General features: G+C 42.4%; 37 protein-coding genes, 2 tRNA genes and 1 riboswitch. Of the genes, 25 read left to right on the top strand and 14 right to left on the bottom strand.

Going from position 1 to position 46,258, the window contains the following annotated elements; translation table 11 throughout:
• The 16 genes from AAEY97_RS19685 (at position 1) to gloA (ending at position 17,227) form a co-directional block, all read left to right on the top strand.
• Positions 1-76: transfer RNA gene (locus AAEY97_RS19685), tRNA-Asn, on the top strand.
• Positions 77-108: 32 nt separating this feature from the next.
• Positions 109-184, top strand: a tRNA-Asn gene (locus tag AAEY97_RS19680).
• 366 nt (positions 185-550) lie between these two features.
• Positions 551-2,449: an EAL domain-containing protein gene (locus AAEY97_RS19675; protein ID WP_101087039.1), complete on the top strand. Its 1,899-nt coding sequence runs from the start codon at positions 551-553 to the stop codon at positions 2,447-2,449.
• A gap of 139 nt (positions 2,450-2,588) precedes the next feature.
• Positions 2,589-3,167 (top strand): electron transport complex subunit RsxA, encoded by a 579-nt coding sequence (gene rsxA / locus AAEY97_RS19670; protein ID WP_101087227.1) that lies wholly within the window; start codon positions 2,589-2,591, stop codon positions 3,165-3,167.
• A complete protein-coding gene (rsxB, locus tag AAEY97_RS19665; protein WP_101087038.1) occupies positions 3,167-3,748 on the top strand; it encodes an electron transport complex subunit RsxB in 582 nt (193 codons plus the stop codon). The genes rsxA and rsxB overlap by 1 nt, the downstream gene beginning before the upstream one ends.
• Positions 3,742-6,270: an electron transport complex subunit RsxC gene (gene rsxC / locus AAEY97_RS19660; protein WP_351000944.1), complete on the top strand. Its 2,529-nt coding sequence runs from the start codon at positions 3,742-3,744 to the stop codon at positions 6,268-6,270. The genes rsxB and rsxC overlap by 7 nt, the downstream gene beginning before the upstream one ends.
• Positions 6,271-6,272: 2 nt before the next feature.
• Positions 6,273-7,325 carry an electron transport complex subunit RsxD gene (rsxD, locus tag AAEY97_RS19655; protein WP_101087036.1) on the top strand — a complete coding sequence of 351 codons (1,053 nt, stop codon included), beginning with the start codon at positions 6,273-6,275 and terminating at the stop codon, positions 7,323-7,325.
• 2 nt (positions 7,326-7,327) lie between these two features.
• Entirely contained in the window at positions 7,328-7,975 is a 648-nt protein-coding gene (rsxG, locus tag AAEY97_RS19650) for an electron transport complex subunit RsxG (protein WP_243756173.1), read from the top strand.
• Positions 7,968-8,663: an electron transport complex subunit E gene (locus AAEY97_RS19645; RefSeq protein WP_101087034.1), complete on the top strand. Its 696-nt coding sequence runs from the start codon at positions 7,968-7,970 to the stop codon at positions 8,661-8,663. The genes rsxG and AAEY97_RS19645 overlap by 8 nt, the downstream gene beginning before the upstream one ends.
• A 59-nt stretch (positions 8,664-8,722) precedes the next feature.
• Positions 8,723-9,355: an endonuclease III gene (nth, locus tag AAEY97_RS19640; protein WP_351000940.1), complete on the top strand. Its 633-nt coding sequence runs from the start codon at positions 8,723-8,725 to the stop codon at positions 9,353-9,355.
• 944 nt (positions 9,356-10,299) lie between these two features.
• Positions 10,300-11,262 (top strand): mechanosensitive ion channel family protein, encoded by a 963-nt coding sequence (locus AAEY97_RS19635; RefSeq protein ID WP_101087032.1) that lies wholly within the window; start codon positions 10,300-10,302, stop codon positions 11,260-11,262.
• Between the two features lie 961 nt (positions 11,263-12,223).
• Positions 12,224-13,600: an NAD-dependent succinate-semialdehyde dehydrogenase gene (locus AAEY97_RS19630; protein WP_101087031.1), complete on the top strand. Its 1,377-nt coding sequence runs from the start codon at positions 12,224-12,226 to the stop codon at positions 13,598-13,600.
• A gap of 54 nt (positions 13,601-13,654) precedes the next feature.
• A complete protein-coding gene (locus AAEY97_RS19625; RefSeq protein ID WP_197708435.1) occupies positions 13,655-14,257 on the top strand; it encodes an SDR family oxidoreductase in 603 nt (200 codons plus the stop codon).
• 80 nt (positions 14,258-14,337) lie between these two features.
• Positions 14,338-15,075, top strand: a complete 738-nt coding sequence (locus AAEY97_RS19620; RefSeq protein WP_101087030.1) for an SDR family oxidoreductase — start codon at positions 14,338-14,340, stop codon at positions 15,073-15,075.
• 380 nt (positions 15,076-15,455) lie between these two features.
• Positions 15,456-16,232: a hypothetical protein gene (locus tag AAEY97_RS19615; protein ID WP_101087029.1), complete on the top strand. Its 777-nt coding sequence runs from the start codon at positions 15,456-15,458 to the stop codon at positions 16,230-16,232.
• Between the two features lie 584 nt (positions 16,233-16,816).
• Positions 16,817-17,227, top strand: coding sequence for a lactoylglutathione lyase (gene gloA / locus AAEY97_RS19610; RefSeq protein ID WP_162023257.1), 411 nt, complete (start codon positions 16,817-16,819; stop codon positions 17,225-17,227).
• 180 nt (positions 17,228-17,407) lie between these two features.
• Here the strand turns inward: gloA and ruvB are convergent, their stop codons facing one another.
• The 6 genes from ruvB to AAEY97_RS19580 all read right to left on the bottom strand — a co-directional run bounded on the left by ruvB (position 17,408) and on the right by AAEY97_RS19580 (position 25,241).
• The gene (gene ruvB / locus AAEY97_RS19605) at positions 17,408-18,418 is read right to left on the bottom strand and encodes a Holliday junction branch migration DNA helicase RuvB (RefSeq protein WP_182743753.1); all 1,011 of its coding nucleotides are present in this window, start codon (positions 18,416-18,418) and stop codon (positions 17,408-17,410) included.
• Positions 18,419-18,448: 30 nt separating this feature from the next.
• The gene (ruvA, locus tag AAEY97_RS19600; protein WP_101087027.1) at positions 18,449-19,066 is read right to left on the bottom strand and encodes a Holliday junction branch migration protein RuvA; all 618 of its coding nucleotides are present in this window, start codon (positions 19,064-19,066) and stop codon (positions 18,449-18,451) included.
• Complete coding sequence (gene ruvC, locus AAEY97_RS19595) at positions 19,063-19,584, bottom strand: crossover junction endodeoxyribonuclease RuvC (protein WP_101087026.1); 522 nt, start codon at positions 19,582-19,584, stop codon at positions 19,063-19,065. Before ruvC ends, ruvA begins: the two co-directional genes overlap by 4 nt.
• Positions 19,585-19,591: 7 nt before the next feature.
• On the bottom strand, positions 19,592-20,344 hold the full coding sequence (locus AAEY97_RS19590) for a YebC/PmpR family DNA-binding transcriptional regulator (protein ID WP_101087025.1): 753 nt from the start codon (positions 20,342-20,344) through the stop codon (positions 19,592-19,594).
• A gap of 123 nt (positions 20,345-20,467) precedes the next feature.
• On the bottom strand, positions 20,468-22,243 hold the full coding sequence (aspS, locus tag AAEY97_RS19585) for an aspartate--tRNA ligase (protein WP_101087024.1): 1,776 nt from the start codon (positions 22,241-22,243) through the stop codon (positions 20,468-20,470).
• Between the two features lie 172 nt (positions 22,244-22,415).
• Complete coding sequence (locus AAEY97_RS19580; protein ID WP_101087023.1) at positions 22,416-25,241, bottom strand: diguanylate cyclase domain-containing protein; 2,826 nt, start codon at positions 25,239-25,241, stop codon at positions 22,416-22,418.
• A gap of 396 nt (positions 25,242-25,637) precedes the next feature.
• Between AAEY97_RS19580 and cmoA the strand changes: the two genes are divergently transcribed.
• The 8 genes from cmoA (at position 25,638) to AAEY97_RS19540 (ending at position 34,507) form a co-directional block, all read left to right on the top strand.
• On the top strand, positions 25,638-26,369 hold the full coding sequence (gene cmoA, locus AAEY97_RS19575) for a carboxy-S-adenosyl-L-methionine synthase CmoA (RefSeq protein WP_101087022.1): 732 nt from the start codon (positions 25,638-25,640) through the stop codon (positions 26,367-26,369).
• A complete protein-coding gene (cmoB, locus tag AAEY97_RS19570) occupies positions 26,366-27,358 on the top strand; it encodes a tRNA 5-methoxyuridine(34)/uridine 5-oxyacetic acid(34) synthase CmoB (protein WP_335693007.1) in 993 nt (330 codons plus the stop codon). The genes cmoA and cmoB overlap by 4 nt, the downstream gene beginning before the upstream one ends.
• 25 nt (positions 27,359-27,383) lie before the next feature.
• Entirely contained in the window at positions 27,384-28,154 is a 771-nt protein-coding gene (locus AAEY97_RS19565) for an ATP-dependent zinc protease family protein (protein ID WP_101087020.1), read from the top strand.
• Positions 28,155-28,162: 8 nt separating this feature from the next.
• Positions 28,163-29,671 (top strand): inactive transglutaminase family protein, encoded by a 1,509-nt coding sequence (locus tag AAEY97_RS19560; RefSeq protein ID WP_101087019.1) that lies wholly within the window; start codon positions 28,163-28,165, stop codon positions 29,669-29,671.
• Positions 29,671-30,627 (top strand): alpha-L-glutamate ligase-like protein, encoded by a 957-nt coding sequence (locus tag AAEY97_RS19555; RefSeq protein WP_101087018.1) that lies wholly within the window; start codon positions 29,671-29,673, stop codon positions 30,625-30,627. Before AAEY97_RS19560 ends, AAEY97_RS19555 begins: the two co-directional genes overlap by 1 nt.
• Positions 30,590-32,392 (top strand): hypothetical protein, encoded by a 1,803-nt coding sequence (locus tag AAEY97_RS19550; RefSeq protein ID WP_351000933.1) that lies wholly within the window; start codon positions 30,590-30,592, stop codon positions 32,390-32,392. Before AAEY97_RS19555 ends, AAEY97_RS19550 begins: the two co-directional genes overlap by 38 nt.
• On the top strand, positions 32,370-33,500 hold the full coding sequence (locus tag AAEY97_RS19545) for a DUF3541 domain-containing protein (protein ID WP_101087016.1): 1,131 nt from the start codon (positions 32,370-32,372) through the stop codon (positions 33,498-33,500). The genes AAEY97_RS19550 and AAEY97_RS19545 overlap by 23 nt, the downstream gene beginning before the upstream one ends.
• Before the next feature lie 107 nt (positions 33,501-33,607).
• Positions 33,608-34,507 carry a LysR family transcriptional regulator gene (locus tag AAEY97_RS19540; RefSeq protein ID WP_101087015.1) on the top strand — a complete coding sequence of 300 codons (900 nt, stop codon included), beginning with the start codon at positions 33,608-33,610 and terminating at the stop codon, positions 34,505-34,507.
• 357 nt (positions 34,508-34,864) lie between these two features.
• Here AAEY97_RS19540 and AAEY97_RS19535 read toward each other — a convergent pair whose 3' ends face one another.
• From AAEY97_RS19535 to thiC, 8 genes are all read right to left on the bottom strand, one after another.
• A complete protein-coding gene (locus tag AAEY97_RS19535) occupies positions 34,865-36,199 on the bottom strand; it encodes a putative metalloprotease CJM1_0395 family protein (protein WP_351000929.1) in 1,335 nt (444 codons plus the stop codon).
• A gap of 2 nt (positions 36,200-36,201) precedes the next feature.
• The gene (locus AAEY97_RS19530; protein ID WP_101087013.1) at positions 36,202-36,489 is read right to left on the bottom strand and encodes a chemotaxis protein; all 288 of its coding nucleotides are present in this window, start codon (positions 36,487-36,489) and stop codon (positions 36,202-36,204) included.
• Positions 36,490-36,565: 76 nt separating this feature from the next.
• Positions 36,566-37,681, bottom strand: coding sequence for a 2-iminoacetate synthase ThiH (gene thiH / locus AAEY97_RS19525; protein ID WP_351000927.1), 1,116 nt, complete (start codon positions 37,679-37,681; stop codon positions 36,566-36,568).
• Positions 37,678-38,493 (bottom strand): thiazole synthase, encoded by an 816-nt coding sequence (locus AAEY97_RS19520; RefSeq protein ID WP_351000950.1) that lies wholly within the window; start codon positions 38,491-38,493, stop codon positions 37,678-37,680. Before AAEY97_RS19520 ends, thiH begins: the two co-directional genes overlap by 4 nt.
• 2 nt (positions 38,494-38,495) lie before the next feature.
• Entirely contained in the window at positions 38,496-38,723 is a 228-nt protein-coding gene (gene thiS, locus AAEY97_RS19515) for a sulfur carrier protein ThiS (protein ID WP_101087010.1), read from the bottom strand.
• Complete coding sequence (locus AAEY97_RS19510) at positions 38,710-39,522, bottom strand: HesA/MoeB/ThiF family protein (protein ID WP_351000923.1); 813 nt, start codon at positions 39,520-39,522, stop codon at positions 38,710-38,712. Before AAEY97_RS19510 ends, thiS begins: the two co-directional genes overlap by 14 nt.
• A complete protein-coding gene (locus AAEY97_RS19505) occupies positions 39,519-41,195 on the bottom strand; it encodes a bifunctional hydroxymethylpyrimidine kinase/phosphomethylpyrimidine kinase (RefSeq protein ID WP_351000920.1) in 1,677 nt (558 codons plus the stop codon). Before AAEY97_RS19505 ends, AAEY97_RS19510 begins: the two co-directional genes overlap by 4 nt.
• A gap of 5 nt (positions 41,196-41,200) precedes the next feature.
• A complete protein-coding gene (thiC, locus tag AAEY97_RS19500) occupies positions 41,201-43,201 on the bottom strand; it encodes a phosphomethylpyrimidine synthase ThiC (protein ID WP_351000917.1) in 2,001 nt (666 codons plus the stop codon).
• Between the two features lie 208 nt (positions 43,202-43,409).
• Positions 43,410-43,509, bottom strand: a riboswitch (TPP riboswitch).
• Positions 43,510-43,767: 258 nt separating this feature from the next.
• Here thiC and AAEY97_RS19495 point away from each other — a divergent pair.
• The gene (locus tag AAEY97_RS19495; RefSeq protein ID WP_351000947.1) at positions 43,768-45,915 is read left to right on the top strand and encodes a TonB-dependent receptor plug domain-containing protein; all 2,148 of its coding nucleotides are present in this window, start codon (positions 43,768-43,770) and stop codon (positions 45,913-45,915) included.
• Positions 45,916-46,258: the final 343 nt, after the last annotated feature.

The raw sequence follows: 46,258 nt of genomic DNA, 5'->3' as shown, positions 1-46,258 counted from the left end.
TCCCCAATAGTTCAGTTGGTAGAACGGCGGACTGTTAATCCGTATGTCACTGGTTCGAGTCCAGTTTGGGGAGCCATTTCAAATTAAGTATTTATAGTAATAATAAATTCCCCAGTAGTTCAGTTGGTAGAACGGCGGACTGTTAATCCGTATGTCACTGGTTCGAGTCCAGTCTGGGGAGCCATTATTAAACGCAACAATAGCCACAGAAATCCCGCAACGTTATCATCTGCAAAACACACTCTTGCTTAACCTACCCTATAATTTCAATATTTTAATCAATAGTTTAATTTACCTTAGCTATAATCGCTTATTCATCGGTATTAATTAGTACTAAATCGCTAGTTTTTCTATTATAAATAATACCTTAGATTAGTAATCATTTAATCTCATTTCTGCTATGATGATATTGGTTATTATATAAACTATTTAAAGCATTATTATTTAAAGCATTATATTATTGATTAAATACCACGGTCGAACATCTACAGCACGACATTTGTGCAAGACCGAACAAATTTAGCCATACACTCATGGGAATTGTTGTTTTATGGGCTTATCGAAATCCTTTCAGCTTGTGCTTTTTATCGTGTTCGGTTTATTAATTTTTCGAATTTACACGGTCGAAAACAACGAAGTACAAGAACAAGGTGAAATAGCACGAGCTAATTACCAGCAATACGTGCAAACCATTGATCAATGGCAGGGTAGCGGAGAAGCGCTATACCAACGTATGTCTACAGCGTTTTCTTTTCAATTTTTCCAATATATCCATAATACTGACAGCAATGAAAATTATACTCATGGCAGTTTACTTCGCCCTTCTGATGATTTTGCCAGCGAGATTTTTAATATTGAATTAGGCCATGTGCATGATTTTCCTGACGGGCGTTTACAAGTTAGATTAGACACCGCGAGTGTGTTGTCCCCTAGTTTTAATGACTTAGAACAAACTGCGACGTTATTGATTACCGCTTATATTGCTTTGATGTTGTTATTTGCGGTGTTAATGCAATTACATCGTAAAAGAATTAACTATGCCGCCGAATACATTACTCATATTCCAGACTTATCGTTCCTAGCCATTGAGAAATCTCGCTTCCCAGGTGTGCTCCATCCCATCGGCAAAGCATTAGAAACATGTCGTAGCCAATTAAAACTCAGTTTAGATCGCGTACGCAAAGAAAATGAACAATTAACTAAAGCGGCATATCAAGATCCCGTGAGTGGCTTTTCTACTCGACAACGCTTTACACAACATATTGACACTATAAGCAAAACAGATAAACAACAGCATGGTGTCCTCGTTGTTATTAAGGCCGCAGAACTGGCAACGATTAACCAACTACATGGCCGTGCTGCTGGTGATGATTATTTAGCTAAACTGGCTACTTGTATTCGAAAATCAGTTACAAACCTCGGATTGAGTGAGTGTTTTCGGGTATCTAGCGGTGATTTTGCTGTTTTCATTGAAAGTATTACTCTTAAAGAGGGTGAACGATTTTTAGAGCAACTTAAGCGTCATCTTGATGAATATGCCCAGAGTATCAAGAGTGACTCTATTGCTCATGCGGGTATGGTGCCTTATCAACAAGGAAATGAACCATTAGCATTGATGGCATTAGCCGATACCGCTGTCAGCGTGGCACAAACGCTCGGACCCAATCGCTACTATCAATTGGAAAAATTATCAGCGAATGAACAATTTGGTAATAACCATTGGAAAGTGACCATTGACGACTTAATTAACCGTCGAAGTATTAAATTTTATCAACAACCTATTCAGCCCTGTAATAATGACACCGAAGTTTACCGTGAACTTTTGGCTCGATTTTATAACTCCGAAGGTAAACCTTTACCCACAACCACTGTGATTGCGATGGCTGAGCGTTATGGTATGAGTGTAGAACTCGATAAAATGATAGTCACTCAAACCATTAAAGTGTTAAGTGAAAACCCCAGTATTTCAGGCCAAATGGGGGTAAATATTAGTGCTTCTTCTGCTCTGCAAGAGAGTTTTACCGTGTGGTTGAAGGATATATTATCTAAACACCGTGGTACTGCGGCTAGATTAGTGTTTGAACTCAATGAGTCTGGAATGCAGGCTAACTTAGAGTCTAGTCATAAATTTGTCACAGAGATCCATAAAGTTGGCGCAAAAGTCGCTGTCGAACGCTTTGGTTTAGGTTTTACCTCATTTAAATTTTTCCGCGAGGTCCGTCCTGACTTTATCAAATTGGACAGCAGTTATAGTGATAATATTGAACAGGATAACAACAATAAATTCTTTATCCGGATGATTGTTGATATCGCCAAACGCATTAGTATTCGAGTCATTGCCACGGGTGTTGAAAAACAAGATGAAAAACTCACCCTTGAAAAACTTTTAGTGGATGGACTACAAGGATATTATATTGCTAAACCTGAAGTATTGTTAACTAAACAGTAAAAACAACGTTAACAAACGGTAAAAATAACGATTTTATGTCAAGGTTAAACATTTTATGTTTAACCTTATTTTTTATCCGTTGTTTATCGGCGCCAAACCTAAGATAATACTAGGATCTATTAGTCAAAAAATTGTAGCAATGACAGAGTATCTTCTCTTGTTGATCGGCACAGTGCTGGTGAATAACTTCGTTCTGGTAAAATTCTTAGGTCTATGCCCTTTTATGGGGGTGTCGAGCAAATTGGCGTCAGCAATTGGCATGTCGATGGCAACCACGTTTGTGTTGACCCTAGCCTCTATTCTGAGTTATCTCACCAATGAATTTTTACTGCAGCCATTTGACCTCAACTACTTACGTACAATGAGCTTTATTTTGGTTATTGCCGTCGTAGTGCAATTTACCGAGATGGTTGTGCAAAAAACCAGTGCATCTTTACATCGTGCTCTGGGCATTTACTTGCCACTTATCACGACTAACTGCGCTGTATTAGGCGTCGCTTTACTTAACGTCAATGAAGACCATAACTTTATTCAATCAGCTATTTATGGTTTTGGTGCTGCAGTTGGCTTCTCATTAGTGTTAATTTTGTTTTCGGCCATGCGCGAGCGATTAGCCGCTGCAGACGTGCCCTTGCCTTTTAAAGGTGGCGCAATTGCCATGATCACCGCCGGTTTAATGTCATTAGCCTTCATGGGGTTTGCGGGGCTAGTTAGCTAATGGTATCGAATATATTAATTGCTGTTGCTGTATTAAGCGTTTTAGCATTAGTGTTTGGCGTCATTTTAGGTTTTGCCTCAAAAAAATTCAAAGTTGAAGGTAATCCTATTATTGATCAAGTTGAAACCCTGCTTCCGCAAACTCAATGCGGTCAGTGTGGTTATCCTGGTTGTCGCCCCTATGCTGAGGCTATCGCTAACGGCGATAAAATCAATAAATGCCCTCCTGGTGGTACTGCTACCATGGAAAAGATTGCCGAGCTTATGGGGGTTGAACCTGAAGCATTAGGCGAAGAGGCACAAGCCAGTATTAAAAAAGTAGCTTATATCCGTGAAGATGAATGTATTGGTTGTACCAAATGTATTCAAGCCTGCCCAGTTGATGCCATTTTAGGTGCTGGTAAATTAATGCATACCGTTATTGCCAAAGATTGTACCGGCTGTGACTTATGTGTTGAGCCTTGCCCTGTCGATTGTATTGATATGATCCCAGTTGAAACCACAATACAAAATTGGGATTGGAAATTACGCGCGATCCCTATCAACGTGATCAATACAGAGCAAGAGGACAAACGGTGCTAACGTTATTAGAGCAATTAGATAAAGGTACTTTGTGGCGCTCTCCTGGCGGGATCCATCCACCTGAACTTAAATCACTTTCCAACCAAAGCACCATATCTCCTTTGCCACTGCAATCGCGATTTGTGATACCGGTTCCTCTTGTTGGTCAACAAGCGACCTTGAGTGTCAAGGTCGGCGACCAGGTATTAAAAGGACAACCACTCACTGAAGGTGCTGGTTTTATTTATTTACCCGTCCATGCCCCTACTTCCGGGACCGTTGTCGCGATAGAGCAACACGGTAGCAATCATCCCTCTTCATTGCCTGTGCTGAGTTGCATTATCGAAGCCGATGGACATGATACTTGGTGTGAACTTACCTCAAATCAGATTGAACAACTGTCCAAAGCCGATATTTTAGCCAAAATAAGGCAAGCAGGTATTGCAGGAATGGGCGGCGCAGCGTTTCCCAGTCATGTAAAACTCAACCCCGCGAGTGAAATCGATTTAATCATTATTAATGGGGTGGAGTGCGAACCTTACATTAGTGCTGATGATCGATTAATGCGTGAATACAGTGATGAAATATTAACTGGTATTAGTATCATTCAGCATTTGCTTAACGCACAACGTATTATTATCGCTATTGAAGATAATAAACCTGAAGCGGCTCAAGCAATGGAGTCTGCTATTCGTCGCAGCTCATTACCTAACGATATGATCCGTGTCACCGTTATTCCGACAAAGTACCCGTCAGGCGGCGAAAAACAACTTATTCAAATTATTACCGGCAAAGAAGTGCCCAGTGGAGCCATTCCTGCTCAACTTGGTATTGTTATGCATAACGTCGGTACCGCCTATGCCATTCAAGAAGCGGTATTACAGGGTAAACCACTCATTGAACGCGTAGTGACGTTAACCGGCGAATCCATCGGTAAACCTGGAAACTATTGGCTGAGAATTGGCACTACAGTAGCTGATGCCCTCAGCCAAGTCGGTTTTGAACCGCAGAGTTCACAAAAAGTCATTGTCGGCGGTCCGATGATGGGATACGCGTTGAGTGATCTTGATGTGCCAATATCAAAAGGAACCAACTGTTTATTGGCACCAAGCCAAGCAGAAATAGCTCCTGAACCAGATGAGAAAGCCTGTATTCGTTGTGGTGAGTGTGCAGTCGCCTGCCCCGCGTTATTGTTACCGCAACAGCTATTCTGGCACGCCAAAGCGGAGGAATACGACAAAGCGGCAAGTTTTAACTTAAAAGATTGTATTGAATGCGGTTGTTGCAGCTACGTATGCCCAAGTGACATTCCTTTAGTTGAATATTATCGGGTCGCGAAATCAGCGTTGAAGAATACCGCAGAAGAAAAACTACAAGCTGAAAAAGCAAAAATTCGTTTCGAAACACGCTTACAACGACTTGAAGATGAAAAAAATGCTCGAGAAGAAAAGTCAAAACAAGCAGCTGCCAAACGCCAAGCAAATATGAAGTCGGGTGATAAAGATGCGGTAGCCGCTGCTATGGCACGTATCGCCGCTAAAAAAGCCCAGGCTGCAGAAGGCATAACTGCTGATACTGCTGTAACAACATCTGATACTGATGCACCAAAAGCAGCAATAGACAGTACCAGCGCGAAGAAAACAGCAGTTAATGCCGCTATTGAACGTGCGAAAGCTAAAAAAGCCGCCTTTGCAGCTCAGTCTAAAGTAGATAATCAAAGTGATGTAGCTGCGGTCACAACGGATATAACTAACGAGAACATTGACCCCGTTAATGATAAAAAAGCACAAATTGCTGCTGCAGTTGCTAGAGCTAAAGCCAAGAAAGCAGCATTAGCCAATGTGTCTGGCGTGGCAGATGATGTGAGCGGCGATAAGGCTCGCGATACCGCAAACGAAGTTAATCCAGCAAGCCAAACAGATACAACCATTGCAACAAGCCCTGTCGATGACAAAAAAGCTAAAATTGCTGCGGCCGTAGCCAAAGCGAAAGCCAAGAAAGCAGCATTAACCAATGAATCTGCCGTGGCAGATGATGTGAGCGACGATAAAGCTAATAATTGGGCAAACGAAGTTAATCCAGATACAACCATTGCAGCAAGCCCTGTCGATGACAAAAAAGCTAAAATTGCTGCCGCCGTAGCCAAAGCAAAAGCCAAGAAAGCAGCATTAGCCAATGAATCTGCTGTGGCAGATGATGTGAGCGCCGATCAGCCTCGCGATACCGCAAACGAGGTTAATTCAGCAAGCCAAACAGATACAACCATTGCAACAAACCCTGTCGATGACAAAAAAGCTAAAATTGCTGCCGCGGTTGCCAAAGCAAAAGCCAAGAAAGCGGCATTAGCTGTTGATTCTAGCGCGACAAATGACGTGGGCGACGATCAGCCTCGCGATACGGTAAACGAAGTGAACCCAGCAATCGAAATTGATATAACCATTGCAGCAATCCCTGTCGATGACAAAAAAGCTAAAATTGCTGCCGCGGTTACCAAAGCGAAAGCCAAGAAACTCGCTAACAGTGCTAAGCAAGAGGAACTATAACTATGGCATTTAAAATTGCCTCATCTCCACATGTCAGCACAACATTGCACACCAATACGGTAATGAAGCGTGTCGCACTATGCCTTATTCCAGGTATTGCAGTACAAAGCTATTATTTTGGTTACGGCACGTTAGTTCAATTATTACTCGCAATTACGGTGGCTTATTTAGCAGAAGCTGCAGTAATGAAACTGCGCAATAAAAATATTGTCGCTACCTTAACTGATAATAGCGCATTGGTTACCGCAAGCTTACTTGCGGTCGCGATCCCGCCATTAGCACCTTGGTGGTTAATTGTCATCGGAACATTATTTGCTATCGTTATTGTTAAACAACTCTATGGTGGGTTAGGTAATAACGTCTTTAATCCTGCAATGGCCGCTTATGTACTGCTGCTGATTTCATTTCCGGTACAAATGACCTCATGGGTTGCCCCTCAAACCTTAACCGTCAATTACGCAGATATGTTGCATACCTTCAACAGTATCTTTGAATTAAACACGGGATATGCTGCAGATTTTTTCCATTTGGCGATTGATGGCACCACCATGGCAACGCCACTCGACACATTAAAAACAGACCTTTCTATGGGGCTTACCACAACAGAAAGTATGACTAAAACCATCTTCTCTGGCAGTGTCGGCGAAGGTTGGTTTTGGGTCAATATGGCCTATTTTGTTGGTGGCCTAGTGATGCTAAAGCTTAAGGTGATACGCTGGCATATTAGCGGCGCTATTGTGCTGACTTTGTTTGTCTGTGCCAGTATTGGTTTTTTGATCAGCCCAGATACCTTCGTTAGCCCTGCGATGCATTTATTTTCAGGAGGAACCATGCTGGCGGCATTTTTCATTGCCACAGATCCCGTTACCGCAGCAGCAAGTCCTAGAGGTCGACTTATTTTTGGCGCCATGATCGGCTTACTCATATACTTAATACGAACATTTGGTGGTTATCCTGACGCCGTCGCTTTCGCCGTTTTATTAGCCAATATGTGCGCGCCATTTATCGATTATTATGTTCGTCCACGCAGTTATGGTCATCGAGTAGGAAATTAATAATGTCTATTTTAACAACTAACCCGATGATTAAAAATGGCCTATTACTTGGCCTATTTGCCTTATGTTGCACTGGCCTAGTTGCGTTAGTTAACGCGTTAACCAGTGACACCATATTATTGCAACAACAAAAACAATTAACCTTAACGCTTAACCAAATTGTGCCGACTGAGTTATACGATAATGTACTCAGTGAACAATGCATTTTGGTTAACTCCCCGGAACTGTTAGGCACTAAAGCTGACTTACCAGCATACCTTGCTTATAAAAATGAACTCCCTGTAGCCATCGCGATTGAAGCTATTGCACCAGATGGTTATAACGGAGAAATAAAACTCATTATTGGTGTAGATAACCAAGGTAAAATATTAGGTGTTCGTACCCTTTCCCATCAAGAAACCCCGGGGCTTGGTGATAAAATTGAACTGCGAAAATCGGATTGGGTCACTCATTTCAGTGGTAAGTTATTTAAAGACAACAGCAATATGTGGAAAGTAAAGAAAGATGGTGGTCAATTTGACCAATTTACGGGTGCCACTATTACTCCACGCGCTTACGTTAAAGCGATTGCCAATGCACTGACATTTGTTGAACAACATCGCCAAGCACTTTATCAAAGTCATTATGTCTGTGAGGCCAACCATGAGTAAATATAGTGAAATTGCAGCTCAAGGACTATGGAAAAATAACCCGGGATTAGTACAATTATTAGGGTTATGTCCGCTACTAGCCGTTACCGCAACAATCACCAATGCATTGGGTTTGGGCGTCGCGACGTTGTTGGTATTAGTTGGATCCAATATTTTAGTCTCCTTGGTACGTGATTTTGTGCCTAAAGAAATTCGTATCCCCGTGTTTGTCATGATCATTGCCGCGCTTGTTACTTGCGTGCAATTACTGATCAATGCTTATGCCTATAATTTATATTTGTCATTGGGTATTTTCTTACCGCTGATTGTAACCAACTGCGTCATTATCGGCCGCGCAGAAGCATTTGCCTCGCGTAACTCATTAGCGCATTCGGCATTCGATGGATTAATGATGGGCTTAGGCTTTACCGCTGTACTGGTTGTTTTAGGTGCTAGCCGCGAATTGCTCGGCCAAGGAACGTTATTTGGCGGTGCAGATTTACTATTAGGTGATTGGGCAAGTGTGTTAACCATTCATGTATGGCATGTGGACACGCCATTTTTATTGGCTATGTTGCCGCCGGGTGCTTTTATTGGCATGGGATTATTAATAGCCCTTAAAAATGTCATCGATAGCCGAGTTAACGCCCTGCAACCTAAGGTAGAAAGTGTTAGCGTAACGCGTGCGCGGATCACTAAAGTCAACTAACAAGACTTTGCAGTTAAACTACTGAGACCGTTAACTTAACGATAAAATGACCGATTATTATGAATAAAGATAAGCGACAACAAATACTCAACAGATTAAGACACAATAATCCTAAGCCTGAAACTGAACTGAACTTTTCTAGTCCATTTGAGTTATTAGTTGCTGTCACGCTATCAGCACAAGCAACCGATGTCAGTGTCAACAAGGCAACTGATAAGTTGTTTCCTGTTGCCAATACGCCTCAAGCAATCTATGACTTAGGCGTTGATGGGCTTAAGCAATACATCAAAACCATTGGCTTATACAATAACAAAGCCGTTAATGTGATTAACGCCTGTAAAATGCTGGTTGATTTACATGGTGGCGAAGTACCCGAGAATCGAGAAGCATTAGAAGCTTTACCTGGAGTGGGACGAAAAACGGCCAATGTAGTACTCAATACCGCCTTTGGCTGGCCCACTATTGCCGTTGATACGCATATTTTTCGGCTAGCAAATCGAACGAAGTTTGCTCCTGGCAAAAATGTCGACCAAGTTGAACTGAATATGCTTAAAGTGGTGCCGAGCGAGTTTAAAGTGGATGTACATCATTGGTTTATTCTTCACGGACGTTACACTTGCTTAGCCAGAAAACCCCGTTGCGGTTCTTGTATTATCGAAGACCTGTGTGAGTTTAAAGATAAAACTGAATAGTATATCACCTTGTTGACGTCGATATGTGTCATGTCTGTTCTCTCTTTTGTCCTGTTGCGGGATAAATAGGGAAAAGTTCCAAACCTATTGGTATGGTGTATTGTTCACCATTTCACTGACAATTCGCCGCCCTGAGCGTAAGAGTCCAACACCAAATCGGCATGTATCTATACTTATCTTACAGTCATTTTCGTTCAGTGACGCCTCTGCAATTTCGAAAATTTTACGTTTGAACGAAGCTCGTCGTTTAATGTTAACCGACAACTTAGATGTGACAACGACATTCAAAGTTGGCTACGAGAGCCCCTCTCAATTCAGTTGGGAATACTGCCGTTTTTGGGTGCATATCCATTAAAAGATACAAAAGCATTGCGCGAAACTGGACTGCCTCAAGAAGCAAAGACATAAAGAAAAAGAACCAAAAATGCTAGGTTTAACTTAACTTAACTTAACTTAACTATTTGTGCTTATGGCACTCACCTACTCTTTCGCAATAATAGAATTGGTTTTATCAACAGCGATACTCCGATATTTGGCTAGCCCACTATTGCCATTGATACACCTATTTTTAGCTAAAAAATCGTCCCAAATTATCCCGAGGCAATAGAGGAAGATCAACGTTTCCACCTTTACGCCAGTCACCGCGTAAAGTCAACTTGTGACATCTTTAACGTTGAGCGAATAACATCGGGTGATGACGGTGTAGAAAGCTCTGTTGTCCGCAGCATATGCTGAGCTTTTTTAAGTAGTAGACAACAGTGCGCTGACTTTCACTCCCTCAAGGATAGTAAAGAGATGTTAGTATGGAGAATATGAGGCTACATGGATTTTCATTTTGTGAAAAATGACGTTTTATTTTACCTATCCTCGACACTAGAGAAGCTCAATACACGGGCTGAATCTGCATTGAAGAACGATGATAAATAATAGTGGGAATAATATTAATGGACCTCTCTGTATTAGACAAATTCTGGCAGCTAATTGACGAAAAATTACAAGGCTGGCTAGAAGCTGGCATTAAACACTTGCCGAATTTTATAGTCGCCTTTCTATTAGCCATGTTTTTTGGCTTACTGGCTAAATATGTTGGTAGAGTCGTTCGAAAAGTGCTTCATAAAACCTTAGAGTCTGAACAAATTGCCGATCTACTTTCATCAATTATCAAGATGCTGGTGCTGTTGACAGGGCTATTTATCGCCCTAGAGTTTTTAGGATTAACCGGTACTGTAACGTCACTCTTAGCTGGCGCAGGTATTATTGGCCTAGCACTTGGTTTTGCTTTTCAAGACATGGCAGAGAATCTTATTGCTGGTATTGCGATGGGTATTCGTAAGCCATTTCAAATTGGCGATGTGGTTGAGGCAGGAGATGTGTTTGGCACCGTAAAAACCATTAATTTGCGTAACACATTAGTCGAAACGTTTTTTGGCCAAATAGAAGTTATTCCAAATAAAATCTTGTTTCGAAACGTACTCACAAATTATACGGTTACAGGGGTCAGGCGCATCGTAGTACCCGTGGGTATTTCTTACGCAGACGACCCAGAGAAGGCAGCTGGAGTTATTGAAGAAGCGATAAACGCTTGTGATTTTGTTATCAAAAAAGAACAAACTGCCGTGTTTGCTGAGGGGTTTGCAGACAGCTGTATAAACTTAGTAGTCTGGTTCTGGATCGATTACCCAGGTGACACTGGCTTTATGAAAGCTCGACATACGGCGGTTGTAGAAATTAAAAAAGCGCTAGAAAAAGCGGATATCTTAATTCCATTTCCTATCAGAACATTGGATTTTGGCGCCAAAGGCGGTGAGAAGCTCAATACCATGTTGCCGGAAAAAAAGTCAGAAGAAAAGTCAGAAGAAGAATCAGCAGACTCACAGAAGCCATCATCGTCTGAAAATGAAAAGTAACCTCTGGGATCAGAGAAACTTTCATGAACTAAACGTCAGCTTTGTCGCATTGGTCTAATTTAATTAGACTATCAAAACATTTTTGAAGGTTGGCTGATCGGACATGGAATTCTGGAAAAAAGAGCCGACCATCGGTCGGCTGCTACTAGTACGCGTATTGTTCCAGACTGCTTGTAGGTCGGTAACACTTAGCTAGCCGACGTCAAATTTTCTCTGATATATATAAGCGCATAACCACCGCTTGAATACGCTTATTCTGACTCATCGAATGCGCACAGATGGCATCACTGATCTCACATACAGCATTACTGATCCGACATATAGCATTACTGATCCGACATATAGCATAATAATTGACTAAATACTTTCGTGAGTCCAGTGGTTCACTTAATCATTTCCTGCCATACAGGAATAACATATCAAGCGTTCAAAGATAAACTATTTTGCTGCCATTACAGCAAGTGGGTCAATACCACCGCCTATTTCAGCGCCAGACAATTTACTGTCGTCAATGCGAGCCCCCTAACAACAAGATATCGCCTAGGGGATTAGCACCATCAAATTTGTTCACTGGTCCCGCATTCTTACAAGCATTCTTACAAGCATTCTTACAAAAAGGGGGGGAAGTCGACATGCCTACCTAGCACTTTTTTGTCGATTTATCGAATAAAATTGATACCTAGCACTAACAATCCCTAACTTCCTCATCCATTGACTTGTTCCAACAGTGGGTTCAATGACCCTCAACCCAACAACATCAGACCATGATGAATAGATCAAGCATGTGGTTTATTCTTTTTATACTTTTTCTTTGGGCCATTTATCCACTACCAGCAGGAGCTCGGCGATGTTTGCAAAGCGGTAGTGTTGGCAAGCGAACAGACAGATCCCGCCAATTGGCTGATAATCCACCTTAGCTAGCGTCAACGGCGTTAGCCTATCAGACTAGGAAGGAGCAACCATGTCGACAATCACCACCATTAATCCCGCGACCGAAAAAGAAATCCATACCTACGACATCATGACCGAAAAGCAGGCGACGGATCGGCTTGAGTCCTGCCATGGGGCATTTCTGCAATGGCGCGAACTGACCCATCAGGAACGGGCCCCCTACCTCAAGATGATCGCTCAAAAGTTGCTCGACAATGCCGATGAATTGGCCGCTTTGATGACCAACGAAACCGGCAAACTCCTTAAGGATGGACACGTTGAGGTCGAACTCTGTGCAGCTATCTTTAATTACACCGCTGAAAATGGACCCGACGTGCTGGCCGATGAAGATCGCGAGCAAGCTCTCAACGGTAAACGCGGCGTCATCAGTTATCAGCCCATCGGCGTTATCTATTCAATTCAACCTTGGAACTTTCCCCTTTACCAGCCGGTTCGTGTACTGGCATCCAATCTGATGGCTGGTAATGGCTGTATTCTGAAGCACGCTAGCATCTGCACCGGATCCGGTCTACGTTTGCGTGAATTGTGCATTGAGGCCGGCTTGCCCGAGGACCTGTTCCAGGTTTTGGTGATTGACCACGACACCAGCGACAAGCTGATAGCCCACCCTAAGGTCCGTGGTGTCACAATGACCGGCAGCGATGGCGCTGGGCGACACATCGGTGCTGTGGCCGCCAAAGAATTAAAGAAGACGGTACTCGAACTGGGCTCGAATGACGCTTACCTGGTGCTTGAGGATGCCGATATCGAAACCGCCGTAAAATTTTCGGTAATGGGTCGACTTTACAACAACGGAGAGACCTGCGTTTCTGCCAAGCGGTTCATCGTGACCGATAAGGTCTATGACGACTTTGTCGAGGCTTTCGTCGCCCAAATGCAAAAGATCAACATGGGTGACCCCACCGATAAGAATACCCAGCTTGGCCCGCTTTCCAGCCAGGAGCAGTTTGACACCGTCAAGGAGCAGGTGGATGCCAGCGTCGCCAAGGGTGCAAAAATCCTCTGCGGTGGTGAAGTACCAAACCGCACGGGTGCCTATTATCCAGCCACTGTGCTAGCAGACCTCACGCCAGGAATGCCGGCCTACGACGATGAAATCTTCGGACCTGTCGCGTCGATTATCCGCGCCAGTGATGATGAGGACGCCATGCGGCTGGCTAATGACAGCCGCTATGGACTCGGCGGTGGGATCTTTTCAAAGGACGAGGAGCGAGCCCTCAAACTGGCGCGCGATGACTTCGACACAGGCATGATCCGTATTAATTCGTTTGGGGCTGCTGATCCGAATATGCCATTTGGCGGGGTCAAGAATTCTGGGTACGGACGTGAACACGGTGGCTTTGGTATGAAGGAATTCGTCAACGTAAAGTCAATTTTTCTGCCCTGACCTCGCTTTACACCCACAATTTCGCCCATTTCATCCAACATTAAGGATTTCTCTATGAGCATGAACATTCTTGTCGCCGGTGCCACCGGCAAAACGGGCCAGCTTCTGGCCCAGTACCTGATAGATCAGGGCCATAAGCCGATAGCGCTGGTTCGCGAAAGTTCGGATACAAGTTCACTACCCCAAGGCGTAGACCTGCGCCATGGTGACTTGACCGACCTGGAAACCGGCTTGTGCGACTGCATGGACGCGGTGATCTTTGCCGCTGGCTCGGGAGGAAACACGGGCCCTGAAATGACCAAAAAAGTGGATCGGGACGGCGCTAAGCGACTGATTGATCTGGCGAAGGAATCTGGCGTGAAGCGTTTCGTGATGCTCAGCTCGATCGGCGCAGACCAATCCAATCCCACCGGCGACATGGCCCCTTACCTGAATGCCAAACACGAAGCAGACGAATACCTCAAGGCTTCTGGAGTAACCTACTCGATCCTGCGCCCTGTGGCATTGACCAACAAGAGCCGCGGCACGGATGTGATCCTAGGTGAGGACGTCGACAAATCGGCCAAAGCATCTCGAGCGGATGTGGCCCATGTACTGGTGGAGGCCGCTACTACAGGCCGTTACGACGGTATGGTGCAGAATATGCAATCAGCCTGACCGTCGCGTCACTGGCGTAACACCAGGCTTGGACCGTTAACTTGTAAAATTCAATCATTCATTTCAACAGGAGAAAATCCATGTCAGAGATCAATAGCAAAGTCGTTATCATTACCGGTGCCAGCAGTGGTCTGGGTAGAGCCACAGCACTACGCCTGGCAAAAGGTGGCGCCAAACTGGTGCTTGCTGCCCGCCGCGAGGAACGCCTTGTGGAGCTGCGTGACACGATTAAGGATCAGGGTGGTGAAGCTATTTATCAGGTTACCGATGTCACTGACCGCGCTCAGGTCGAGTCGCTGGCCAAGGCCGCGAAGGAAGCTTATGGCCGCATCGACGTGCTGGTCAACAACGCTGGTCTGATGCCGCTATCGCCCCTCGATGAACTCAAGGTCGACGAGTGGGAGAAGATGATTGACGTCAATATCAAAGGCGTGCTCTACGGCATTGCCGCGGTGCTGCCGACCATGCGCGAGCAGCATGTCGGCCACATTATTAATCTCTCGTCGATAGCCGGACATAAGGTCTTTCCCGCGTCCGCCGTTTATTCCGCTACCAAGTTTGCCGTGAAGGCGATATCAGAAGGCATGCGTCAGGAAGGCAATGGGGAAATCCGCTCCACCAATATTTCGCCTGGGGCCGTGGCGACCGAGCTGACCAGTAAAATCAGCGACCCCGATACTGCCAAGGGTGTTGATGAAATGTACGAGATGGCCATTGACCCTGATGCGATTGCGCGAGCAATTGCTTATGCCATTGAGCAGCCGACAGATGTTGATGTCAACGAGATTATCATCCGCCCCACTAGGCAGCCGCTCTAACCAGACAGCCGCTCTATTGGACAGGAGCAATATGCAAACTGGCATGGTAAACGTTCAGCATCACAGCAGCTTAGTGTCTACTGTTGAACCACTTAAATTGTAAGCCAACACTGGAGAGCCATTTTTAGAATGCGGGTTCGAACGGATTGTCGGACCAGAGAACAAATGGTACAGCGGAAGGATCCGTTGCCTGAGTGCTTATGTTGTCATTTCTCAGCAAATCCATTTTGCTCTACGGTCTCTGTGTCGGAATTTTAGATACGAGATAAGAGCCTAGCATCTAGGGCATAAGCCGTCAGAGTGAAGTAAATAGAAATTTACTTCACTCTCTTTATACTTGGCGAATTATCCTGAGGTGAAACAAACGATGAGTATCAACTATGACTGACAAAATATTAAAAATTTCAGATAAGTTTTGGAATATTCGTGGTGAGTTTAACGTTTTCGGTTTATTAAATATTGGCACACATGCTTCTTTAGTAAAGCGCGGTAATGGCAAGTTTGTATTGCTTGACGCTTATGAGATGCAAGACGACGTTAAACAGCAAATCGATTCGCTGACCAACAATGGAGTCAACATTGAAGCGATTATTAATTTGCATCCATTCCACACCGTGCATATTGAAAAAATACATGGGGATTATCCAAACGCAAAACTCTATGGCACACAGCGCCATATCGATAAATTGCCCAACCTAACATGGCAAACAGAGTTAACTAATTCAAACGAGTTTGCCGCTTTGTTTTCAAACGATTTTGAATTTTCAGTGCCCCGCGGGGTCGATTTTATTTCCAAAAACGAGCGCCTACATTTTTCATCGGTGCTTGCTTACCACAAAGAATCAAAAACCATTCACGTTGACGACACATTAATGTACCTTCAATTACCCGGTCTACTTCGTTTTTTAAAAAGTCCAGAATTGTCTTTTCATATGACACTGTCGAAAACATTGGAACGACGCAAAGGAGCTGCTGATGATTTTCGGCTTTGGGCCACGGATATAGCGAAGCAATGGAGCGGTGCTGAAGTGTTGTGTGCGGCTCATTCGTCAACATTATTTATTAAAAACCAATCTCCATCAATTGCGGCGATGATCATGACAGCATTGGAACGGGTAGAATTAACCTTAAAACATCATGAAAACAAGTTTGGTTAACACCATTCTCTTCGTTATATTCCAGTTCAAACTGAATTAGGCATACAGAAATTGGCGAGATCACAACCGATGAAATGTCACTTTTGGATCTGAAACAGTCGAATACGCCAAGACCAGCGAACGGTGCTTATCGAGAAAACCACGATGCGACTGCTGTATAATTGAAGACTTGTGATTTTAAAGACAAGATATACCCAGAAAATTAACCCCCAAAGCACCGAAGGCACTTTAGGGGTTTTATATTAATGTATTGTATATTAACTCATCAATTAATATGCAATACATCTTTAGTGATGGCTCAAATGGGACTATCTATTTTTTGCTGACGCTTAAAACAACGACACAAAAAATGCACTAAAACAAATCGCAATAATAACTGTAGTGCCTAATGCCATTTTCAATTCTGTATTCATTGTCTTGCCTCCAAATGTGTATATGGCAACAATAACGCTTTTTAGCGTTTAACCCAAAAAATATCCTCACAAATGTGAGCTAAAGCAAAATTTTGTTGGTATCAACCGCTAATATTTTCATTGTCATCTGAACTTGTTAAACTTAGATAAATTTTTATAAGAGAGCATATCATGTCGCAATTACTTCATACGATGATCCGTGTAGGCAACCTAGATCGCAGCATTCAATTTTATACCCAAGTGATGGGAATGAAACTACTGCGTCAATCTGAAAACTCAGAATATAAATACACCCTAGCCTTTGTTGGTTTTGGTGAAGAAACCACAGGCCAAGCCGTTATCGAATTAACCTATAACTGGGGTACCGATACATACGATTTAGGCAATGGTTTTGGACATTTGGCCATAGGCGAAGACGATATTTATGCGCGCTGCGAAGCAATTGCTGCTGCTGGCGGTAAAATCACTCGAGCACCTGGCCCTGTTGCTGGCGGCAAAACTGAAATTGCGTTTGTCGAAGATCCAGACGGATACAAAATCGAATTAATTCAAAAAAAATCAGCAACTGAAGCACTTGGTTAATATTGCCTAAGTAGCAAAAATAGGTGCGCTTGAAAGTACACTTTAGATTCGTTAGATATGATAAAACCAGCGAAAGCTGGTTTTATCATTTTGATGACAGAGATTTCGTACAAAATTTTACTGCGCTAGGCTATATATCTACAAGTCATTAGTGTGGGACTAAAATAGCTAATAAACAGATTACGCTTTTTCAGGTCTAACCAAACTAAAATGATCGTAGGCTCTTTGAGAAGCGATACGTCCTCTAGGTGTGCGCTGAATAAAGCCTTGTTGAATTAAAAAAGGCTCCAATACATCTTCAATCGTTTCTCTATCTTCACCTATCGCGGCGGCAAGGTTATCTAATCCTACTGGACCACCCATAAATTTATCAATAATTGCCAGCAGGAGTTTACGGTCTAAATAATCGAAACCTTGCTCATCAACATCAAGTAAATCAAGCGCATATTCGGCAACTTTTTGGGTGACTTTACCATCATGTTTGACTTCCGCATAGTCGCGAACGCGGCGTAATAAACGATTAGCAATTCGCGGGGTGCCTCGTGAACGTTTGGCTATTTCAATCGCACCTTGCTGATCAATCTCAAGCTCCATCACATTCGCTGAGCGTGTTACGATAGTGGTAAGATCTTTGACATTGTAAAACTCTAAACGCAGTGGAATACCAAAACGCGCCCGCAGTGGTGATGTTAGTGCTCCAGCACGAGTGGTCGCCCCTATAAGCGTGAATGGCGGTAAATCTAACTTAATTGAACGTGCTGCAGGGCCGTCACCAATCATAATATCCAGTTGGTAATCTTCCATCGCCGGATAAAGGATCTCTTCCACTACAGGGCTTAAACGATGAATTTCATCGATAAACAGCACATCACCTTCTTCAAGATTGGTTAACAATGCCGCTAAATCACCGGCTTTTTCAAGCACAGGGCCAGAAGTGGATTTGATATTCACGCCCATTTCATTAGCCACAATCATCGCTAACGTTGTTTTACCTAATCCTGGAGGACCGAAAATCAGCATGTGATCGAGGGCTTCCTGGCGATTTATCGCTGCTTGAATAAAAACCTTAAGCTGCGCTCGAGTATCATCTTGACCGGTATACTCATCCAACATTTTAGGGCGCATAGCACGATCAATCAGTTCATCTTGACCTTGTACCTGCGGTTGGATTAGGCGATCAGCTTCAATCATTTTTACGTACCCTGTTTATGCATATCATATTTATAGCATTGATTTTAATGCAGCTTTAATTAGCGTTTCTGAGCTCATGCCTTCTTTAAAAGCCGCAGAAACCGACTTACTGGCCTGAGCAGGCTTATAACCTAACGACAATAAAGCTGAAATGGCATCTTCTTCTGCACTATCAACTGGGGCAGCTGGAGTATAATTACTTTGCAGCATAAACTCGCGCTCCGAGCCTGCAGAAGCTTCAAGTAAACTTTTAAGCTTGTCACGCATTTCAATCACTAAACGCTCTGCGGTTTTCTTACCGACACCTGGCAGTTTAACTAAGGTGGCAATGTCATCTCGTTCAACACATGACACGAACTCAGATGCAGTCATACCCGACAAAATCGTTAATGCCAGTTTAGGGCCAACGCCATTGGTTTTAATCAATAATCGGAATAATGCACGCTCTTGTTTTGTGATAAAACCATAAAGTAACTGCGCATCTTCACGCACCACAAAATGAGTAAATAACATCGCAGCTTGATTTAACCCTGGTAATTCATAAAAGCTGGTCATCGGCACTTGTAATTCGTAACCAACGCCATTGACATCAAGCACCACTTCAGGCGCTTGTTTTTCAACTAAAATACCGCTTAAACGACCTATCATTTGTATCTTCCATATGTTCTGCTGCTAGCTTTACCACCCATAGCGATAAGGCTTTGATAAGTATGAAAATGGCATATTGCTACTCCTAATGCATCAGCCGCGTCAGCTTGTGGTGAAGCAGGTAGTTTGAGTAGTTGCTTAATCATATGTTGAACTTGCGTTTTTTGAGCTCGGCCTGTCCCCACTACAGCACTTTTTATTTGGGTTGCGCTATATTCCGCAACTGGCAGTCCAGCACACGTAGCGGCAACAATTGCCGCGCCTCTGGCTTGGCCAAGCTTTAAGGCTGAATCAGCATTTTTGGCCATAAATACCCGTTCAATAGCAAATTCATCCGGCTGATATTGAGTAATTATTTCGCATAAGCCTGCGTAAATTTGTTGTAATCGTTGTGGTAATTCATCGGCAGAGGTTCGAATACAGCCGCTACCAAGGTAAATCTGTTGACGGCCTTGGCATTGGATCACCCCGTAGCCTGTAATGCGGGAGCCGGGATCGACTCCTAAAATAATGGCCATTGATGCCTCATGCGTTGTCTAACGCTTGCATAACGTCATCTGATATCTCAGCATTATGATATACCTCTTGTACATCATCATGGTCTTCTAAGGTATCGATTAAACGTAAAAATTTTTCGGCGGTATCTGCATCAAGTTCAGCTTTTAATGATGCAACCATAGTCACTTCAGCATGAACAGATCCAAAACTAGCACTATCAAGTGCATCTTTGACTTTGCCAAAGGTCTCTGGAGTGGTGAATACATCGATTGACCCATCATCATGAGTGATAACATCTTCGGCGCCTGCGTCTAATGCACTGTCGATTAGGCTATCTTCATCAATATCGGTGTCGTAGGAAATAATGCCAGATTTAGTAAATAAATAGGCCACTGAACCATCGGTACCCAAGTTACCACCCGACTTATTAAATGCATTACGCACACCAGAAACGGTGCGATTACGATTGTCTGTCATCGTTTCAACCATGACCGCAGTACCACCTGGACCATAGCCTTCATAAATAATGGTTTCTAGTTGCTGACCATCTATCTCACCGGCACCGCGTTTTATGGCGCGTTCAACGGTATCACGGGTCATATTATTGGATAAGGCTTTATCAACTGCAGCGCGTAATCTGGGGTTAGCATCAACATCTGAACCGCCTTCGCGAGCTGCTACAGTAAGCTCTCGAATAAATTTGGTAAACAACTTACCGCGTTTAGCATCTTGTGCGGCTTTACGATGTTTTATATTGGCCCATTTACTGTGTCCTGCCATCTTAAGCTCCTTTATCCAATTGGATAATTCAAGTAAAAAACCATACTTGTCAAAAACATACCGAGGCAGCAGCCTCGGTATGTGGTGCCCTATTTAAGAGCGTATTACACTGAACAATAATGTTTACTCTTCAGTTTTAACCTTTTCAATCACCGCAATACCCAATTCCGTTAACTGCACTGGGTTAGCAAAACCAGGAGCGTTAGTTAATGGACATGCCGCGGTAGTCGTTTTAGGGAATGCCATTACGTCACGAATCGAGCTTGCGCCGGTCATCAACATGACAATACGATCCAAACCAAACGCTAAACCCGCGTGTGGAGGTGTACCGTAACGTAACGCTTCAAGTAAGAAGCCAAACTTTTCTTGTGCTTCTTCAGCTTCAATACCTAAAATACTGAATACTGTACTTTGCATTTCGGCGTTATGAATACGCACTGAGCCGCCACCTAATTCACAACCATTCAATACCATATCGTAGGCATCTGAAATAGCTGCTGCTGGATCTGCTGCTAATTCTGCAGGGCTAATACCGCGAGGCGCAGTAAATGGATGATGAACCGCGTGGAATCCACCGTTAATTTTCTCAAACATTGGGAAGTCGACAACCCACATTGGGCGCCACTGTCCTTCAAGTAACTTGAAATCTTCGCCAGCTTTTAAGCGCAAGGCGCCCAATGCTTCAGCAACCACATTGGCTTTGTCTGCACCAAATAGGATGATATCGCCGGTTTGTGCACCTGTACGGCTGATGATGTCGTTAACAATAGATTCAGTTAAAAACTTAAGTACAGGCGACTGAATACCATCCATGCCTGCAGCTAAGTCATTTATTTTCATCCACGCTAAACCTTTAGCACCATAAATGCCGGCAAATTTAGTGTAATCGTCAATTTGTTTACGAGATAATGATGCACCTGTTGGAATACGTAGTGCCGCAACGCGACCTTCGACATCATTTGCAGGGCCATTAAATACCGCAAACTCAACATCTTTAACCAAATCAGCAATATCAACTAATTCAAGTGGATTACGTAAATCAGGCTTATCAGAACCATAACGCTTCATTGCTTCGGCGTAGGTCATGCGAGGAAAATCACCTAAATCAACATTCAATAAATCTTGAAACAAACCGCGCATCATTTGCTCAGTTTTTTCCATGACTTGTTCGGCAGACATGAATGAGGTTTCAATATCGATTTGAGTAAATTCAGGTTGGCGATCTGCACGTAAATCTTCATCGCGAAAACACTTAACAATTTGATAGTAGCGGTCAAAACCAGACATCATGAGCAACTGTTTGAACAGCTGTGGTGATTGAGGCAAAGCAAAAAATTGACCTTTATAAGTGCGACTTGGCACTAAATAGTCACGCGCACCTTCTGGAGTGGCTTTTGTCAAAATAGGCGTTTCGATATCTAAAAAGCCATTGGTGTCTAAGAAGCGACGAACAGAACTGGTCACTTTTGCACGAAAAATAAGACGCTCGGCCATTTCTGGGCGACGTAAATCTAAATAACGGTATTTTAAGCGTTGTTCTTCACTGTTATTTTGATAATTATCCATGCTTAAAGGTAAAGGCGCTGAAGCATTAATCACTGTCAGTTGCGTACCTAAAATTTCAATCGCACCGGTTTTCATTTGTGAATTGACTTGGCTATCAGGACGAGCGCGCACAACACCTTTAATTTGAACACAAAACTCACTGCGCAATGTGCTGGCTATATCAAAAACGTCTTTTAGATCTGGGTCAAAAACAACTTGAACTAGCCCTTCTCTATCGCGTAAGTCTAAAAACACAACTCCGCCTAAATCGCGACTACGGTTAACCCAACCAACTAAAGTAACTTCTTGACCTAGATGAGACGTATTAATGTCTCCACAATAATGACTGCGCATTGAACTCTATCCTTTATCCACAAAGCGGTATTTTGGAAATCGAAAACGATAAAAACGGCATTATATACCGTGACTCAAACTTATGCATTGAAGTATCAATCAGATTGCAGCAATTAACCAGACCTACAGCGAATAAACTCAATCGACTGACGGAAAAACCATCAACCAAAAACTAGCTCATTTTATGTTGATGGCCACCGACTTTTTTAGCTTGATACATTAACTGATCTGATTTTTTCAATAATGAAGCAGCGGTATCGGCATCATCAGGAAAAATAGCGATACCGATGCTGGCCGAAATAGTGACATTGATATCATCGATTAGTAACGGTTTCTTTAATCCCAATAAAATATTTTCAGCCACTTGACGTGCATTTTCTTTGGCTTCGATATGATTTAATAACACCACAAACTCATCACCACCAAAACGGGCAACCGTGTCAGAATCTCGCACATGTTGGCTTAATAATAAGGCGATACGTTGTAGCAACTTATCCCCCACATGATGACCATGCCGATCGTTTATTGCTTTAAAACCATCTAAATCAATAAATAACAGTGCAAACTTCGATTTATCCCGATGATGAGTCAAAGTGGCTTGCGCTAATCTATCGTCAAGTAAACTACGATTTGGCAATGCCGTAACATTGTCATGATTAGCCATAAATCGAAGGTTCTCTTCAGCTTTAAGACGTTTTTGAATTTCGACATTTAAACGTCGATTCGACATTAAAACCACGATGGCAATTAAGGTGATAATCAGCAAACCAATCACTAATATTTTCAACCAACGTTGGTAACGTAATGTGTCACTATTAAGATCTAGCGAAACCCATTTTTGATACATGTTCTGTTGTTCGGTTTCATCAATGGTCGCAATGACTCTATCAATCAAAGGCACTAAACCTTTGACGCCCGGAAATAAGCCTATATGGCTATGCTGCTCAGTTAACTCAGCTAATAAAGACATTTTTAAACTCGGATATTGGCCACCTTTTAACGTAGTCGCCAATGTTGCTACTTGTTCAACAAACATATCCGCACGACCCGTGATAACCGCTGCCATACCTTGCTTAGTGTCTGCAACAGGCACTAATTTTATACCTGGGTATTGTTGGCGAAGCTGATCGACAATGTGATAGCCATCAACAACAGCCAATCGTTTACCGGTAACTTGGGAGATATTAAAAATGGGAGGCTGAGTTAACGACGTGACTATCGCCCAAGGTGACGGCCAATATGCTAATGAGAATGCCAGTGTATTTTCGCGCTCAATCGTTTTAGCCATACTGGCTACTAAATGAATTTCACCTTTAACCAGGTCGCTCATCATGTTGCCAAAATCATCGTAAGCCACCGGGATAATGGTTAAATTGAGTTGGGTAACCAATAAATTTTTGATGTCTGCATTCACCCCTAAAAACTCACCGTTTTTACCCTGAAACTCCATAGGAGCCCAATTTTTCAGGTAACCCATTTTTATGGCCCCTAGACTACTAACGTATTGCTTTTGTTGAGTTGTTAGTTTGATTTTATTGGCAGAATTAGCAAAAAAACGATCGTCTGGGTTAATTAACCATTTACGCTCAACTTGAATTTGTTCTTCGACAGAAATCAAATTAAATCCAGCTTGAATCCGATCCGCTAAGCCACTGTCGTCAATACGCGTTAAAACATACATATCTGTTGAAAATTCGATATCGGTATATTGACGAAACTCTGCCCACAACTTATTGGCTAATAAGTAATGAGACGTCATTGCTGCAGATGAAACAAAACCGCTAATTTCATTTTTACGTGCCGCTTTAACCATGCCGTCTAATGAATCATAAAAACGTAACTGCGCTTTGGGAAATGCTTTTTTAATATCACTAATATAAGGCGCGGTAGGGAAAACCCCAATCCGCATAGCCGTATTTTCAATGCTATTTAACGCTAAGTTCGAACTAAAAAAGCGACTTTTAACCGAAATAATATGCCACGCTTGCTTTAAGCCAGTGCGCATATCTTGGCTTTCAGGATAACCAATATGAACATCTGCAACACCACGTTTAACATCATCAATGGAACTGCTCATGTCACCCGCAACAAAATCAATATTGATACCGGTTTTTTCAGACCATAAAGTCCACAAATCAACTAACATTCCATGTGGCAAGCCATCAGCGCCGATATCGGCATAAGGCTCGACACCATTTTGCATGGCAATAATGACTCCCGCAGTTTGTCGATGATAGCCTAACCACCGCCGCTCTATTTGCTGAATAACCTTCGCCGGCATTAATTCAAAACCATGGTTAATTTTGTTGAGAAGCTCTAAATCCCCTTTGACCACCGCAGGGGCTAAGTTGATTTTTTTGATGAGTATGCGCGATGAGCTGTAAAAATTGGCGGCAATGTCTTGTTCAAGTGCTAAATTGCGTTGATATCCTTCAATACCGGCAAAAACAAATAACTCACCTTTAACGGCTGCTTGTAATAATTGTTCACGATTTTGATAACGCTTAAAACTAAGCTTAGGTTCTAGCGCTGATAATGTTGCTTCATGGGATGAGCCACTCACGATACCAATTTGATAGGGCACTAAATCACTAATTTGTTTTTTACTACTGAGCGACTTATGAATGTATAAATAGGTATTGAGTGAAGTAAAGGGTTTGGCAAAATCAAACTTTTTTAACCTAGCTTGGTTTTGAGACATGCCAATGTGGACATCTGCTTTTTTCTGTTCAAGCTGATCGAGTGACTGTTGCCAATGCCGAGACACAAATTGCACTTTGGTATCAGTAATAATAGACCATTCGCGCCACAAATCGACCAAAATACCTGCAGGAGTTCCCGTTTCATCCAAATATTCAAATGGATAAGTATCTTCTCCCATCACGATAACTAAGGGAAGTTGGCGTACTGACGTATTGGCTTTATCTGAATGTATTGCCTGCGCAGGTAATGATATCCACGCAAATAATATTGCTAATATCCAAGGTATAAATTTCAAGTTTTTTCCCTAATACTTTCACTTTTTATACTTATTTATTAAATAAGCTTGTTCATTGCCATTTTGGGGTAAATTAACTACCGTTTTCCAAGCCATAAATATTTTAGCGGTTAGAAAAAAATGATTGCAATGGCTTTAAAAAACAGCTTTGTTGCTACTTTGTTACAAGAATAAATAATATCATTATTCAGTCTTGAGTCATGCTAATTTTATGAATAGAAATTAATATTCTGAAGCTTATGCACATAATACCAGCATTCATAAGCATTCAAAACCTGTCCCATTAACAACATTGTCAACTATTTGAAAAAAAACTCACAAATTATTAGCTAGATACTTGCTGCGGTTCACCATCATTAGCTAAAATACATTTCTAACTTTTCCACATTACAGCTGATGAACTCTCAACAAGATAAGATATACGCTCATGTGACCGACCAAATTACTGATTTTCAATTTGATCAACGTGTTGCTGGTGTATTTAATGACATGATCCGCCGCTCTGTTCCTGGGTACGCACAAATTATCAATACCATTGGTGATTTTGCTAATCGCTTTGTCACGCCCCAAAGCAATATATACGATCTCGGTAGTTCGTTAGGCTCAGCTACATTAAGTATTCGTCGTCAAATTGAAGGGCGCGGATGTCAAATTTATGCGGTAGACAATAGTCAGTCTATGATTGAGCGTTGTACTGAAAATCTTGCTGCGTATGTCAGCGACATTCAAGTCAATTTATTGTGTGCTGATATCAGAGATATCGACATCCAGAATGCGTCGATGGTGGTGCTCAACTTTACCCTACAATTTCTACCGACCCATGATCGCGACGCCCTAATAAAACGTATTTACGACGGTATGTTACCCGGTGGAATTTTAGTCATTTCAGAAAAATTATTCTTTGAAGATAATCAAATTCAACAGTTATTAGATGAACAGCATTTAGATTTTAAGCGTGCAAATGGGTATAGTGAGCTCGAAATAAGTCAAAAACGCAGTGCATTAGAAAACGTTATGCGTCCAGACAGCTTAAATGTCCACCAAAAACGCTTAACTGAAAACGGCTTTAGTCACTTCTCAGTCTGGTTTCAATGTTTTAACTTTGCATCTATGGTAGCCATTAAATGATCAATTTTAGCTCTTTTTATAAAGACATTGCTGATTCAAACCTACAACACTGGTTGGAAACATTACCGGCAATTTTAGGTAAATGGCAACGAGATCATAAACACGGCAATTTACCTAAATGGGAAAAAGTGCTCAATAAATTACATTACCCTAAACCCGATAAAATAGATTTTAGCAGCAGTGTAACAATTGGAACCGGAGAACAACTCAGCCCTGGTCAAGTTGAAAAACTAACCAATTTATTGGCAGTGTTTCAACCGTGGCGTAAAGGTCCATTTTCCGTTCATGGCATTCAAATTGATACAGAATGGCGCAGTGATTGGAAATGGGACCGAGTTAAAAATTTTATTTCACCGTTAAAGAATCGCACAGTGTTAGATGTTGGTTGCGGTAGTGGCTATCACATGTGGCGGATGTTAGGTGATGGCGCAACTCGTGTTGTAGGGATTGACCCTTCGCCATTATTTTTATGTCAATTTGAAGCTATCAAGCGAGTTGCAGGTAATCAGCACCCGGTATATTTGCTGCCATTAGGGATAGAGGAATTACCCGCATTAGATGCCTTTGATACCGTATTCTCGATGGGCGTACTCTATCATCGTCGCTCTCCGATAGATCATTTACTACAATTACGTGACCAATTAAGAGTGGGTGGTGAATTGGTACTTGAAACACTGGTGATTGATGGCGATGAAAATGCGGTACTTGTTCCACAAGATAGATATGGCAAAATGAACAACGTTTGGTTTATACCATCAGTTGCAGCCTTAATGTTATGGTTAAAGAAATGTGAGTTTATTGATATTCGTTGTGTAGATATCGATATCACCTCACTAGCAGAACAACGCAGCACCCACTGGATGAAAAATGAATCTCTAGTCGATTATCTCGATCCAAATGATGTGAGTTTAACCGTAGAAGGTTATCCCGCGCCTAAGAGGGCTATCATCATTGCAACAAAGAACCAACCGAATCACGATTTAGTATAAATATTACTATTCAACAGGAATTGACATGTTAAAGCAGGTAATTGCTCTATCCGTTGCAGCGGCACTATTATCGGGTTGTACCGCCACCCAAAAAACAATAACACCACCGTTGACCAATGCTGATTTGAATAGCAGTTTGCAAGTTTCGCAAACCGTCATTATTGATGCCATCAATGTACAAAATAGTCAGCAGACAAATGACATTAGTGCGCTTTCTGACGAAATTAGAAAATTGAAGACTCAGGTAAGCACCGCAATGAGTCAAAAACCAAAAACAATTATTGTTCAACCACCTACACCAAAGCCTGTGGCGGTCCCACAGCAATGTCCTGAAGCCATTATTGGTGAGAAGTTTCTACTTGGTGAAGTCGAAAGTGTCTATATAGATGAAGTAAAATTAAAGTTTGCCACACGTATTGATACTGGTGCAGAGTCATCATCTCTAGACGCACGCAATATCGTATTATTTGAACGAGAAGGCGTACAGTGGGTTCGCTATGATGTGATAACTAATAACACTGAACAACCTGCAAACACCTTTGAATCTAAAGTTGAACGCTTTGTTCGTATTAAACAAGATGCAGATACGGCTGATGATCGTCGTCCAGTAATCCATGCCCATTTAAAAATAGGTAAATATGCCGCCGAAACAGATTTAAACCTAACGGATCGAAGCCACCTAGATTATCCTTTATTACTAGGTCGCAAGTTTATGAAAGATATTGCCATTGTTGATGTAGGCCAAATCTACATTCATGGTAAAGCCAAAAACCAAATTACCACGTTAATTAAGTAGGATCCGTAATGCATTCTCGTAAACCGTTTTACATATTCGTTGCGTTGCTATTTATCATCGGGATCAGCACCAGCATATATCGTGGTATCGAACACAATGTGCCTTTTTTACCTGGGGACCAAGTACAAAGTTGGGCCGTTGATGCCAAAATAAGTTTTAATGGAAAGAATCAACCTGCTGAGGTCAATTTCTCATTACCTAACGATCCTGCATTTGACATCTTAGTTGAAAATGCATCATCACCAGGTTATGGCTTAAATATTTCAGAAGATACTAATAACCGTCGCGCCGTGTGGTCTATTCGTGAGGCTTCTGGCTCACAAGCATTATATTACCGAGTCACTTTGGTACCCACAGGCAAGCTTAATATTGAAGCCGTCGAAGAACCTGCCACGCCAGAATTATATTCATGGCCTGCAACAGAGAAATCAGCAGCAGAGCAAGTCATTGAAGAAGTCTGGGCTCGCAGTGCAACTAACCTGTCGTTTGCTCAGCAGTTAATGAATTTGATTAACGATAATGATCAGAGCCAAAATATGGCGTTGTTATTATCGGCTAACACCTCAACCAATTTGTTTGTGCACATGTTGCACTCAAAAGGGGTACCCGCACGTATTGTTAACGGTTTGCAACTTGAAGATCAACGACGTCGTCAGCAGCTCACATCATACGTTCAAGTTTACAATAACGGTCAATGGGAACTTTTTGACGTTCCAAACAACAAAAAAGGCCGTGACAATACTTTAGTATTATGGGAATACACTGGCCACTCAGTACTTGATGTTATGGGAGGAACTAGCTCATTAGTTAACTTCTCAATGCTGCAAGATACTCGTTCAGCATTAGCCACCTCTATCGACATGATGATGAATGACGATGCAATGGATTTCTCTTTGTATCAGTTACCGCTTGAAGAACAAAGCACATTTAAGGGCATTCTGTTAATCCCAATTGGGGTATTAGTCGTAGTGTTCTTACGCGTCATTGTCGGCATCAAAACATCTGGTACTTTTATGCCGGTATTGATTGCTCTAGCGTTTATTCAAACGACCCTACTAACCGGCTTAATTGGCTTTTTGCTTATTGTTGCCTTTGGTTTAATGATCCGTTCCTATCTGTCGACGCTTAACTTACTGCTCATATCCCGAATATCGGCGGTAATTATTGTGGTTATTTTTATTATCGGCTTATTTACCTTAATTTCATTCAAATTAGGCTTAAGTGAAGGCTTAACGATTACCTTCTTCCCGATGATCATTCTTGCGTGGACCATTGAGCGCATGTCTATTCTGTGGGAAGAAGAAGGCCCTAAGAAAGTCTTTGTATCAGGTGGCGGTAGCTTATTTGTGGCCACATTGGCGTACTTAGCCATGGACAACCAATTAGTTCAGCATTGGGTATTCAACTTCTTAGGCATTCACTTAGTGATTTTAGCGTTGGTATTAGTGATGGGACAGTACACAGGTTACCGTTTAACTGAATTGAAACGCTTTAAACCATTAGTTGGAGAGCAATAATGAAGTACGCCTGGCCCTGGGAATTGAGCCGTAGCGGTGTACTCAACATGAACAGGCGCAATATTAGCTATATTGGTCGTTATAATCAGCGTAAGTTTTATAAACGCGTTGATGACAAACTAATTACTAAGCAACTTGCGCTTGCTAATGGCATAGCCGTTCCCGATTTAATTGGGGTTGTTCATGAACAACATAAAATCCAAGAAATCCCAGCTATGGTCCTCGACCGTAGTGGTTTTGTGATAAAGCCAGCAAAAGGTTCTGGCGGTAAAGGCATTATGGTGATCACCAGAGTGAGTAATGGCTGTTATTACAAGCCCAATGGCCACGAAGTGACTCATAGCGAAATTTATCGCCATGTATCTAACATTTTAAGTGGTTTATTCTCTCTCGGCGGTAAGCCTGATGTCGCAATTGTTGAAGGGTTAATTGAATTTGACCCAGTCTTTGAAGGCTTAAGTTATGAGGGTGTCCCAGACATCCGCTTAATTGTGTTTAAAGGCTTTCCTGTCATGGGAATGTTACGTTTATCAACTGCTGCATCAGATGGTAAAGCTAACTTACACCAAGGCGCTGTAGGTGTTGGCTTAGATATCGCTACCGGACACAGTTTGCATGCTGTGCAATTTGACTTACCCGTTGATAAGCATCCTGATACTCACTTTCCACTGTCGAACATCAAAGTTCCTCATTGGGAAACCTTACTCCACACAGCATCAAGTGCCTATGAAATGTGTGAGCTCGGGTATTTAGGTACTGACATGGTGTTAGATAAAAACAAAGGCCCACTGTTACTTGAATTGAATGCCCGTCCTGGTCTAACCATTCAAATTGCCAATGGTAGAGGGATTTTACCTCGACTTAAGCATGTAGAAGCGATGAAAAGCTCAACAATGTCAGTTGAGGAACGCGTGGCTTATGCTAAAAAGCATTTTTGTAGCAACCCTATTTTTTAATCTTTTAGCCACAGCAAGCGCTGTGGCTAATCCCTTAGCACTGTTCGTCGAACAGTGCTTACAATATCAACCTGATTTAGGACAAGACAAGCTTGTTTCTTTTCAGTCTGTTGAACAACAAGCTGTTGAATTTGAAAAGCGCACACTTGCGTTAAATAATATCAACGACAGAATTCAATATTACCGCCCTTTCGCCAACGACAGCCTAAATAGGCAAGGCTTATTATGGTGCCAATTACACCTTGCCGATGAACTTTATGCGTTAGCTACAGCAGCCAATACCCAACGCTTAATTGATCAGTTGTTACAGCTTCGACCGCCTTATGATCAATTAGGACAACGCTTAGTCGCCATAAGACAATCACAGTGGGAGCTAATCGAAAAGTCAAAACTGCACAGCGCCCAGGCAAGTAATAATCAAGCATTGTCTCAACGACTCTTCAGCATGCAATTTAATCAGCAAGACTGTGTAATATCCAATGAACTTAGTTCAGAGAGCAGCAATACTAATATTGATATTCGTATTGCTAAATATTTAATTACACAACCCAATGAACACTGTAGAAAACAGGTTTGGCTTGCCTATCAAATTCGCGCAAAAGACAAACAAGCTCCAGCGCTTGCATTGATCCATCAATTACAACAGCAGCACGCAATTCTTCAAGACTATGATAATAGCGCACAGGCACAACTCTCATCTCATGGGCTAACCCCGCAGTTGTTAGAGCAATTCTTAGCCAGCCAAACAAGTAATCTTGGTATCGCGCCATGGAATATTGCCCATGCCCTTAGTCGGGTAAGTAATTTATCGGCTATAAAATCGATTACTACGGATGCATTTTTACAGCAAATATTCGAAAGCCTTAAAGCTTTAGATCTCAAGTTTGAACTGATCACAATAGACGATGATAAAATAGACGATCCTAAAATAAATAAAACGACATCGCTTGCAGACAGTCAACATAGCAGCTTAAGTGAGGCACACCTCATACGCGTTTGGCACCAACAGCGATTACTGGGTGAAATTTTCACCTACCCACAAGATAAGCAGCACAATCCATTAAATATAGATGGTCAATTGATAAAACAAACTGTTGTCGGTCATCAATTTGGCCAATATTCGCTAAGTTTTCCATCGCAATTAATCCATGTGAAACAACAACAAAAATTAATTAACAGATTAAGCCAAGCAATAGTATCCTTGGCGCAAGGTGGGCAGTTTTATTTTATTACCAATAGAGCACAAAACACTGATGCCCATGCGATTGCAACACAGTGGTTAGCACACTACATTACACAACAGCTGAACTTATCCCAATTGCCTAAAAGACACCAATTAGCAGCACAATATCAACAGCAATTATGGGTATTTAGGACAAAGGTTTCACTGGCTTTTTATCAATATAAAGGTAATTTCAAAGGTACACAGCAGGATATTTGGTTAAGTCATAATCAACTACTATCAGTGGCTTTTGAGCAAAGCTTTGGCCTACCATGGCCAAATGCAACGGACGCAATATATAGTTATCAAGCTATTGCTAATCAAGGAATTAATCATTATCTTCCTTTATGGCAAACCGCATTGACTCAATTAATCATTGCTGACACACCGACCAATATATCGACTCGCGCGATATTTAATTTATTGGTTGTAAACGAAACACATTTAACTTTAGACGATCAACTTGAGCAGCTTATTGGCCCACCAATAGACCCACATTCACTTATCAGGAGATTTAAACATGCTGGAACTACGCAAGAGTAAAACACTCTCGTACTTACTATTATCAGCTACGTTGTTTAGTAGTGTGGCGTTCGCAAAAGAGTCCGTTGAAAAAACACCACATAAGTTAACTGCTGACCAAGTTTATCAAGGCATTAAAACCAATTTAGAAACCAATCTTTATTCATTACCGCCTCGTGTACAAGGCCATTATGCTATACGTCAATTCCGTATGACTGGGGAAGCAAAATACGCTAACGGTTCATTAATCGATTTGCTCACCATTGCAGAGCGCCAAGCATACTATTCTTGTAATCTGGATAAACCCGGTTTTATTAAAAGTGAATCAAAAATTGAAGCGGATAAATTAGGCTCTGGCCCACGGGCTACAGCCCGTAAGGAAGCCATCGCTCCCTACCCTAACTTTATGTTATATACCGATGTGCTATTGCGCTATGCCAGTCGAGTCGATGAGTTTGGCTTTACCGGACCTTGTCATGATTTAATGATAAAAACCCTAAAAAGTGCTAATTTAGAGCCCGCTTTCACTGATCCAAAAATGATCAAAGCTTGGGCCGCGCAGTTAATCAACTATGTATATTGGGCCAAGCAAATCGGTGTTGGCGACTATTACCAAGCTTACAAACAAGCTTTCATTAAAACCTATCCAGATAGTAATGATGATAAGCTCAAAAAAGGCCAATATAAAAACAAAGTTTATGGTATGACTCACTTTATTTTTTCAGCTAGCGAGTATTATCAACATCCAGTCGATCCAAAAGAGTATCAGTGGATTTTAGATTACTTTGAAAACAACATTGATCGCATTTTAACCGATACTACTGAAGATATTATTACTGAAGTGGGTATTAGTTTCTTAATTACTGGTAACGGCGATAACCCAGTTGTAGAGAAAGTGAAAAAGCATGTGATTGCGGCTTACGATCCTAAAACGATGATGATCCCCTCACCACATGGCAAAGTTGAATTATCTTCTGGTGAACACAGAAACGTATTAGCAATGATGTTATTAGATTGGCCTGAAACGTTACATAAAGGACCATATTTAAATAATATTTCTAGTACCAAGAAATACTTACCAAAACTTGTTAAGCCTAAAGCGTCTATGAACGATGCTAAATCACACTAAATATTAGCGGTGATACGTTTGAGGCAAATGCAGTGCATTTGCCTTTTTTATTTCAAACAAAGCTATGATTTTCCGTCATTTTTACTCAACAATAAAGAGAACACTTAATGAGCCGAGCTAAATCAACCTTAGAACAATGGCGAATTGTCCAAGCTGTCGTTGATTTTGGAGGCTATGCTCAGGCTGCAGAAAAGCTCAACAAGAGCCAATCGTCACTAAACCATGCGGTGGCCAAGTTGCAGCATCAACTGGGGATTAACTTACTCGAAGTAAAAGGCCGCAAAGCCTATTTAACCGAGCAAGGAGAAGTGTTATTACGTCGTTCTCGTCATTTAACTCAATCTGTTGAAGAGCTAGAACAATTAGCCTCAAATTTAGGACAAGGTTGGGAACCTAACCTCACCATTGCCAGAGAAATCATTTATCCGATGGACACTCTAGTGGCAGCTCTAGACGAGTTTTTACCTCAAAGTCGTGGTACAAGGGTAACGATTATCGACTCGGTGATCACTGGCACTCATGAACTTGTGCTTAATAATGAAGTCGACATTGCTATTTGCGCTACACCACCCAAAGGCCATATTGCAGAGCCATTATGCGAATTAAATTTTGAACTTGTGTGTCATCCAGACCATCCGCTTGCGCAATTAGAACGCATTGATGATGACAAGCAGTTAGCCCAGCATTTACAAATTGTGATTAAAGATACGGGAATAAATGCAACCAATGATATTGGTTGGCTAAAAGCGGAACAACGTTGGACGGTATCTAACTTTCATGAAGCAAAATCGATTTTAGCGCGTAACATAGGTTTTTGTTGGATCCCAAACTTTGTTGTGCAGCAAGAACTGCAAAATAAACAACTCATCCGTCTTCATTTGCGTGGAGGTAATAATCGAAAAGCAATATTGAATCTGGTTGTCCCTAATCGCGATCAGCAAGGCCCTGCTTGTAAGTTATTAGAAAGCTTAATTTTAAAACAGCATAACTTACCTTTTAATGGCTGATTATCAGTATAAAAAAATTTACTTAGATTTGGTGTTGTAGATATTTAATCAATATGGCGACTTATTCAAGTCAGCTTCTACATAACACATGATTTTTGTCATGCTCGTGAATCCTTATCTTGCACAAATCGCTGAAAAATCATTGTTCCCTGCACTTTCAATTAAACATCTTAGCATCCATATAAATTAGCTCATTTGGCAAAATATACATAGGGCATTATGATTTGGCTTGCGATACTAGGATGCGTTCAGCCAAGTTCTGATTAAGTCGTTAATATCGAGTTCAGATAATTTACCATCGCTAAATTATCGAATTTAGTGAGTGTTGAATGCATACTGCGGAGACATCGAAAAAAACTACACGTAGATTTCGATGGATTGATGCTGTTGTGAATAACGTTCTGGGAAAGGTAGAGACTGACTAGTTGAATCGTCAACTGCTGCAGTGTCGTTTGCCATAGTAGAATGACGCTGTTCTGCTGATAATGAACGATTTGGAGACAATAAACTCATGTTTGAATCATCAGCATTAAGAGGATCATTGGTTAAAGTTTGACTGTTTTGCGATATGGAAGTATTCGTTGTTGTTGTTGATGACAAAGCATCTGAATTACTTGTTATTAACTCTTTCTTTGCTTCATTCATGTTTTGTAATGCTTGCGCCGCCACACGAATATCAGCCATTGACGGCTGTACTGGCGCCATCGCAGCGGCATACACTTTCTGCATTTTACTTAACGTTGCTTGCGCATCACCATCAACAGTAGACACATCGATATTGACCTCACCATCCACCGCATAGCGACGTCCATCGGGGCCTTTTTCATATTGATAACTCGGGCTTTGTGCCAAACTTCCTCCCACTGCTGCGTGGGCTTGTTCGTGGGTTTTAACTTCGGTATCTCGTTGTGCCAGTTGATCAATTTGTTTAATTTCAGCTTGTTCAATTTGTTGTTGTTTGTCTTTTACCTGTTGCTCAACTTGTTGAGCTGCTGTTTCAGCTTGACGGTTTGATGTTTGAGATTCTGCATTGACTGACGGATCATCCACTGATGAATTTTGGTCCGTAGTATTTGTTGCTACAGCTGAAGTATTTGTTTCTGTCGCTGAAGCATCCGAGGGTTGATTAAAGATATTAACTACTGGCTGTTGAGCATTAACGGCTTCACCATTACTCGTTGCGGCTGGTGTATCTGTACTCACAAATGTCCCAGCAACGGTATCAGTTGCCTGGATTGGAGTAGGTGAACGATTTAATACTCCAGTAAGATTAAGTGGACCACTTTTTAAGCTGTAACTATTGAATGTATCAGCAACTATAATTTTTTGAGACTTGGTTTCATTGCTCGCAGTTAAGCTAGATGTAGAGTTATGCTGAGTATCTGTGCTTATAGTGGGTTTAAGGTCTATCGGTACCTTAAACGCCGCTGTTGATGAGACCGTAGTTTGAAATGAACTGGATTTGAGCGAGCTGTTTTTAACTGAACCTGACTGGATATTTCCAGATTGAATGTCTACAGCAATAGTGGGGGCAGATCGAGGGTTACTGACTTGAATGCTATTTGTTGTTTGAGCACTATTGATTGCTTGTGTATGTGGTTGAGCTTGCGGCGTGGACAATGAATTGCGGTGGTTAAGTTGGGCAGTATTATTAACTGCCCCAGTATTTGCAGAAACCATCGCCGCATTCATGATTACACTTCAATATCAATCAAACTGCCAACAGTCTCAGAAGCTACTTCAATCACTTTAGCAGATGCTTGAGCTTGGTTGGATGATTCAGTCGCAGACACTAAAGCTGATGTGGTGTCAGTTTGCCCAACAGCACGAGAACTTAAGGTCACAGTATCTTGGCTTGGTGAAATAGACACAGCCGGTTTTTGTTGATCTGGCATCGCAACAGATGTTGTTGCTTGCGCTAAACCTTGTTGAGCACTTTGCAATCCCTGCATACCTGACGCATAGGCTGATTGAACTTGCATAATACTGCTCCTGATTTTAAAAAAGTCGATTTATTATGGCCTAAACCGACTAATATGTACAGTTTTCAAACAAAAGTTAGCCGTTAACCCAACCCATCTCCCAATCTTTCCATACTGGATTCATCCCTCGTAATTTAATTTGTGAAATAACCTGTTCAACAGAGCGGTTATCACTGATTTCAAATTGATCAAGTTGACTGTCAGGTGCCATATAACCACCAGGTTGAGTTGAGCTTCCTGCACTCATGTGGGTAATCCCTAATGGCAGTAAATTATCCCTCAGCGACGGCAGCTCACGCGTTGATAAACTGATTTCAAGTTGAGAGTTAAACAATCTAAACGCACAGATCATTTGCACTAATCCTGCATCGGTTAATTCAACTTTTGGTGTAATACCGCCAGTACACGGACGTAAACGAGGTAATGAAATACTGTAGCGACTGCGCCAATAGGTTTTTTCCAAATAATCAAGATGATGCCCCATTAGCAATGCATCGAGTCGCCAATCATCTAACCCAAGTAATACACCTAGGCCAATTTTATCAATTCCCGCTTGAGCAACTCTGTCTGGGGTATCTAAACGATAGATAAAATCTTGTTTTTTACCGCGTGTATGATGTTGAGCGTAAGTATGTGGACGATAGGTTTCTTGATAGACCATAACGGCATCAACGCCAAATTTGCCAAGACGCTGATACTGTTCAGTTTCTAATGGTTGAACTTCCATTGCTACATAATTAAAAGCCGTGTTAACGAGTGGTAACACCGACTCAAAATACCCCATTCCAACTTTAGTTTCATGCTCACCAGACACTAATAATATCGAATCAAAGCCTCGTTGTTTAATAATCGCCATTTCGGCTGCTAGTTCATCACTATTAAGGGTTTTACGCTTGACCTTGTTACTCATACTAAAGCCACAATAATCGCACTCGTTGGCGCATAAGTTTGATAAATATAAGGGTAAGAAAAGACCGATATTGGCACCAAATCGCTGCCGAGTCAGCTGAGCTGCTTGCTGCGCCATCGGTTCAATATATGCCATTGCGGCTGGAGATAATAATGCCAACAAGCTATCAAGATTACCGCTTGGATTTTTCAAAGCCCGCTCAACGTCTTTGGCAGTAGTCGAATACAGCTTCATCGATAACGCATCGGGGGCTAATTGCGAAAACACGCTTGAATACGTCATGCTAGCCCCCCCTTACCATTCACTGACTTTGCAAGCGAATTGATTGATGGTTCTGACAAGAATCCGGTCAAAGGACTGGTCGCGTTAGCATGGTTGTTCACTGCCCCTAATCCAGCAAGATATGCTTGTCTTCCTGTTGCAACTGCATCAGCAAAACATTTAGCCATTTGTTGGGGATTGGCACTACTTGCAATCGCGGTATTTACCAATACTGCTGCAGCGCCCATTTCCATAGCTCTGCAAGCTTGTGAAGGTGCGCCAATGCCGGCATCTACTATTACCGGAATATTGGCCTGTTCAATAATAATGCTTAAGAATGTTTCCGTCGCTAAGCCTTGATTGCTGCCTATTGGGCTGCCGAGTGGCATAACCGCAGCGCAACCGACTTCTTCTAAGCGCCGACACAATACTGGATCGGCATGCACATAAGGCATAACAATATAGCCTTGTTCGCATAAGTATTGAGCCGCAATCAATGTTTCAATTGGATCGGGCATGAGGTATTTGGGATCGGGATGAATTTCAAGTTTAATCCATTTAGTGCCCAACATTTCATAAGCGAGTTCAGCAGCAAAAATGGCTTCTTTGGCATTACGCGCACCAGCGGTATTGGGTAATAATTTAACCCCCATACTTTGCAAAGGACCGAGTAAATTGTCATGGCCGCGAGTCAAATCAATCCGCTTCATCGCTAAGGTGACTAACTGCGACCCAGAACTTGCTATCGCTTGTAACATTGTATTGTGATCTGAAAATTTTCCCGTTCCGGTGAGTAACCGAGACGAAAATTGATGATCGGCTATCATTAACATCATTAACCTCCAGCAACGGCAGAAAAAACGGTGATATTGTCATCGGCTTGACACACTATATGCATCCAACGACTTCGAGGCACAACAGTATCGTTGACCACGATAGCCACTCCTTGAGTGGGTAAATCGCTGAGTATAAGTAGTTCAGCCAAATTCAAATTGGCCCGAACATGTTGCTCGACACCATTAAGGTGCAGGGTTATTAGCTCGAGGGGATCAGTTTGTGACATTAGACCGCTCCTGATGATCAGTTAATGGATATTGATGGCATACTTCACATTGTGGGTCTTGACTCATTTGGGCATGCTGCCAGCGTAAATCCTTACCATTAAATCGATGTAGAACACCGTATTGGGTAAAGGTATTGCAGATGTGCTGAAGGCCCACCAGCGCTTGCATACTGGCGATAATACCCACAGCAGGCCCTAGCACTCCAGTTTGAGTACAATTTTGCATAATGGGGGTATCAAGTGGATATAAACAACAATAGCAACCGCTGTATGAATGCGAATGTGTGTGGGAAAAATCGATACAAAATAATTGCCCCTGATATGCACTAATAGCACCACTAACCAAGGCTAACTGATGCTGTACACACATTTGGTTTATCAGTTGCCTCGCACTCACATTATCAGTGCAATCAAACACCACAGGTTTTACGGTAAATTGTTTAACAAGCTGATTAAAATGCGCTGATGTAACTCGTTGTGCTAGCACATCGATGGTGATTTCAGGGTAAGCGCTACTAAGCACATTTTTTGCAATGCTGACTTTGGCTTTGCCAATATCAGCGGCCCTGAACAGGAGTTGCCTTGGTAGATTGGATAATTCAACCACATCATGATCAATTAACAGTATTTTCTGAACACCCGCGGCTGCTAAATAGTGCGCCACTAAATGCCCTAAACCTCCAACACCGATGATCACTACAGCGCTATTCATAATGGCAAGCTGCCCTGCTTCTCCAATATCGCTCAGTAACATGGTGCGCGAATACTGAATATAATCCCGATCAGATAAAGTACTCATACACCCTCCTGAGATAAATTGGCTTTAGGTAAAGGTCGGGTAAGCTGCAACCATTTATGATGCAAAGTTCGATAAGCCTTCGCCGGATCGTCAGCCGTTGCCACTGCTCTAACAACAGCAGCATCACCAACGCCTGTATCCGCAATCAACGCCAAATTACTGAGATCGATCCCGCCAATAGCAACTGTCGGATAATGGCGCGCAAATAAACTGGCATAACGTTTAAGTTTACTGAGCCCTTGAGGCGCGGAAGGCATTTGCTTGGTCGTGGTAGCAAAAATATGCCCAAGAGCAATATATGAAGGCGAACATTGGTGAGCTAATAAGGCTTCAAAATAACTGTGACTCGATAACCCTAACGCCATTCCTGTTGCCGCTATCGCGGTTAAATCTGCAGTTGCCATATCTTCTTGGCCTAAATGAACCCCAAACGCACCGTGTTTAATCGCCAGTGGCCAATGATCATTAATAAACAACTGAGCATGATATTCGCGACCGAGTTTGATGGCCTCAATGATATTGGCTTCGAGTGTTAATCCTTGTAATACATGGCTGTCATCAGTATCGATATTAATAGCTAACTTGGCACGATATTGAACCGTCTTACAGCCCGCTTTTAACAATTGTTTAAGCATATCGATATCAGCTACAACAGGATAAATCCCCAAGGGTTGATGCAGTGATTTAAAACCATTCGGTGCAGCTTGCTTGCACGAATCATCAGCGAGATGCTCAGAAGATACCAACTTGATTGATGGCATCATGCCTAAATCATCAGGCCAACCAGTACGGGCTAAAACACCAGGTCCTTGACCAAGGCTTACGCCTAAAGTAAGTCCCTTATTGACGTAGGCTTTTGCCAGCACAATAGCATCATGAATCACGAACTCATGGGCAATAAAACACGCTATGGCAGATGATAATGTGCAACCACTGCCATGATTATTGGTGGTTGCTATCCGCTGGCTACTTAGCATAAACACCGCATTACTGTGTGTAATACTGGCACCTTTAACGCTTTTACTCACATATACATCTATTGCATATTGTTGCTGCCATTGAGCATCACCGCCTTTAGCGAGCACATTGCATTTAAATGTATCGGATAACAATTTGGCATCGCAGATCATTTGCTGTTGCTGAGCAACCTTGTTATCGACATCACAATATTGCGCGAACGCATACTGAGAACATAAACGTTTCAATTCGTGCTGATTAGGCGTTAGTAGATCAATTAAGCCAATGAGAGGACTAAAATCGAGTTCGATAGGATTAAAGTGCGCACCACTACTGGCGACCATGACAGGATCAAGCACCACAAAAGGTACCATCATCTGAGTAGCACGCATTTGAGCTAAACAGCCAGCTAATATGTCCACCTGTGCTTGGGATGCCAACAGGCCAATTTTAATCGCCACTGGCGGCAGATCGGCAAGTAAACTGCTGAACTGAGCCAACAACATGGATTCAGAAACGGTTTCAACAAGGCTCACACTGACTGAGTTTTGCGCAGTTACTGTGGTTATTACGCTACACCCGTGACACGACAAGTCTTGCAAAGTTAATAAATCAGCTTGAATCCCCGCACCACCACCACTGTCAGAACCCGCTATGGTCCAGACAATGGGTGGGGTTTGCGTTATGGATTCACTGACAAATGTCGATGAATTCATGGCGATTATTCCACCTCAACCGTTAAGTCAGTATCAACTTGTGCGACAGATTTGACGTCATGATAAAGCGCCGATCCCGACGCTTTGAACTCTGCCGACTTTTGTGCCATCGCTTCCGCCGGATTTATGGCTTGAGCCGTATGTTGAGCTTGATAAGCACTAGCGGAAGAGACTTCAATCTTAAGTGCTTCAGCTTGTTCAAGATTCGCGGCATATTCACGCACTTCGTGGGTTATTTTCATCGAACAGAATTTAGGTCCACACATTGAACAAAAGTGAGCCACTTTTGCCGATTCTTGTGGTAACGATTCGTCGTGGTAAGCACGAGCGGTATCAGGATCAAGACCTAGGTTATATTGATCTTCCCAACGGAATTCAAAGCGGGCTTTTGATAACGCATTATCACGTACTTGCGCACCTGGATGACCTTTAGCGACATCAGCAGCATGAGCTGCAATCTTGTAGGCAATTAAGCCTTGTTTTACATCTTCTTTATTTGGCAAACCTAAGTGTTCTTTGGGGGTGACGTAACACAACATCGCCACGCCGTACCAAGCCATCATGGCAGCGCCGATACCAGAGGTGAAGTGATCATAGCCCGGCGCAATATCGGTTGTTTGTGGGCCTAAGGTATAAAATGGTGCTTCGTCACAAAGGGCCAATTGCTTTTCCATATTGACTTTAATCAATTGCATTGGCACATGACCAGGGCCTTCAATGATGGTTTGCACATCATATTCCCATGCAATTTTGACCAATTCACCTAAGGTTTCTAATTCCGCAAATTGCGCTTCATCATTGGCATCGGCAATTGAACCGGGGCGCATACCATCGCCTAACGACAATGACACATCGTATTGGGCGCAAATCTGGCAAATATCACGAAAATGTTCATATAAGAAACTTTCTTGATGGTGGCTTAAACACCACTTAGCCATAATTGAACCGCCACGTGACACAATGCCGGTAAGGCGTTTAGCGGTCATGGGTACATAACGCAATAACACCCCAGCATGAATCGTAAAATAATCTACGCCCTGCTCGGCTTGTTCAATCAATGTATCTCTAAATACTGCCCAACTGAGGTCTTCGGCAATGCCATTAACCTTTTCTAATGCTTGATAAATCGGCACGGTACCAATTGGCACTGGCGAATTACGGATAAGCCACTCACGCGTTTCATGAATATAACGCCCGGTCGACAAGTCCATGACCGTATCTGCACCCCAACGGGTTGACCACACCAGTTTTTCAACTTCTTCTTCAATCGAAGATGTCACCGCTGAATTACCAATATTGGCATTCACCTTCACCAAAAAATTACGCCCAATAATCATAGGTTCGGTTTCAGGATGGTTAATATTCAACGGAATAATCGCTCGACCTCGAGCGACTTCATCACGGACAAACTCAGGTGTGATCAGCTGACCAATATGAGCACCAAAAGCCTCTCCAGGCGCTTTTTGGGTTAATACGGTGTCGGTTACTTCAGCACGAGCCATGTTTTCACGAATGGCAATGTATTCCATTTCAGGGGTAATAATACCTTGGCGTGCATAATACATTTGGGTCACGCATTTGCCCGACTTGGCACGTTTAGGCGCGACAAGGGCATCAAAGCGTAAATGATCGAGTCCATCATCGGCTAGTCGCTGTTGGGTAAAGCCTGAACTTGCACCGGTTAATTGCTCTGTATCTTGGCGCTCATCAATCCATGCTTGTCGGATTTTAGGTAAGCCTTCACGCACATTAATATCGGCAAGGGGATCAGAATAAGCACCCGCGCAGTCGTAGACCATAATAGGCGGATTGGCTTGTTTAATGGGTTTTGCATCGGTGCCGCCAATCACGGTTTCAGTTTGATTAACCTGACGCATAGCGACGTTGATATCAGCTCGACTACCCGTTAAATAGACTTTTTCAGAATTAGGATGTTGTAACGGTTTAAGGGTATCAATAAATTGTTGAGCGTTAGCTCGAGTTTGACGACGGTTTGGATTTGACATTAGCAACCTCAATATTAAGAGTAGAGTTGCTTGTCTGGAGAGGTGTTGATAGCAGCAGTAAACAATAAAAAATACTATTGCTTACGTCAATAATCACATAGAAAAATACTAAAGTAATAACGTAACTGGATATATAAACCGATAAAAAACTCGGAGGTAAACGTCCATTTACGGTCTTGTTAATACGTTATTTATCTTCCCAACTATCATGATTATTACGCTTGTTTCCTTCGCAGGTTCTAGCCTGATCAGGTTCAACGGATCCCGAATAAACGGTCTCAGCCATAATGGCACTCCGACAAGATGTCACGCAGTATAAGCAAGTTTTTCGCTAAATAACAAGCACTAAAATAATCATTTCATACAAAAGTTATCAATCCACATGTCAGAAACTGATGCAGTGTCATTGATATCTCCATGATTCATTCATCACCACAGACAGCTATTCATCAAGGTGCGACACTATGTCGCATTCATCATATTTATTAGCAGGTTATAATTTCAAAAAACTGATAAAAACCTTTGAAATATATTCATCAAAGGTTGATAAAATAATAACAAAGGTGATGACGTTGGTAAAAAAAGCAATCCAAACCATTAAATCAAATACAAATTACCCATGGGTTTACTCATCAATTTCATTGGCTGTAATGTTTGCTATTACACCTCAAGTAATGGCTGAGCAGTACGATAAGCAAAATAGTGAAGGCATTGAGCGGGTTGAAGTACATGGACAAAACACGACTAACAAAGACTTACTCGGCTCAGCCCAAAGCTTACTTGAAAAGCAAGGAGTAGACTTTTCTGAAGCAGGTGGCGTATCGGCATTACCGATTTTAAATGGCATGATGGGCGATCGCATTAAGGTGCTCATTGATGGCAGTGATATTACCTCATCATGTGCAAACCAGATGAACCCGCCACTTTCTTATGTGTCAGCCAATCACATTAGTTCGACCCAAGTGGTTGCTGGAGTCTCTCCGGTGAGCGCCGGTGGCGATAACATTGCTGGCGTAATTAACGTCAATAGCTTAACCCCTGTATTTACCGAGAGTGACAATGTGACATGGCAAAGTGGTAACATATCTAGTGGTTACCGAAGTACCAACGACGCTATTCTCGCAGGTGTAAATGCCACTGTTGCAAATAAAACATTAAGCTTTAGTTACCAAGGAGCATTTGAAGACGCTAACAGCTATACCGACGGCCACGGCGATAAAGTACTAGACACCTTATACCAATCACAAAATCATGCATTAGTTGCTGCTTGGCAAGATGACAACCAACAAATTGCTGTCAAATTGACCCATCAACATATCCCCTTTCAAGGTTTCGCTAACCAGTATATGGACATGACGAATAATGACAGTTATGGCGCATTAGTGCGCTATCAACGAACGCTGGAAAATGAAGGCGAGTTCACTGCCCAAGTAAACTGGCACCATGTAGAGCATGAGATGGGTTTCTTTAGCGATGAAAAAACCGGCATGATGCCAATGGAAACTAAGGGTAAAGATTACAGTTACCAACTGCATTGGCTGCTGCCAATCAGTTCAGACAGTACATTATTAATTGGCCAAGAATATTATGTTTATCAGCTTGATGATACATGGCCAGCGATTGAAGGTTCTACCATGATGGGCCCCAATGACTACGTCAATATCAATGATGGCGAACGCCAACGTGCTGCACTTTATGGCGAGTGGCAACAAACACTTAATACTCGTTGGTGGCTGTCTGCAGGTGTTCGTTATGAATACGTATCAACCAGCACAGGTGAGGTTCAACCTTATAACACTATGAGTATGATGGGCATGACCAATGTTAATGCCATGGCCGCAGATGAATTTAATAGCCTATATCGAAAGCACAATGACAATAACATCGATGCCACCCTTCTAGCTCGCTATCAACTCAGTGATACTGAAGTGATAGAACTTGGTTTAGCCCGAAAGAACCGCGCCCCAAATTTATATGAGCGATACAGTTGGGGCCAAAGCACCATGTCGACGACTATGATTGGCTGGTACGGCGATGCAAACGGCTACATAGGTAACCCAGACCTTAGTGCAGAAACTGCACATACATTGAGTATGGCTTACAAGCGAGTACAAGATGATTTAGCATTTAGTGCAACAGCTTGGTATAGCGACATCAATAATTATATTGATGCTAATGTGGTCAGCAGCTTTAATCGCACAAGCATCGATAGTAATCGTCGTCATATTTTACAGTTTGCAAATGTGGACGTGACCTTGTTTGGTGCACGCATAGATGCTGAATATCAAATAACAGAAAACCGCAGTGGTAAATGGCTCCTTAACGCTAATATCAGTGCCACGCGCGGCGAAAGAGATGACAATGACCAAGCGCTGTATCAAATAAAACCTTTGCAAACTAAGCTAGCTTTACAACAACAGCTAGGCGATTGGCAAAATAGTCTCAGTTGGCTATGGGTTGCGAGTAAAGACCGCGTGGATGAACAGCGTTTAGAAAACACAACTGACAGTTACACACTGCTTAACTTAAGCAGCAGTATCCAATGGCAAGATGCCACAATGACTATAGCAGTGAAAAATCTGCTTGATGAGTATTATCAATTGCCACTTGGCGGTATCAGTATTGCTGAATATAAGGCTGATAACAGTAACGGTTTTCAACAAATCGCTGGTGCGGGTCGCTCACTCGAATTGAATGTCAGTTACGCGTTCTAGTTAATCAGCTATAAGTCATAAAGCATATGGCCAGTAATGTGTACCACATTATTGGCTAGGCTAAAACAGCAATTTTGCTGATGTTAAGACAGTGAACCCGCGACCTCCGGCGTGACAGGCCGGTTTCTATTGATCTGCGATGGAATAACACTAATGAGCTGACATTTGATAATCTAGCAGGTATTGCATTCTAGGCTGAATAACACATTCTGTTGATTTTTGAACAGAAAAAAGCCCCTACATTTCTGTAGAGGCTTTTTTCTTATTTGGCGGAGCGGACGGGACTCGAACCCGCGACCCCCGGCGTGACAGGCCGGTATTCTAACCAACTGAACTACCGCTC

It is taken from the genome of Shewanella sp. TB7-MNA-CIBAN-0143, from assembly GCF_040310065.1.
Taxonomy (GTDB): Bacteria; Pseudomonadota; Gammaproteobacteria; order Enterobacterales; family Shewanellaceae; genus Shewanella.
Note: the sequence above shows the minus strand (reverse complement) of the source record. Positions and strands in the feature narration are given on the sequence as shown.

Excerpts from the sequence above, each read along its gene's own strand:
- AAEY97_RS19675 (WP_101087039.1), top strand. The coding sequence starts at position 551 with ATGGGCTTATCGAAATCCTTTCAGCTTGTGCTTTTTATCGTGTTCGGT.
- rsxA (WP_101087227.1), top strand. The coding sequence starts at position 2,589 with ATGACAGAGTATCTTCTCTTGTTGATCGGCACAGTGCTGGTGAATAAC.
- rsxB (WP_101087038.1), top strand. The coding sequence starts at position 3,167 with ATGGTATCGAATATATTAATTGCTGTTGCTGTATTAAGCGTTTTAGCA.
- rsxD (WP_101087036.1), top strand. The coding sequence starts at position 6,273 with ATGGCATTTAAAATTGCCTCATCTCCACATGTCAGCACAACATTGCAC.
- rsxG (WP_243756173.1), top strand. The coding sequence starts at position 7,328 with ATGTCTATTTTAACAACTAACCCGATGATTAAAAATGGCCTATTACTT.
- AAEY97_RS19645 (WP_101087034.1), top strand. The coding sequence starts at position 7,968 with ATGAGTAAATATAGTGAAATTGCAGCTCAAGGACTATGGAAAAATAAC.
- nth (WP_351000940.1), top strand. The coding sequence starts at position 8,723 with ATGAATAAAGATAAGCGACAACAAATACTCAACAGATTAAGACACAAT.
- AAEY97_RS19635 (WP_101087032.1), top strand. The coding sequence starts at position 10,300 with ATGGACCTCTCTGTATTAGACAAATTCTGGCAGCTAATTGACGAAAAA.
- AAEY97_RS19630 (WP_101087031.1), top strand. The coding sequence starts at position 12,224 with ATGTCGACAATCACCACCATTAATCCCGCGACCGAAAAAGAAATCCAT.
- AAEY97_RS19625 (WP_197708435.1), top strand. The coding sequence starts at position 13,655 with ATGAGCATGAACATTCTTGTCGCCGGTGCCACCGGCAAAACGGGCCAG.
- AAEY97_RS19620 (WP_101087030.1), top strand. The coding sequence starts at position 14,338 with ATGTCAGAGATCAATAGCAAAGTCGTTATCATTACCGGTGCCAGCAGT.
- AAEY97_RS19615 (WP_101087029.1), top strand. The coding sequence starts at position 15,456 with ATGACTGACAAAATATTAAAAATTTCAGATAAGTTTTGGAATATTCGT.
- gloA (WP_162023257.1), top strand. The coding sequence starts at position 16,817 with ATGTCGCAATTACTTCATACGATGATCCGTGTAGGCAACCTAGATCGC.
- ruvB (WP_182743753.1), bottom strand. The coding sequence starts at position 18,418 with ATGATTGAAGCTGATCGCCTAATCCAACCGCAGGTACAAGGTCAAGAT.
- ruvA (WP_101087027.1), bottom strand. The coding sequence starts at position 19,066 with ATGATAGGTCGTTTAAGCGGTATTTTAGTTGAAAAACAAGCGCCTGAA.
- ruvC (WP_101087026.1), bottom strand. The coding sequence starts at position 19,584 with ATGGCCATTATTTTAGGAGTCGATCCCGGCTCCCGCATTACAGGCTAC.
- AAEY97_RS19590 (WP_101087025.1), bottom strand. The coding sequence starts at position 20,344 with ATGGCAGGACACAGTAAATGGGCCAATATAAAACATCGTAAAGCCGCA.
- aspS (WP_101087024.1), bottom strand. The coding sequence starts at position 22,243 with ATGCGCAGTCATTATTGTGGAGACATTAATACGTCTCATCTAGGTCAA.
- cmoA (WP_101087022.1), top strand. The coding sequence starts at position 25,638 with ATGAACTCTCAACAAGATAAGATATACGCTCATGTGACCGACCAAATT.
- cmoB (WP_335693007.1), top strand. The coding sequence starts at position 26,366 with ATGATCAATTTTAGCTCTTTTTATAAAGACATTGCTGATTCAAACCTA.
- AAEY97_RS19565 (WP_101087020.1), top strand. The coding sequence starts at position 27,384 with ATGTTAAAGCAGGTAATTGCTCTATCCGTTGCAGCGGCACTATTATCG.
- AAEY97_RS19560 (WP_101087019.1), top strand. The coding sequence starts at position 28,163 with ATGCATTCTCGTAAACCGTTTTACATATTCGTTGCGTTGCTATTTATC.
- AAEY97_RS19555 (WP_101087018.1), top strand. The coding sequence starts at position 29,671 with ATGAAGTACGCCTGGCCCTGGGAATTGAGCCGTAGCGGTGTACTCAAC.
- AAEY97_RS19550 (WP_351000933.1), top strand. The coding sequence starts at position 30,590 with ATGCTAAAAAGCATTTTTGTAGCAACCCTATTTTTTAATCTTTTAGCC.
- AAEY97_RS19545 (WP_101087016.1), top strand. The coding sequence starts at position 32,370 with ATGCTGGAACTACGCAAGAGTAAAACACTCTCGTACTTACTATTATCA.
- AAEY97_RS19540 (WP_101087015.1), top strand. The coding sequence starts at position 33,608 with ATGAGCCGAGCTAAATCAACCTTAGAACAATGGCGAATTGTCCAAGCT.
- AAEY97_RS19535 (WP_351000929.1), bottom strand. The coding sequence starts at position 36,199 with ATGAATGCGGCGATGGTTTCTGCAAATACTGGGGCAGTTAATAATACT.
- AAEY97_RS19530 (WP_101087013.1), bottom strand. The coding sequence starts at position 36,489 with ATGCAAGTTCAATCAGCCTATGCGTCAGGTATGCAGGGATTGCAAAGT.
- thiH (WP_351000927.1), bottom strand. The coding sequence starts at position 37,681 with ATGACGTATTCAAGCGTGTTTTCGCAATTAGCCCCCGATGCGTTATCG.
- AAEY97_RS19520 (WP_351000950.1), bottom strand. The coding sequence starts at position 38,493 with ATGTTAATGATAGCCGATCATCAATTTTCGTCTCGGTTACTCACCGGA.
- thiS (WP_101087010.1), bottom strand. The coding sequence starts at position 38,723 with ATGTCACAAACTGATCCCCTCGAGCTAATAACCCTGCACCTTAATGGT.
- AAEY97_RS19510 (WP_351000923.1), bottom strand. The coding sequence starts at position 39,522 with ATGAGTACTTTATCTGATCGGGATTATATTCAGTATTCGCGCACCATG.
- AAEY97_RS19505 (WP_351000920.1), bottom strand. The coding sequence starts at position 41,195 with ATGAATTCATCGACATTTGTCAGTGAATCCATAACGCAAACCCCACCC.
- thiC (WP_351000917.1), bottom strand. The coding sequence starts at position 43,201 with ATGTCAAATCCAAACCGTCGTCAAACTCGAGCTAACGCTCAACAATTT.
- AAEY97_RS19495 (WP_351000947.1), top strand. The coding sequence starts at position 43,768 with ATGACGTTGGTAAAAAAAGCAATCCAAACCATTAAATCAAATACAAAT.